Origin of the sequence: Mesorhizobium sp. M0590 (genome assembly GCF_040320905.1) — a bacterium.
Taxonomy (GTDB): Bacteria; Pseudomonadota; Alphaproteobacteria; order Rhizobiales; family Rhizobiaceae; genus Mesorhizobium.
Window position 1 is genome coordinate 168319 of sequence record NZ_JAMYQN010000009.1, and the last position, 57671, is coordinate 225989.

General features: G+C 62.2%; 45 protein-coding genes and 1 tRNA gene (2 of these 46 only partly in view). 20 read left to right on the forward strand and 26 right to left on the reverse strand.

Going from position 1 to position 57671, the window contains the following annotated elements; translation table 11 throughout:
- Positions 1-115, reverse strand: partial view of a branched-chain amino acid aminotransferase gene (locus NKI52_RS17130; protein ID WP_352470990.1) — the 5' portion only. 764 nt of this gene lie to the left of the window's left edge; 115 of the gene's 879 nt are visible here — the first part of the coding sequence; it begins with the start codon at positions 113-115; its stop codon lies off the left edge, out of view.
- Between the two features lie 151 nt (positions 116-266).
- Here NKI52_RS17130 and NKI52_RS17135 point away from each other — a divergent pair, with 151 nt between their 5' ends.
- From NKI52_RS17135 to NKI52_RS17155, 5 genes are all read left to right on the forward strand, one after another.
- Positions 267-929, forward strand: a complete 663-nt coding sequence (locus NKI52_RS17135) for a haloacid dehalogenase type II (RefSeq protein WP_023677852.1) — start codon at positions 267-269, stop codon at positions 927-929.
- A gap of 174 nt (positions 930-1103) precedes the next feature.
- Positions 1104-1928, forward strand: a complete 825-nt coding sequence (locus NKI52_RS17140) for a L,D-transpeptidase (RefSeq protein WP_023677853.1) — start codon at positions 1104-1106, stop codon at positions 1926-1928.
- Between the two features lie 552 nt (positions 1929-2480).
- Positions 2481-3536 (forward strand): hypothetical protein, encoded by a 1056-nt coding sequence (locus NKI52_RS17145; RefSeq protein ID WP_031213483.1) that lies wholly within the window; start codon positions 2481-2483, stop codon positions 3534-3536.
- Between the two features lie 199 nt (positions 3537-3735).
- A complete protein-coding gene (locus NKI52_RS17150; RefSeq protein WP_352698709.1) occupies positions 3736-3975 on the forward strand; it encodes a hypothetical protein in 240 nt (79 codons plus the stop codon).
- 74 nt (positions 3976-4049) lie between these two features.
- Positions 4050-4631, forward strand: coding sequence for a hypothetical protein (locus tag NKI52_RS17155; protein WP_352698711.1), 582 nt, complete (start codon positions 4050-4052; stop codon positions 4629-4631).
- Between the two features lie 420 nt (positions 4632-5051).
- Here the strand turns inward: NKI52_RS17155 and NKI52_RS17160 are convergent, their stop codons facing one another.
- From NKI52_RS17160 to NKI52_RS17180, 5 genes are all read right to left on the reverse strand, one after another.
- Positions 5052-5243, reverse strand: coding sequence for a DUF6494 family protein (locus NKI52_RS17160; RefSeq protein WP_023679340.1), 192 nt, complete (start codon positions 5241-5243; stop codon positions 5052-5054).
- Positions 5244-6054: 811 nt separating this feature from the next.
- Entirely contained in the window at positions 6055-7197 is a 1143-nt protein-coding gene (locus tag NKI52_RS17165; RefSeq protein ID WP_245274795.1) for an MFS transporter, read from the reverse strand.
- 801 nt (positions 7198-7998) lie between these two features.
- Complete coding sequence (locus tag NKI52_RS17170; RefSeq protein ID WP_352698796.1) at positions 7999-8202, reverse strand: cytochrome c; 204 nt, start codon at positions 8200-8202, stop codon at positions 7999-8001.
- Between the two features lie 197 nt (positions 8203-8399).
- Positions 8400-9437, reverse strand: coding sequence for a YncE family protein (locus NKI52_RS17175; protein ID WP_352636405.1), 1038 nt, complete (start codon positions 9435-9437; stop codon positions 8400-8402).
- A 440-nt stretch (positions 9438-9877) separates the two neighbouring features.
- The gene (locus NKI52_RS17180) at positions 9878-11410 is read right to left on the reverse strand and encodes a helicase HerA-like C-terminal domain-containing protein (protein ID WP_352698713.1); all 1533 of its coding nucleotides are present in this window, start codon (positions 11408-11410) and stop codon (positions 9878-9880) included.
- Positions 11411-11686: 276 nt separating this feature from the next.
- Between NKI52_RS17180 and NKI52_RS17185 the strand changes: the two genes are divergently transcribed.
- The 4 genes from NKI52_RS17185 to NKI52_RS17200 all read left to right on the forward strand — a co-directional run bounded on the left by NKI52_RS17185 (position 11687) and on the right by NKI52_RS17200 (position 15930).
- Positions 11687-13129 (forward strand): methylmalonyl-CoA mutase subunit beta, encoded by a 1443-nt coding sequence (locus NKI52_RS17185; protein WP_352698715.1) that lies wholly within the window; start codon positions 11687-11689, stop codon positions 13127-13129.
- Positions 13126-15249, forward strand: a complete 2124-nt coding sequence (gene scpA / locus NKI52_RS17190) for a methylmalonyl-CoA mutase (protein WP_352698717.1) — start codon at positions 13126-13128, stop codon at positions 15247-15249. Before NKI52_RS17185 ends, scpA begins: the two co-directional genes overlap by 4 nt.
- Positions 15250-15322: 73 nt before the next feature.
- Positions 15323-15544 carry an AbrB/MazE/SpoVT family DNA-binding domain-containing protein gene (locus tag NKI52_RS17195; RefSeq protein WP_095496758.1) on the forward strand — a complete coding sequence of 74 codons (222 nt, stop codon included), beginning with the start codon at positions 15323-15325 and terminating at the stop codon, positions 15542-15544.
- Positions 15541-15930: a type II toxin-antitoxin system death-on-curing family toxin gene (locus NKI52_RS17200; RefSeq protein WP_352624564.1), complete on the forward strand. Its 390-nt coding sequence runs from the start codon at positions 15541-15543 to the stop codon at positions 15928-15930. The genes NKI52_RS17195 and NKI52_RS17200 overlap by 4 nt, the downstream gene beginning before the upstream one ends.
- On the opposite strand, the gene NKI52_RS17205 is transcribed toward NKI52_RS17200, so the two are convergent.
- Together NKI52_RS17205 and NKI52_RS17210 are read right to left on the reverse strand one after the other, a co-directional pair.
- The gene (locus tag NKI52_RS17205) at positions 15927-16400 is read right to left on the reverse strand and encodes a GreA/GreB family elongation factor (protein WP_352449075.1); all 474 of its coding nucleotides are present in this window, start codon (positions 16398-16400) and stop codon (positions 15927-15929) included. The two genes, NKI52_RS17200 and NKI52_RS17205, sit on opposite strands and share 4 nt — an antisense overlap.
- Before the next feature lie 142 nt (positions 16401-16542).
- Positions 16543-17361, reverse strand: coding sequence for a class I SAM-dependent methyltransferase (locus tag NKI52_RS17210; protein ID WP_352698719.1), 819 nt, complete (start codon positions 17359-17361; stop codon positions 16543-16545).
- 21 nt (positions 17362-17382) lie between these two features.
- On the opposite strand from NKI52_RS17210, the gene NKI52_RS17215 reads away from it, so the two are divergent.
- Together NKI52_RS17215 and NKI52_RS17220 are read left to right on the forward strand one after the other, a co-directional pair.
- Positions 17383-18168: a TetR/AcrR family transcriptional regulator gene (locus tag NKI52_RS17215; RefSeq protein ID WP_352698721.1), complete on the forward strand. Its 786-nt coding sequence runs from the start codon at positions 17383-17385 to the stop codon at positions 18166-18168.
- Between the two features lie 153 nt (positions 18169-18321).
- Complete coding sequence (locus NKI52_RS17220) at positions 18322-19698, forward strand: TIGR03808 family TAT-translocated repetitive protein (protein WP_352698723.1); 1377 nt, start codon at positions 18322-18324, stop codon at positions 19696-19698.
- Here the strand turns inward: NKI52_RS17220 and NKI52_RS17225 are convergent.
- Both NKI52_RS17225 and NKI52_RS17230 read right to left on the reverse strand, forming a co-directional pair.
- Positions 19691-20695 carry an asparaginase gene (locus NKI52_RS17225; protein WP_352569889.1) on the reverse strand — a complete coding sequence of 335 codons (1005 nt, stop codon included), beginning with the start codon at positions 20693-20695 and terminating at the stop codon, positions 19691-19693. The two genes, NKI52_RS17220 and NKI52_RS17225, sit on opposite strands and share 8 nt — an antisense overlap.
- 26 nt (positions 20696-20721) lie before the next feature.
- Positions 20722-21888: an acetyl-CoA acetyltransferase gene (locus NKI52_RS17230; RefSeq protein ID WP_352569890.1), complete on the reverse strand. Its 1167-nt coding sequence runs from the start codon at positions 21886-21888 to the stop codon at positions 20722-20724.
- Positions 21889-22112: 224 nt separating this feature from the next.
- Here NKI52_RS17230 and betI point away from each other — a divergent pair, with 224 nt between their 5' ends.
- The 5 genes from betI to betB are packed head-to-tail and all read left to right on the forward strand — an operon-like array spanning position 22113 to position 28415.
- The gene (gene betI / locus NKI52_RS17235; protein ID WP_352454288.1) at positions 22113-22703 is read left to right on the forward strand and encodes a transcriptional regulator BetI; all 591 of its coding nucleotides are present in this window, start codon (positions 22113-22115) and stop codon (positions 22701-22703) included.
- A complete protein-coding gene (gene betC, locus NKI52_RS17240; protein ID WP_352698726.1) occupies positions 22700-24229 on the forward strand; it encodes a choline-sulfatase in 1530 nt (509 codons plus the stop codon). The genes betI and betC overlap by 4 nt, the downstream gene beginning before the upstream one ends.
- On the forward strand, positions 24229-25236 hold the full coding sequence (locus tag NKI52_RS17245; RefSeq protein WP_502897763.1) for a threonine/serine dehydratase family protein: 1008 nt from the start codon (positions 24229-24231) through the stop codon (positions 25234-25236). The genes betC and NKI52_RS17245 overlap by 1 nt, the downstream gene beginning before the upstream one ends.
- A 3-nt stretch (positions 25237-25239) precedes the next feature.
- Positions 25240-26892, forward strand: a complete 1653-nt coding sequence (gene betA, locus NKI52_RS17250; RefSeq protein ID WP_352698728.1) for a choline dehydrogenase — start codon at positions 25240-25242, stop codon at positions 26890-26892.
- A gap of 59 nt (positions 26893-26951) precedes the next feature.
- A complete protein-coding gene (betB, locus tag NKI52_RS17255) occupies positions 26952-28415 on the forward strand; it encodes a betaine-aldehyde dehydrogenase (protein ID WP_352591574.1) in 1464 nt (487 codons plus the stop codon).
- Here the strand turns inward: betB and NKI52_RS17260 are convergent.
- Positions 28379-30649, reverse strand: a complete 2271-nt coding sequence (locus NKI52_RS17260; RefSeq protein ID WP_352698730.1) for an AGE family epimerase/isomerase — start codon at positions 30647-30649, stop codon at positions 28379-28381. The genes betB and NKI52_RS17260 overlap by 37 nt on opposite strands.
- Before the next feature lie 17 nt (positions 30650-30666).
- Positions 30667-32181, reverse strand: a complete 1515-nt coding sequence (locus NKI52_RS17265) for a phosphomannomutase/phosphoglucomutase (protein WP_502896646.1) — start codon at positions 32179-32181, stop codon at positions 30667-30669.
- Between the two features lie 205 nt (positions 32182-32386).
- Between NKI52_RS17265 and NKI52_RS17270 the strand changes: the two genes are divergently transcribed.
- A tRNA-Pro gene (locus NKI52_RS17270) sits at positions 32387-32463 on the forward strand.
- A 70-nt stretch (positions 32464-32533) separates the two neighbouring features.
- Here the strand turns inward: NKI52_RS17270 and NKI52_RS17275 are convergent.
- The 4 genes from NKI52_RS17275 to NKI52_RS17290 all read right to left on the reverse strand — a co-directional run bounded on the left by NKI52_RS17275 (position 32534) and on the right by NKI52_RS17290 (position 37941).
- Positions 32534-34153 (reverse strand): ABC transporter ATP-binding protein, encoded by a 1620-nt coding sequence (locus tag NKI52_RS17275; protein ID WP_352569897.1) that lies wholly within the window; start codon positions 34151-34153, stop codon positions 32534-32536.
- Position 34154: 1 nt separating this feature from the next.
- Entirely contained in the window at positions 34155-35273 is a 1119-nt protein-coding gene (locus tag NKI52_RS17280; RefSeq protein ID WP_352618583.1) for an ABC transporter permease, read from the reverse strand.
- Positions 35266-36189: an ABC transporter permease subunit gene (locus NKI52_RS17285; protein WP_023679313.1), complete on the reverse strand. Its 924-nt coding sequence runs from the start codon at positions 36187-36189 to the stop codon at positions 35266-35268. The genes NKI52_RS17280 and NKI52_RS17285 overlap by 8 nt, the downstream gene beginning before the upstream one ends.
- A 159-nt stretch (positions 36190-36348) precedes the next feature.
- The gene (locus NKI52_RS17290) at positions 36349-37941 is read right to left on the reverse strand and encodes a peptide ABC transporter substrate-binding protein (protein WP_352569899.1); all 1593 of its coding nucleotides are present in this window, start codon (positions 37939-37941) and stop codon (positions 36349-36351) included.
- A gap of 382 nt (positions 37942-38323) precedes the next feature.
- On the opposite strand from NKI52_RS17290, the gene NKI52_RS17295 reads away from it, so the two are divergent.
- Positions 38324-38803 carry a TadE family protein gene (locus NKI52_RS17295; RefSeq protein ID WP_352618589.1) on the forward strand — a complete coding sequence of 160 codons (480 nt, stop codon included), beginning with the start codon at positions 38324-38326 and terminating at the stop codon, positions 38801-38803.
- Position 38804: 1 nt separating this feature from the next.
- On the forward strand, positions 38805-40589 hold the full coding sequence (locus NKI52_RS17300) for a pilus assembly protein TadG-related protein (protein ID WP_352569901.1): 1785 nt from the start codon (positions 38805-38807) through the stop codon (positions 40587-40589).
- Between the two features lie 16 nt (positions 40590-40605).
- On the opposite strand, the gene bglA is transcribed toward NKI52_RS17300, so the two are convergent.
- The 10 genes from bglA to NKI52_RS17350 all read right to left on the reverse strand — a co-directional run bounded on the left by bglA (position 40606) and on the right by NKI52_RS17350 (position 56800).
- Positions 40606-42234 (reverse strand): beta-galactosidase BglA, encoded by a 1629-nt coding sequence (bglA, locus tag NKI52_RS17305; protein ID WP_352698732.1) that lies wholly within the window; start codon positions 42232-42234, stop codon positions 40606-40608.
- Positions 42224-44230, reverse strand: a complete 2007-nt coding sequence (gene glgX, locus NKI52_RS17310; protein ID WP_352698734.1) for a glycogen debranching protein GlgX — start codon at positions 44228-44230, stop codon at positions 42224-42226. The genes bglA and glgX overlap by 11 nt, the downstream gene beginning before the upstream one ends.
- 211 nt (positions 44231-44441) lie before the next feature.
- A complete protein-coding gene (locus NKI52_RS17315) occupies positions 44442-46070 on the reverse strand; it encodes an alpha-D-glucose phosphate-specific phosphoglucomutase (RefSeq protein WP_352698736.1) in 1629 nt (542 codons plus the stop codon).
- A 3-nt stretch (positions 46071-46073) separates the two neighbouring features.
- Positions 46074-47519, reverse strand: a complete 1446-nt coding sequence (glgA, locus tag NKI52_RS17320; RefSeq protein WP_352698738.1) for a glycogen synthase GlgA — start codon at positions 47517-47519, stop codon at positions 46074-46076.
- Positions 47520-47522: 3 nt separating this feature from the next.
- Positions 47523-48788 (reverse strand): glucose-1-phosphate adenylyltransferase, encoded by a 1266-nt coding sequence (glgC, locus tag NKI52_RS17325; protein ID WP_254819896.1) that lies wholly within the window; start codon positions 48786-48788, stop codon positions 47523-47525.
- 35 nt (positions 48789-48823) lie between these two features.
- Positions 48824-51037 carry a 1,4-alpha-glucan branching protein GlgB gene (gene glgB, locus NKI52_RS17330; RefSeq protein WP_352698740.1) on the reverse strand — a complete coding sequence of 738 codons (2214 nt, stop codon included), beginning with the start codon at positions 51035-51037 and terminating at the stop codon, positions 48824-48826.
- A 146-nt stretch (positions 51038-51183) separates the two neighbouring features.
- Complete coding sequence (locus NKI52_RS17335) at positions 51184-53652, reverse strand: glycogen/starch/alpha-glucan phosphorylase (protein WP_023679304.1); 2469 nt, start codon at positions 53650-53652, stop codon at positions 51184-51186.
- A 175-nt stretch (positions 53653-53827) separates the two neighbouring features.
- Complete coding sequence (locus NKI52_RS17340; protein ID WP_023679303.1) at positions 53828-54616, reverse strand: ATP-binding cassette domain-containing protein; 789 nt, start codon at positions 54614-54616, stop codon at positions 53828-53830.
- Positions 54613-55695, reverse strand: a complete 1083-nt coding sequence (locus NKI52_RS17345; protein ID WP_352679639.1) for an ABC transporter permease — start codon at positions 55693-55695, stop codon at positions 54613-54615. Before NKI52_RS17345 ends, NKI52_RS17340 begins: the two co-directional genes overlap by 4 nt.
- Before the next feature lie 88 nt (positions 55696-55783).
- The gene (locus NKI52_RS17350; RefSeq protein WP_352449223.1) at positions 55784-56800 is read right to left on the reverse strand and encodes a sugar ABC transporter substrate-binding protein; all 1017 of its coding nucleotides are present in this window, start codon (positions 56798-56800) and stop codon (positions 55784-55786) included.
- A 230-nt stretch (positions 56801-57030) separates the two neighbouring features.
- Between NKI52_RS17350 and NKI52_RS17355 the strand changes: the two genes are divergently transcribed.
- Positions 57031-57671 carry the 5' portion of an ROK family transcriptional regulator gene (locus NKI52_RS17355; protein WP_352679636.1) on the forward strand. It continues 589 nt past the right edge of the window, so only the first 641 of its 1230 coding nucleotides appear in the window; its start codon is at positions 57031-57033; the stop codon falls past the right edge of the window.

Genomic DNA, 57671 nt, shown 5'->3' on the forward strand with positions numbered 1-57671 from the left:
TGGTGCCGAGCCACATGGCGTGGCTGCGCGGCCCTAGAATGGCAACATTGCCCTCGTACCAGTCGCCGTCGACGAAGGTCCATGTCGCGGATTGCGCCGCTGTCGCCAATGTCATTGCCAGGTTCCGTTCGATGCTTGTTGCGGCGCATTGGAAGATGCTTTGGCGGCCGCCGTCAACCGGCATGGCTGAGATTTGTTGAGGCCAGCGGGCTGGCGGACTGCAATCAGCGCTTGCGCCTTGCCTTATGCGGCCTCAAAACTGTCGAATGCAGTTCGCGGCTTACGTTTTCGACGCCTATGGCACGCTGTTCGACGTGCATGCGGCCGTGCGCCGTCACGCCGACCAGATCGGGCCGGACGGCCAGTTGCTGTCCGATATCTGGCGCGCCAAGCAGCTGGAATATTCCTGGGTCAGGACGCTGATGGGGGCCTATGCCGATTTCTGGCAGCTCACCGAGCAGGCCCTCGACTTCGCCCTGCGCAAGGTTCCATCCGCCGATGCCGGGCTGAGGGCGAAGCTGCTCGAGGCCTATTGGCGGCTGGACTGCTATCCGGAGGTACCGGCCGTGCTCAAGGCGCTCAAGGCATCGGGGGCAAGGCTGGCGATCCTGTCCAACGGTTCGCCTGAGATGCTGCAAGCGGCCGTCAAGTCCGCCGCGCTCGACCAGGTCCTGGACGACGTCTTTTCCGTCGACAGCGTCAGGCGCTTCAAGACCGATCCGTCGGTCTACGACATGGTCACCACGGGCTGGCGCCTCTATCCGGGCGCTGTCTCTTTCCAGTCATCCAACCGCTGGGACGTCGCCGGCGCCACCAAATTCGGCTTCAGGACAGTGTGGATCAACCGCGCCAATCAGCCTGAGGAATACCGGGATTTTCCACCGGCCCTGATCCTGCCGTCCCTTGAAGGTCTGGTCGCCGGGGGGTGACACCGGAAATGTTGCGTCGGCGCAACAGTGACGATCCGGTCACAGCTTTGCCTTTGTTTGTCCACCCTGCGGCCAGAATTGGAACCGCCTATCGCGCCGGGCATTGCTCGGGCAACCGCGCGCAACAGGACGCATTTATGCTTTGTTGCGATTTGAGACTTAAAAAAGGCAATCATGTTCACACCCCCATCGTCCTCTTTTCGCCTGAGCCGTCGCGGTTTTCTCAACGCAGCAGCCCTTGGCGCCGCCTCGGTCGCGGTCTCCAGTTGCACCACGCTGTCGCAACAACCGGTCGAGCCACCGCCGCCGACCTATGTCGAGCCGGCGCTCGGCGACTATGTGACGATGTATGGGCCGATGTCGGATGGCGGCTTCGAGCTGCCGGCCATACCGGCCGACAAGATCGACCCGCAGTTCCTGCGCCAGATCGTTGACGATCCGACCGGGCAGCAGCCGGGCACCATCGTCGTCGACACCACCAATCACTTCCTCTACCTGGTGCGCCCGGGCGGCCAGGCGATCCGCTACGGTGTCGGCCTCGGCCGCGCCGGCTTCGAATGGTCGGGCGATGCGGTGGTCCAATGGAAGCAGAAATGGCCGAAATGGACGCCGCCGGACGACATGATCGCCCGGCAGCCGGAGTTGAAGCCGTACAGCGCCGACAATGGCGGCATGCCCGGTGGGCTCAAGAACCCGCTTGGCGCGCGGGCGCTTTATCTCTTCCAGGGCAACCAGGACACGCTCTACCGCTTGCACGGTTCGCCGGAATGGCGGTCGATCGGCAAGTCGGTGTCGTCGGGCTGTGTGCGCCTGATGAACCAGGACATCATCGATCTCTATGATCGTGTGCCGAACAAGACCCCGGTCGTGGTGACGGCCGACATCGGTCAGCCGATGGTGGCGACAGCAAACCGCAAAGCCATCCCGATCGACGCTGGCGTGCCGGAAGGATCGATCCTGCTCGGCCCGATAAAATCGATCACAAACTCGATCTTTTGAGCTGGTCGAAAGCGCGGAGGCGGGATTGCTCACGGCTCCTGCTGGCTTTGCCGAGCGTCGGCTTGCCCGTGCCCGCTTTTAGGTCCGATGCTTATGCCGAGCCCCCCGATAGCCGACATTCAACGCAACCAGCGTTCCCTACCCATTGCTGTCCGTCCTGGGCCGTTTCTCCTTCCCGAAACCCGACGTTGAGCGCAACCAGCGCTCCTGACCCTTGCCAGACATTCCAAGGCCAGTGATCGCGATCGTCGGCTATGGATTATTGTTTGCGGTCATTCAGCCCGACGGTTCGAGGCTGTTTGCGATGAGCGGAAGCGGACCTTCCCCGATGTGACCATACTGCGACGCCTCGGCTCGGAAGCGGAGCGTCCACTAGGGCGCCGGATCGCTTCGGATTGATTTGGCTAAGAGAGGTGGAAGCTGTTCGCGTCTATCCGCGACGTTGACCATAACAATTACCGACCATGATCATCTTGACATGCACAATAAGCAGTAGCCTGCGACCACGTTGACCCTTAGTCTGCAACCGTAGGCAACGGTTCAATACGGGTCATGGCAACGCAACTTACTCGGTCGGCGGTTCGCATTTACGGGGCGTTGTCTGCACTCGGAAATGACAGCGGAAACGTGCTGGAAGGGTTGCTGCCGTTCTTCGATCCGATCTTGCGCCGTCACAATGGCAGCAAACTCGACCCAGATGTCATCGCCGCAGCAATTCGCGATATGTACAAGTGGAACTTCAACTCCGATCTGGTCGAGACATTTGTCCCTTACTTAGAGCGTCACGGCTGGATTGTTGCTGACATCGCAGGTGCCAAGGATACCACGTATACGATTCAGATGGCTGACAACGGCGAGCCGGATGCATCCACTCAGACCGTTGAGGCTGAGCTACGCCGCATCGCCACTCAGTTTAAGGAGTTCTCCGAAGCGCTTTCGCCACTCACTACAATCCCCCGAGACGTCGAAGAGTTCGAGGACATCCTTGTCGAATGGCTCCTTTACGTCGAAGCGTTCAGCGAGAAGAGCATCGAGTTCAAAGCGGGCGTCAAACCGGATGCGTCAGGAAAGCTGCGGCAGGTAGTAGAAATCCCCAATACGACCTCCCTCCGAGACGAAGAGAAATTCCTGTGCGCGCGCTTCGTCAAACATGCAATCGAGGAGAACCAAGGCAGTGCTGAGGTACTTGCCCGGATTGCAGCTATCGGGCTTCTGACCGAGGTCGTTCAGGACTTTGTGAAGCCGGTGACCTCGGTCGATAAGACCGACCTCGTTGTCTATCTGGATGCGCCAGTTGCGATGGAACTTCTCGGTGTCTCCGGGAAGTTGGCGCGCGAGAACACTGCCCCTGTCGTGGCCGAACTCATCAGGATCGGGGCCTCGGTTCGAATTTTCGGGCAGAGCCTCGACGAGATAAAGAATAACCTGCAAGCCGTCTTGAAGAATCCGCGCCCTACAGGCCCGACTGCGCATGCCCTATTGAGGCGTGAGGTCTTGCGGGAGTATGTGAACGAGGTGTCGCGCAACCCTGCTCCCCTGTTGGACGCAGTGGGTGTGAAGGCTACGTATCGAACCCGGGAGCAGGCCATCCGAGCACCAGTTCTTTAACAAGGACAACTGGCAGGACCTTTACGGCAGGCTCAGTTACGCCGAGAATCCGTTGGCGCGTGAACACGACACCGACATCACTGCCTTCATTGTCAGACAGCGGCGGGGCAGAACTAGCCGAGACATATTCAAGTCGCACGCGGTCGGCCTGACTCGGAACGGTCTTCTTGCCCAAATTGTCCGCCGAGCGTGTGTCCAAATGAGCGGACTGCCTGACGAAACGGTGCCGCCCGTCGTTCATCGCCGCGTACTTGCGACCGCCATCTGGCTCCGCACAGGCATGGGGGCCGGTGATCTCAACATTCCAAAACGAATGCTGCTGGCAAGCTGCGAACATGTGCTCGCGATCCGTCCGGGAGTGGTAGCGGCCGTGAATCGGCTCACTGATGCGCTGGGGGATGACGACAAGAGCCGCCAGCTCGATTTGCTGATTTCGTAGGATCGCAGCGCGCAGGCCCTCATGGATAAAACGCTAGGTGTGTCCAACGTCGTGACCGAGGAAAACTCCCGCTTTTGTGGCAGGAGATGCTGCATCCGCACCTCGAAGAGGAACGTCAGAAAGGGCTGGAAGCGGTCAACAAGGCAAAAGCCGAAGGGAAAAAACGGTTAAACAAGGTCAATGAACGAATTGAGACGATACAGAAGGAGAGGGAGCAAGAAGCAACAATCTTGGGCGCAAAGCTGGAGGCCAAGCACCGTGAGGACCGTTATGCGATTGAGGCCCTTTGCACTGATGTCGAGGGGACCCTTCGCCGCAACAGAGCCGTCAGAATCGGCATTGGTGTGGTCTTGGGCTCGATCTTCTCTGTTCCGCTGCTGTTGGACACAACGCCAATAATTCGAGCGGCTTCTTTCGTTATTGGCTGGTTGCTGGCCTACCTTACTGCCACGGGTGGAAGGTTGCTCGGGATCAGCACCGATGAAACGCAGGCACTCAAAGCGCTGCATTCCGCCGCAGAGCGCAGGAAGCTAGTGAGTAAGCTCGACCAATTCGACGTTAGCTGGAACAAGACTGCTTTCGTCGTTGCGGACCAGCCGGAGCTACCCTCTCGTGATCGCGTCGATCTGTTCAGCTTGAGCAACGCCGGTAAGTAGAACCGCGTCGCAAGCGACGACGTTTTAGAAGGTGGCAGCGCAGACGCCTCCCCCGACGGTGATGACCCCTAAAGGCCGCCAGGCAAATGGTAGGGTGCACGCCTCATGATCGCAATGAGGCCACGTGACTGTTATGTCCGTCCGCGCTATCGAACGGCAAGTAATGGGATCGAGACATTCCGTTAGTAGCTGACCAATGACCGTTCGTGGCGCGATCGAGGCGATGCTGACTTCGCCTACTCAGCAGCTGCCAGCGCGGGTCAAACGGCTTGGTTGGGTCGGTCTTTCGCGTTCCCTCAGAGTCGCAAGAGCGTGGGGTGAGCGGTACTACATCGACCCGGCCAGACGCCATTCCAACCGCTGATCCGTCTCGACGGCTTTCGGCCGCGTTGGACGTTTCGCTAGGTCGCTTCGCCCGGCTTATGGAAGTTCGATCTCGCCGTCCACCACGTGGTTGAGGCCGGTGCCTTCCGCCGTCAGCGTCATGCGGACCTTCAGCTTCTTGCCGCCGATTTGCCCTTCGCGCACCGTCTCCTCGATCTTGCGCTGTGAGGTGACGCCGACTTCCTTCAGGAACTTGCGGATCGACATGTTGACGGCGTCTTCGCTCATGGCGGAACTCCTCTGTGTCCGGAAGGGATTGTAAGGGAAGGCAAGGGATCAAGGAAGCAGGACGGTGACGTACGGTTTTATTGAAATAGACCTCGAGCCGGGAGGAGACGTCGGGTCCTTAAACTTGATCGACCCCTGGCAGGAGGAGTGGAACCGATCGACGTCTTGCGCAGAAGGAGCACTATGACGGCCATCTCGGCCTTGATCTGACCGATCAGGAAAAGAGTGATCTGATCGAGTACCTCAAATCGATCTGATCAGCACTCGGCGCTTCTTTGGGTTCGATTGGGAGGAAAGACCATTAAAGAAGATCGTGGTGAGATAAATTGCGGGTCGGCACAACGTAAGCCAGGCCAAGCGCTGTCTCGCCGGAAATTTCTTAAGGCGTCGACGACCGGCGCGGCGATTTGCCGGTGCAGGTGGGCTTGCTTCCTGCATGACAGGTCAGCCTGCGGCGCGCGGCGCCGAAACAACCCCAAAGCCTGTGGCGCTTTATTAGGATGTTCCAAACAAAGGTCGCCGCTGCGCCGGGTGCACCCATTTCCTGAAGCCGAATGCATCCTAGATTGTCGCGGGTGAAATCAGCCCCGATGGTTGGTGCCGCTTTTACAAAGCACGGCCTGCCTGATCGGCAGAGCCCAGCGGAGACTTTCGTTGTCTGCTGCGCTGCGGGTGATGGTCTGCAGGCATCGCGTCGAGGATGTCGGGTCACATCAGGCATTCGACAAGTCCGGAGTCAGAGCCGAAGTGATCGACGATCTTTCCAACATTTGCCTTCGCGATTGACCCCTCCCCGTCAAGCACCCAAATATCAGCGTTCCTCCGGCGGCTTGAGGTGCCGAAACTGCATCAGCAGCAGCAGATCGTAAGCGATCTTCAGTGCACCGCAGATGAGGAGGGGCCAAGCCCGGAACGAGGCAGCGAACAGAGCGCCCGCCAGGGCGGGACTGGCTGCGGCAGCCAGGCTGCGCGGGACCGATGTGAAGCTCGCGGCGGCTGCCCGCTCCGCCTCCGTGACGACCGCCATGACGTAAGATGAGCGCGTCGGGACGTCCATCTGCGAAAGCGCGGCACGGATCAGCAGCAGGGCGAGCGCCAGAGGGAGCGTCGGCGCAAGGGCCGCCAGGATCAGGGCGATGCTGGACGGAATGTGTGTGAACACCATCGTGTTGATGAGTCCGATGTGCCGCGACAGCCAGGCGGCAACGGGGAATGAGAACGCCGAAAGGACGCCGGACCAGAAGAAGAAAAAGCCCGCTTCCGAAAGCGACAGGTCGAATTTTTCGAAAAGCCACAGGGCAAGCAGCGACTGGACGAGGAAGCCGCCGGCAAAGGCATCAAGGCTAAAAAGGGCCGCAAGCTTGAAAACGATATTCCGCGAGGGGCCAAGCGCGGACGTGCTGCCGGAGTCCGACGTTGGACGGCGCTGCGGGATCTGCGCGTAAAGGAGACCGCCGAGCAGGCCCAGCAACGCATAGAGCACGAACATCGCCTTGATGCCGGTGAGTTGATCGAGGCCGGCTGGAGCCAGAAGATCAGGTGTCACCGAAGCGAGCGCGCCAACCGCGGCTGCGAGCGCACCCACAAGGCTGTAGCGCGCGAACATCTTGGTCCGCGCGGCGTCGGTGACTTCGCGTGTGAGCACGGCATGCTCTAAGGGCACGAATACGCTGACGCTGCCGGCCGACGGGTTGATGGTGCCTGCGAAGGCGATCACCAAAAGCAGCGCGTAGTCGTGGACCACAGCAAAGGCCACACCCGTGGCGACCATCAGACTGGCGGCGGCAAACAGGAGTTGGCGGTGATCGTGTCGGGCACCAAGGAGTCCGACGGCGATGGTTAAGAGCGCTGAACCGAGCAGCGATCCGGTTGCTATGATGCCGACCTGCAGAGGCGCGAAGCCTAATGCGAGGAGATAGACCGGCAACAGAACGGCCACAAAGCCGTCGCCCATGTCGCGCAAGGCTCGGGCCGCAAAAAGAAAAGTCGCCGGGCGGATCTGCTGCACTGATCTAGCCTGCCCTCATCACCTGCGTTGGCGTCACCGGCTTTGGCAGCGTCGCTCGACAGGGCCGGAAGATCATGACGGAGTCGCGTTAGACATTCCAGCGAGGCGAATATCGGTTTCAATCCTCAGGCTGCCGCCCAACAATGCTGATTCATATCGTGTCAAGGCTTGCAACGACCGAAGACGCAACTGGCGCATATTGCGCTTGGCTGTCAAGGTCGGGAATAGGGTCAGAACCTGCCCGTGACCTTGCATACAGGACGTGCGGACACCAAGCTCCACCCACTTCACCGTGCCGAGCGTCATATACACCAACGCGTCGCCCCGGTTGTCCTCAGGTAGTCCTCAAGTTGGCCCGCGTGAATTCGCGGCGCGGGACGGCGGCAGCGGAGATGGCGGCGCGCTCTGTCTCGAAGATGTCCTGCGTCTGTCGCAACCTGAAAAGAAGGCTGCCATCGCGGAAGAAGTTCCGTCAGATCGTGGTCGCGGACGCGGACGTTGCGTGGCAGTCATGACCAATTGAACCGGACAATCCAACCTACCCACGTCTTACCAAGTTAGGACCGGTGATCCCAGCAGCGCCCTCCGCGACAAATTCGAACCTGGCTATCAAGCGTCACCGCCCTGGGCGGCAGGGAAGATTCGTCGCCTGATGCGCGAACACGATCTACAGCCGAGGATCAGGCGGCCCTTTGTCGCCACGACCGGATAGCGATCACGACCGCCCTTCCGCAGTCCCTGTACGACTCACTTGCGAAACGCAGCCGGTGCACGGTCTTCACCTCCAGCCTGATGATGCCCTTCAGAGGCTTCGGTGATTTTCTCGTATTCCGATTGCGACATCTCTGGAAGACGTCGGGTAAAGGCCACCATCGCCCATAGCTCTTCCTGGTTGTGCGTTGAACCAAACGCAGGCATCCCGGTCATTTTAATGCCTTTTGCATGATCCAATAGAGCTCAGCATCATCCAACAAGGCGTAATCGAGTCGACCGTCGGCATGTACGGCGATTTGCAAGGTATCGCTGGAAAGGTGATGCAAGAGATTGAGTGCTTAGAGCTCCTGGCCATTGAAGCATCTCCGCCCGATGCCGAATAGGCAATCGGTATGCAGCTCAACAGGAAAACGTCGTCCACACGGGTGCGCACCTCAAGGTGTTGGACGAAACGCCCAGATTGCCGGCAGCTGCTCTCCGCCCGCTCGAACCGCGAGAAGAAGCAGGTCAAGCGCGGGAACAAAGAGCGAAGTGCGCGCACCGGACACAGTCGGAATATGCGCGATGCGTCGATATGGCGGGTCCCGGGTATCCAGCACGTCAATGAATCCGTCTCCGCAGCTGATATAGGCTCGCTGCCGTTTCGAGTCGACGAAAACATCGTCGGCATCACCGCAAATCTTCGCAGTCGCGACGAGCGAACCGTCTCCCATGGAGAAGATGCCGAGCCACGCAGGGTGGCGAAAAGCTATAAGGACGTGCTGGTGAGGGTCGTCCAACGCCATCGGAAAATTGCCGGCCAAACCGGCGGTCGGCCAGCTTGCGATTTGAGCCAGTGATGTGCGGTCGACGACCGCGATTGAATGAACGTCCGGCAGGTTCACAAAGACGTGGCTCGTCCTCGCGTCGAGCTGAAAACTTTCGGGATGCGCCTTTAGCGGCACATCGCCGGTTTTCCGGTTAGTCGTGGGATTGATGACAGCCAGCGCACCGCTGCCATACCCCACAAAGACCCGATTGGTCGCGCTATCCACGCGAACATTGTCGGCATCTTCCCCTAGGTCGACTTTGCCGATAGCGGCATAATCGGCTCCTCGAAACAATCGAACCGAGCCGTCGCCGGCATTCGCGACATACAGGGTGTCGGTCCCTTGCAGGTAGCCGACACCTTGTGGTTCCCGTAATCCCTTGATTGTGCGAAGCACGGTTCGATGGGTGAGATCGACCACCGCCATGCTGTTGTTGCCGAGTTCTGCAACGAACAAGCGCCGCCTCTTTAAATCGATCGCCATGTGATCGATGCGGCCGCGCACATCTCCGAGTGGGATTCTGGCCTCGAGCCGTAATGGCGGCTCCGTGCCTTGGCCCGCAGCGTCAAACGTCGCAACCGGCAGGTTTGCCGCAGCCATCAAAGCAGTTGCGACAATTCGCGACAATAAGTGAAGTGCAATTGAAAGGAACCTGCCATCCACGCGCGCCATCCCTCAATAGGATCTTGCGCAGTGCTTGACGGAAGCCGTCTGAAGGGGAGACTGCTCATCCCCTCAGTTCAGATTAGGCCAATGACCTCTTGATTACAAGCGACGGGCAATTGGATAGTGTCGCGGATTGAACTTCGGTTTTGGGTGGTCGACTCCGACCGTTCGACCTCTGATGTCCAGCATCAGATTTTTACCCTGACGTAACCAAGCGATAGCGGCACTGATTACTGATAGCGCCGAGCCAAGGACGCAGCTATGCCCGCTGATGGTCGTATCAGGCTGTAGCGCGAACGGCAGGTTTGGAGAAACGCAATGAAGGTCGGCAAATGGCGCATAGCCGCCGTCCTCTGTCCACCAGATCTGGCTGCTGGCGCTTGATGCCAAGACAGAATTTGCCAACACAGATGCCCGCCTTCGGGTCCGATGCCCCCTCACCGCCCCCTGGACAGGCTCCCCAAAATCCCGCGGACGATCGCTCGTCCGACCGACGAGCCGACCGAGCGCACGATGGATTTGATCGCCGCCTCCGCCACCGTCTGGCGGTTGGAGGGGCGCGGCGCGCGGCGGCGGCCGGTCGGCTGGGGATCGTCATTGCCGAAGCCGGGAATGGTCCAGCGCGAACGGCCTGCGTCCTGTTGCTGCGCCTGTGCCTCCTGGGCGTCCTTGGCCTTCTTCTGCAGGATCTCGAAGGCCGATTCGCGGTCGATGGTCTCGTCGTACTGTCCCGCAACCGGGCTCTCGGTGATCAGCTTGCGGCGCTCGTTGGGCGTGATCGGGCCAAGCCGCGATGACGGCGGGCGGATCAGCGTTCGCTGCACCATGGAGGGCACGCCCTTGGCTTCCAGCGTCGAGACCAGCGCCTCGCCGGTGCCGAGCTGCGTGATCACGGTTGCGCAGTCGAAGTCGGGATTGGGCCTGAACGTCTCGGCCGCCGTCCTGACGGCCTTCTGTTCGCGCGGCGTATAGGCACGAAGTGCGTGCTGCACGCGGTTGCCGAGCTGGGCCAGCACCGTTTCAGGGATATCCAGCGGATTTTGCGTGACGAAATAAACGCCGACGCCTTTCGAGCGGATCAGCCGGACCACCTGCTCGACGCGGTCGACCAACACCTTCGGGGCATCGTCGAACAGAAGGTGCGCCTCGTCGAAGAAAAAGACCAGCTTCGGCTTGTCCGGATCGCCGACTTCCGGCAGTTCCTCGAACAGTTCCGACATCAGCCACAGAAGGAACGTCGCATAGAGCCGCGGATTCATCATCAGCTTGTCGGCGGCGAGCACGCTGATGGCGCCGCGTCCATCGCGCGTGGTGCGCATGATGTCGGATATCCGCAATGCCGGCTCGCCGAAGAAATTGGCAGCGCCCTGCTGCTCCAGAACCAGCAGCGTGCGCTGGATCGCGCCGACCGAAGGTTTCGTCACATTGCCGTAGCGGGCGCCGATCTCTTCGGCGCGGTCGGCGATGTTGGCCAGCAGTGACTGCAGGTCCTTCAAGTCGAGCAGCAGAAGGCCTTCCTCGTCGGCGATGCGGAAGGCGATGTTCATGATGCCTTCCTGCGCCTCGGAAAGGTTCATCAACCGCGACAGAAGCAGCGGCCCCATCTCCGAGATCGTGGCGCGGATCGGGTGGCCCTGCTCGCCGAACAGATCCCAGAAGATGACCGGGAATTCCTGGAATTCATAGGGATCGAGCTTGACCTGCTCGGCCCGCTTGACCAGGAAATCCTGCGCTGTGCCCATCATGGCGATACCCGACAGGTCGCCCTTGATGTCGGCGCAGAATACCGGCACGCCGGCATTGGAGAAACCCTCGGCCAATATCTGCAGGGTCACCGTCTTGCCGGTGCCGGTCGCGCCGGTGACCAGGCCATGACGATTGCCATATTGCAGCAAAAGCTGTTCGGGCCGCTGATAGCTGTCGTCCGGCTTGCGGCTGGCCCCTATGAAGATACTGGTGTCGTCGGCCATGTGTCCGGTCTCCGCAAACCTATAGGGTTGAATGCACTGATCCCTTGAAGAAAAGGGAGCCCCGCCGCAGGTATAGTGAGGCCATTGCGCAGCGACAATGGGCACCGTCGAAAATGGCTTTTGGAGCTTGCGGAACCTGCCCATGTTTGGCAATCGATTGACGGTCGCCGTCACGAAAGGCGTGTTGCACCTGCAAGTGTGCTGCATTGTGATATCGGGCCGGGGACCGTAGACTGACATAGTCGGCCGCTGCGGCCGCTAGAACGAGGAGAACCGATGGTCGCCGGTGCCTTGACCCAGGATGCCGAACTTCCGAACGTCGACCGGCAACGATGGCTGGCGCTGGCGGAGAAGGCGCTGGCCGGCGGGTCCTTCGAGGAAAAGCTCGTCTCGCATACGGACGACGCCATCCGCATCGAGCCGCTCTACGAGCGTTCGGTCACGGCGGAGCCTGTCGTGCGCGCCAACCCGGGATCACCGTGGATCGTCAGCCAGCGCATCGACGATCCGGACATCGGCCGCGCCAGTGCGCAGGCGCTGGAAGACGTCGCGCAGGGTGCCACCGGACTGTCGCTTGTCTTCGAGGGTGCGCCGAACGCCTTCGGCTATGGCTTGCCCAGGACGGCGGAGGCGCTGGAGGGCGTGCTCGACGGCGTGCCGCTCAACCGCATCCAGATCCGCATCGACGCCCATCCCTGGAGCCGTGCCGTGGCCGACTGGCTGGTGGCGTTTTTGACCAAGCGCCGCTCCGACCCGGCAAAGCTCAACCTCTCCTTCGGCATCGATCCGGCGGCGATCTTTGCCGGGACCGGCAGGCTGCGCATGTCGATCGAGGCTTTACAGGCTTCGATGCCGCAATCGCTGGCGCATTTCTTTTCGATGGGTGTGCCCGGCGTGCTGCTGGAAGCCGACGGGCGGGTGTTCCACAATGCCGGCGCCACCGAGGCGCAGGAGCTTGGCACCATGCTCGCCTCGGCCGTCTCCTATCTGAGGCTGTTCGAGAAGGCGCGCCAGCCGCTCGTCTACGCAGCGCCGCATATCGGTTTTGCGCTCAGCGTCGACCAGGACCAATTCGTGTCGACGGCCAAGGTCAGGGCGTTGCGCAGACTGTGGGCGCGTGTCCAGGAGGCCTGCTCGATACCGCCCTCCACCGCCAGCATCCATGCCGAAACCTCCTTCCGGATGATGACGGCGGCCGACCCGGAAACCAACATCCTGCGCACCACCATCGCCGCTTTCGCGGCTGCCGCCGGCGGCGCGGATTCGATCGCCATCCTGCCGCACACGATCGCGCACGGCCTACCCGCGGGCTTTGCCCGCCGCGTTGCCCGCAACGCGCAACTGATCATGGCCAGCGAAAGCCACGTCGATCACGTCGCCGATCCGGTTTGCGGTTCGGGCGCCGTCGAAGCGCTGACTGCGGAGCTCTGCGCGGCGGCCTGGCAGGAGTTCCAGCAGATCGAGGCGGAAGGCGGCGTGCTGACCAGCCTTGAGCAAGGCCACATCCAGAGGCGCGTCCAGGCAGCTTCCGCCCGCCGCAACGCAGCCTACCAGGCGGGCGAACGGGCGATCGTCGGCACGACGCTGCACCCGTCGAAGACCGAGCGTCCGGTCGAGACGCTGGCGGCGGAGCGGCGGCCTGCCTTCACCGAAGGCGTTGCGGTGTGCGAGCCGCTATTTCCGATCCGCATCGATCAGTCGATCGGAGCCGTGCCATGATCCCGGATTTCAGCCAGATCGGCTGGTTGCCGCCGCGGCGGGCGCCGGTCGAGGTCAAAGGCCAGCGGATGACGCCGGAAGGCATCGCCGTCAAGCATCTCTACAACCAGGGCGATCTCAAGGGATTGCCGCATCTCGACAGCTATCCGGGCCTGCCGCCCTTCGTGCGCGGCCCCTACCCGACGATGTATGTCCAGCAACCCTGGACGATCCGGCAATATGCCGGCTTCTCGACGGCCGAGGAATCCAACGCCTTCTACCGTCGCAACCTTGCCGCCGGCCAGAAGGGCCTGTCGGTCGCTTTCGATCTCGCCACGCACCGCGGCTATGACAGCGACCATCCACGCGTCGCCGGCGATGTCGGCATGGCCGGCGTCGCCATCGATTCCATTCTCGACATGCGCCAGCTGTTCGACGGCATCCCGCTCGATGAGATGACCGTTTCGATGACGATGAACGGCGCGGTGCTGCCGATCATGGCGCTCTATATTGTGGCGGCGGAGGAACAGGGCGTCGCGCAGAAGGATCTCACCGGGACTATTCAGAACGACATCCTGAAAGAGTTCATGGTGCGCAACACCTACATCTATCCGCCAAAACCTTCGATGCGGATCGTGTCGGACATTTTTTCCTACACGTCGAAGCACATGCCGAAGTTCAATTCGATCTCGATCTCCGGCTACCACATGCAGGAGGCGGGAGCGACGGCGGATCTCGAGCTCGCCTACACGATTGCAGACGGTATCGAATATGCCCGCGCCGGCGTCGCGGCCGGCCTCGACATCGACCGTTTCGCGCCGCGCCTTTCCTTCTTCTGGGCGATCGGCATGAATTTCTTCATGGAAGTCGCGAAGCTGAGAGCAGCGCGCCTTTTGTGGGCCAGCCTGATGCTGAAGAACTTTTCGCCGAAGGACGAGCGCTCGCTGTCGCTGCGCACCCATTGCCAGACTTCGGGCTGGTCGCTGACGGCGCAGGATCCCTACAACAACATCATCCGCACCATGATCGAGGCGATGGCGGCGACTCAAGGACATACGCAGTCGCTGCACACCAATTCCTTCGACGAGGCAATGGCGCTGCCGACCGACCATTCGGCCCGCATCGCCCGCAACACACAGCTCATCCTGCAGAAGGAATCCGGCACGACGCGCATCATCGACCCGTGGGGCGGCTCCGCCTATGTCGAACGGTTGACGCATGATCTGGCGGCGCGTGCGCTTGCGCATATCGAGGAGGTCGAGAGCCTCGGCGGCATGGCCGCGGCGATCGAAAAGGGCCTACCGAAGCTGCGCATTGAAGAGGCTGCCGCGCGCACCCAGGCGCGCATCGATTCCGGCGAACAGATCGTGGTCGGTGTCAATGCTCACCGTCCCGGCACGGACATCGAAGTCGACGTGCTGAAGATCGACAATGCCGAAGTCAGGGCGCGGCAATTGTCGAAGCTGCAGCGGCTGAAAGGCACGCGTGACGTCGCCGCCGTCGAGAGCGCGCTCGACGCGCTTACCCGTGCTGCCGGGAGTAACGCAAACCTGCTGGAATGCGCCATCCGGGCCGCACGCGCCAACGCCACGGTCGGCGAGATTTCGCTGGCGCTGGAAAAGGTCTTCGGCCGCCATGTCGCCTCGGTGCAGACGATCTCCGGGGTCTATCGCAACGCGCTCGGCGACAATCCGGTGGTCGACCGGCTGCAGGACAAGATCGTAGCGTTCGAGGAAAAGTCCGGCGGCAAGCCGCGCATTCTGGTCGCCAAGATGGGGCAAGACGGCCATGATCGCGGCCAGAAAGTGATCGCCACCGCCTTTGCCGACCTAGGCTTCGACGTCACCGTCGGGCCGATGTTCCAGACTCCGGACGAGATCGCCAGGCTGGCGGTCGAGCATGACGTACACATCGTCGGCGCCTCGTCGCTGGCAGCAGGCCATTTGACGCTCATTCCCGAACTCAAGCTTGCACTGAAGAAGTTGGGCCGCGACGACATGCTGATCGTCGCCGGCGGCGTCATCCCGCCGCAGGATTACGACTCAGTCCGGCAGGCAGGCGCCACTGAAATCTTCCCGCCCGGCACGGTTATCCCGGAAGCGGCGGAGCGGCTGATGGATCGGCTGCTGCAGGCCGGCTGACGCTTTGTTATAATGTCTGTTGTAACAAGAAACACGCTGAGTTATAATCAGCGTTGCAACAGGATGCCTCACCATGAACACGACCATTCGCAAGATCGGCAATTCCGAAGGCGTGATCCTGCCGAGGGAGCTTCTCGACCGCCTGAACCTGAAGGCCGGCGACCAGCTTCAAATCGTCGAAACAGGTGACGGCCTTGCGCTGAAGCCGGTGGACGACAGCTTCGAGCGGCAAATGAAAGCCGCCCGCGAGGTGATGGACAAATACAAGGTCGCGCTTCAGAAGCTCGCCGAATGAGCTGGGAGTTTCTGACGCGGCGTGCAGTCGAAGCGATGCACGCGGAGCAGTTGCGCCGACACGGCGGAGCACAAGGCTTGAGGGATGAAAATGCCCTCGAATCGGCGCTCGCTCGCGCCGAAACCAAGGCCAACTACGGAGACCCGTCGGTTGAGGAACTCGCAGCCGCCTATGTCTTCGGCATTGCCAGAAATCATGCCTTTGTCGACGGCAACAAACGCACGGCCATTGTCGCGGCCGGCGCATTTCTGATTGTGAATGGTTATGCCCTGACGGCCAATAACGGCATGCTTTACGAATTCGTCATGGGCGTCGCCGCCGGCGAAATCGACGAGGCCGGCGCCGCGGCGTTCTTCCGCGATCATGTCGTCAAGCTCGAAGACTAACTGTCGGAGAGCTTGACGATCTCCCATTCCTTGCCGTTGACCACGGCAATTTCGCCGATCTTCTTGCCGAACAGCGCCATCGCCATCGGCGACATATGGGAAATTGTCCCTTTGCCCGGATTGGCTTCGTCCTCGCCGACGATCTTCCAGTGCACCTTCTTGCCGTCGTCGCTTTCCAGGGTGACACCCATGCCGAAACGAACCAGGTCGCTGCCCGGTTCCGGCACCGAAAGCTCGGCGCTTTCCCGCCGTGCCGTCCAATAGCGGAGATCGCGCGAGACCAGCGCGATGCGCTCGCGGTCGGCCCTCTTCTCGGCTCTGCCCAGTTCGTCGCGCAGAGCGGCCACCTCGGCATCGATCAGCGCCATGCCGCGTTCCGTGACCAGATTGCGGTGATGGCTGATCGGCCGCTCGCCGATGCCGGCAATGGCGTTTTCGCTGTCTTCCTCGCGGGTGAAGGCCCTGCTCATCTGACGAACTTAGGCTTGGAACGGCGACTCCACAAGCCATTGCTGATGAAGGGGCTAATGGTGAAGATCTGGGTTCAGTACCCGAGATTAGACAGCTGCTTGGGGTGTAAAGCTGACCATGCGAATGCCTCAACTTGGCGCACTATCGCGCTTCGAGGGCCGCAAGGCTAAGGTCCGGTTGCGCAACTAGGTAGCGGAGCCCCTTGGTTCCGACGTCGCCTTGCTCAACGATATTGAAGCCATGCCGGCCGAGATCCGCTGCAACTTTGTCCAAATCGACGTAACCATGCCGGTGGAGCCGAAAGGTGCTCTTCTGGCGCGGCGGTTTCGCAAAATCGACGATAAGCACACGACCGCCCGGCCTCAGGACGCGGAAGGCCTCTCTGCCGAATTCCTCGCGGCCCTTCTTTGGAAGATGGTGGAACATCAGCGTGCTGAGGACGACATCAAATTCCCCATCCTTGAAAGGCAGTTCCTGAGCGGTGGCGGTCGAGAACCCGACTTGTAACCCTGCCCGCCGGGCCTTTGCCGTTGCGCGCGCAACCATTTCGGCGGACGCGTCGACGCCGTCCACACGCCCCTCCGGCCCCACCTTCTGTCTGACGAGGAGCGCGGTGGTGCCGGTGCCGCACCCGACATCCAGGACCACTTCTCCCGGTTTCAGCTTCGCAAAACTTAGTATCCTTTCGCGAAAAGCACGTTCGCGGCCGAAGGTCAGAAGCCACGCGAGCGTGTCGTACAGGGCGGCGGAATGGAGCGTGATGCCGACATGCGGCGCCTTCTCCTCGCCGGCGGCCGGGATGCGGACCTTGGCGGACAGCCGCCCGTGAGCGCTTTGCCATATCAATAGGCTTGCGATCACGACGAGTACACCAGCATGAAGCAGAAGGACGGGAATTCCCAAGGAAAAGACCGCATTTGCCTGTCCCAACGAGAAAAATGCCGCGAGCACCACGGCCACTTTGACGAGCGCGACTAGCGCATGCCCTCCAACTATTGTTCCGAAAAGACGTTGGTGCATTGCTTTATCTCCGGCCAGCCGGGCATCGCGCTGGGCCTTCGGCAAGAGCATATGATACTGGACAGTGTGTCCAGTATCAGTTTTACTGGCCACATCGCACCGACGCGCCCAATACTGGACGATTTGGTGTCCTATGGCCGGAAAAGGATGTTGCCGATGCCAGCCGGACCGATCGACCGTCGGGTCGCCAGGACCCGCAGCCGACTGCAGCAGGCGCTTTTCAGACTGACCGCCGAGAAGGGATATACGGCGATCACGGTCGAGGACATCTGCAGGGAAGCCGATGTCGGCCGCTCGACTTTCTACACACACTATCCCGACAAGGACCGCTTGAGGAAAGCAACGATCGACGACCATCTGAAGACCTTGCAGGCGCACGGTGCCGAACGCTATTCGCAGCGAAACGCCAAGGGCTTTTCCTTCAGCGGTCCGGTGTTCGAGCATGCTCTTGCCACGCGGGAGATGCACCGTGCGCTGATGGGCGGGAAAAAGCGCGAAATGCCAGAAGAGATCCGCGGCTGGATAAGCAGGCAGGTTCGCCATGAATTGGCGAATATCCAAGGTGATCAAGGCGGGGCCAGACTTGAGATCGCCACACGCTTCATCGTTGGCGCGTTCTTTGAAGTGATGCACTGGTGGCTTGAGAGGGATACGAAGCTGTCCCCCGCGGAGATCGACCAGACATTCCTGCAACTTGCCTTCAACGGGGTAAATGCGGTGTTCGCCGAGCCAACGAGGATCGAATAGAGGCTCAAAAGGGGCTTCGTTTGATCGCCCACAGAAGGGCCGAAAGCGATATTCCGTCCTGGCTGGCAAGCTTCAGATTTTCACCACACTTCGACCGGGCTAGTCTGGCACGAATCCTGCGGCGTGGCCGTTGGACGCAAGGGATCTGTGCCGATGTTGAACAGAAGAACGCTGCTTGCGCAGACCGCCGGCTTTGCGGTCATGGGGATTTCGCTCGGCAAAGCAGCGGCGAAAAACCTGGCCGGCGTCGAGAAAGCCGCGATGCGCGGGGCGATCAACGCTACCGAGCGCGGCGTCCGGCCCGGCGCGCTTGACGACCAGAGCAAGGCTTTCGCCAAGCTGCTGCGCGACGCGCACGACCGCGACATGCCGGTGTTCCTGCCGCCGGGGATCTATATCGTTTCCAACCTGTCGCTGCCCGGCCGCGTGCGCCTGTCCGGCGTGCCGGGCGCATCGCGGATCGTCTATGGCGGCAATGGCCATCTCATTATGGCCGAACGGGCCGAGCATATCGAACTCAGCGGGCTGGTGTTCGATGGCAGCAACCGCTGGATGGGCGACTACACGCAAGGCCTGCTCGATCTGCGCCGCATCGCCCATCTGGTCGTCGACAACTGCCAGATGACCGGCAGCGGCAAGAACGGTCTGGCGCTCGAACATGCCTCGGGCCGAATCGAGCGCTCGGCGATATCCGGTGCGGCCGATGCCGGCATCTATTCGGTCGAGGCCGATGGCCTGGAAATATCAGGCAATAGCGTCTCCGACTGCGCCAATGGCGGCATTCTCGTGCACCGCTGGCAGGCGGCGGAAGACGGCACCATCGTCAGCGGCAACCGGATCGAGCGCATCCAGGCGCGCAGCGGCGGAACCGGCCAGAACGGCAACGGCATCAATGCGTTCCGCGCCGGCAACGTCATCATCTCCGGCAATATTGTCTCGGATTGCGCGTTCTCGGCGATCCGCGCCAACAGTTCCAGCAATTTGCAGATCACCGGCAACACCTGCTCGCGTTCGGGCGAGACGGCCGTGTATTCCGAATTCTCGTTCGAAGGCGCCGTCATCGGCAACAACATCGTCGATTGTGCTGCGAACGGTATTTCGATCGTCAATTTCAACGAAGGCGGGCGCATGGGCGTCTGCTCCGGCAACGTAGTCCGCAACCTGTCGACCAGCGGCCCCTACCCTGCCGATGCGCCCGGCTTCGGCGTCGGCATCATCGTCGAGGCAGACACCACAGTTTCCGGCAATGTCGTCGAGAATGCGCCGCTCTACGGCATGCAGATCGGCTGGGGACCGTTCATGCGCAATGTGGTCGCTACGGGAAACATCGTCCGCAAGGCGGGGACCGGCATCGTCGTCACCGTGGTCGAAGGTGCCGGGACGGCAATCATCTCCGACAATGTCATCGACGGAGTCCAGAACGGCGCGATCGTCGGCCAACGCTGGGCCGAGCGAGTGACCGGCGACCTCGCCGCATCAGGCAATGCCGGCTATGCGCATCTGACCGTCGAGCGCAACCACGTCAGTTGAGGGTGGCCGTCGGCCGGAGCGCGCCGACTTTGGCGCCGATCCGGCTTTCGATGGGCGGATTTGCCTGTTCGATCAATTTCGCAGCGAGCGCGTGGTCGGCGTGCAGCAGCTTAGCCAGCACGGCCGCGACCATCACTTCAGCGGCGCGGCCTGCGCCATCGTCGCATTTCAGCGCGATGCCAAGGCCAAGCTCCGGAACGGCGGCGCAAAAAACACCTTCGGCGCCTCCCTTGACGAAAATCCGGCCCGGGGCGGCCTCCATCATCGCGACGTCGGACCTGCCCGTGCCGGCGACGAAAAACGGCTCGGCCATGCAGGCAGAAAGCAGCCGCTTCGCCGCCCGGGCGCGCACCGGCTCGAAGCCGGCACCTGTCGCCATGCGGGCAAAGCCAAGGGCAAAGCTGCGCAACGGCGCGGCATAGGTCGGAATCGAGCAGCCGTCGGTGCCGCGGTGATCGGCGTCATGGGCAGCACCGGTCACCGCCTGCATCGCTTCGCGCACCATTTCCTGCGAGGCATGGCCAGCCTTGACGTAACCACGATGGGCGATGCCGCTGTGAACGCAGGTGCATAGGAAGCCTGAGTGCTTGCCGGAACAATTGTTATGCAAGGCGTTCGGCGCACGGCCGGCGCGCGCGAGCGCCAGCGTCGCCCCGTGGCTCGACGGCCAATGCGCGCCGCATTCGAGTGCCGTCTCGTCGAGGCCGGCTTTCGCCAGCATGGCGCGTGCCAGCTCGACATGCGGCGGCTCGCCGGAATGGGAGGCGCAGGCCAGCGCCAGCTCCCGGTCACCGAAGCCGTAGGCATCGGCAGCGCCGCTCTCGACCAGCGGCAACGCCTGGATCGCCTTGACCGCCGAGCGCGGGAACACCGGCTGTGCCGTGTCGCCGATCTCCCAGACGGGCTTGCCGTCGGCGTCGAAGACGGCAACAGCGCCGCGATGGGCGCTCTCGACGATAGCGCCGCGCAAGACTTCGACCAGAACCGGATTTGCCATGTCACCTCCCGCAAATGCGGGCGGGTTTATCTGATCCGGTCGAGAATGGAAACGTAGTTGGCGACCGCGGCACCACCCATATTGAAGATGCCGCCGAGTTTTGCTCCCGGCACCTGGATGCCGCCCGCCTCGCCGACAAGCTGCATGGCGCTCAGCACATGCATCGATACGCCGGTGGCACCGATCGGGTGGCCCTTGGCCTTCAGTCCACCGGACGGATTGACCGGCAGCCTTCCATCTTTCGCCGTCTCGCCATCCAGGGCCAGCTTGGCGCCCTCCCCCGGCTTGGCCAGGCCCATCGCCTCATACTCGATCAGTTCGGCGATGGTGAAACAGTCATGCGTCTCGACGAAGGACAGGTCGCCGAGCGTCACGCCCGCCTGCTTCAGCGCCTGGTTCCACGCCTGCTCGCAGCCTTCGAAGGCGAGAATGTCGCGCTTCGACATCGGCAGGAAATCCTGCACATGCTCATTGGCGCGGAAGGCGACGGCGCGGCGCATCTTCAGCGCCGTGGCCGTGTCGGCAAGGACAAGCGCGGCGGCACCGTCCGACACCAGCGAGCAGTCTGTGCGCTTCAGCGGACCGGCGACGAAGGGGTTTTTTTCGCTTTCCTGCCGGCAGAACTCGTAGCCGAAATCCTTGCGCATCTGCGCGTAGGGATTGTCGACGCCGTTCTTGTGGTTCTTGGCGGCGATCATCGCCAGCGCATCCGACTGGTCGCCGTAGCGCTGGAAATAGGCTTGGGCGATCTTGCCGAAGACGCCAGCGAAGCCTGCCGGCGTGTCACCGTCCTCCGGCAGATACGAGGCCTTGAGCAGGTTCTTGCCGATATCGGGACCGGGCGTCGTCGTCATCTGCTCGGCGCCGACCACCAGCACGATACGGGCGGCATTGGCGTCGATGGCGCGGATGCCTTGCCTGACCGCCGCCGAGCCGGTGGCGCAGGCGTTCTCGACGCGGGTCGCCGGCTTGAAGCGCAGCCGGTCATCGGCCTGGAGGACCAGGCTCGCGGTGAAATCCTGGGCGGAAAACCCGGCGTTGAAGTGGCCGAGCACGATCTCGTCGACGTCATCTGGACCGATGCCGGCATGATCGAGCGCCTCGACTGCCACCTTGGTGATCAGGCCCTCCAGCGTCTCGCCTTCGAGCTTGCCGAAGCGCGAATGCGCCCAGCCGACGATGCATGCTGTCATGGCGATCTCCATCCTGTGGACCCGGGCTACGCGATACTGCGCGCGCATCAGCATTGTTCAAGCATGAACCGTTTCGCAGGCCTCGTGAAGGGGCCAGAACCGCACAATCGCTTGATCTTGATCATCTGGTCATAGTGCCTGGCTTTTGCCAGCAAATCAGGCCGGATTTTTGTTGATTGATGCGTCAATAAAAAATAATCTTGTCCCAATAGGCCGGAGCAGGAATGCCGAAACTCGGAATGGAGCCGTTGCGCCGCAGGGCGCTCATCGACGCAACGATCTCGGCGATCGGCGAGCGCGGTTCGCTTGATGTGACGATGTCGGAAATCGCCGGGCGCGCCGGCGTGTCCTCGGCGCTTGCCCACCATTATTTCGGCGTCAAGGACGAATTGCTGTTGGCGACGATGCGGCACATCCTGAGCGAACTCACCGCCGATACGCGCCGTGCACTTCGCGCGGCCGGCACGGCGCGCCAGCGCGTCTCGGCGGTGGTCGCGGTCAATTTCTCCGACATCCAGTTCCAGCCCGAAACGATCGCCGCCTGGCTCGCCTTCTATGTCGAGGCGCAGAAATCGGCAGCACTCCGCCGGCTGCTCAAGGTCTATGCGCGCCGGCTGCATTCCAATCTGCTCAGCGGGCTGGCCGGCATCCTGCCGAGAAGCGAGGCCGACCGGGTCGCCGAAGCGACCGCGGCGCTGATCGACGGGCTCTATATCAGGCGCGCGCTGAAGGACGGTGTTCCCGATGCCGCGACCGCGATTGCACTGGTCGAGGACTATCTCGAAACGAAGCTCAGCGGACGGCAGAAGCAGTGACATCCAAGCGACCCAACATCCTGATCGTCATGGTCGATCAGCTCAACGGAACGCTGTTTCCGGATGGGCCGGCGGACTTCCTGCACGCGCCGCATCTGAAGGCGCTCGCCGCGCGTTCGGCGCGTTTTTGCAACAATTACACGGCCTCGCCGCTCTGCGCGCCGGGCCGCGCCGCATTCATGAGCGGCCAGTTGCCGTCACGCACCGGGGTCTATGACAACGCCGCCGAATTCGCGTCTTCGATCCCGACCTTTGCCCATCATCTGCGCGCCGCAGGTTATCACACCTGCCTCTCCGGCAAGATGCATTTCGTCGGGCCGGACCAGTTGCACGGTTTCGAGGAGCGGCTGACCACCGACATCTATCCGGCCGATTTCGGCTGGACACCCGACTATCGCAAACCCGGCGAGCGCATCGACTGGTGGTATCACAATCTCGGCTCCGTCAGCGGCGCCGGTACTGCCGAGATCACCAACCAGCTGGAATATGACGACGAGGTCGCCTTCCATGCGGTGCAGAAGCTTTATGATTTTGCCCGCGTCTCCGACGATGCCGCACATCGGCCCTGGTGCTTGACGGTTTCCTTCACCCATCCGCACGATCCTTACGTCGCACGGCGGCAATACTGGGACCTCTACGAGGATTGCCCGGCGCTCGAGCCTGAGGTCGGCTTCATTCCCTACGACAGGCAGGACCCGCATTCGCAGCGGCTCTACCGCGCCAGCGACTATGACAGGTTCGACATCACCGCTGAGCAGATACGCCGCGCACGGCGCGGCTATTTCGCCAACATCTCCTATCTCGACGACAAGCTCGGCGAATTGATGTCGGTGCTCGAGCACACACACATGCTCGACGACACGATCATCCTGTTCTGCTCGGACCATGGCGACATGCTGGGCGAGCGCGGCCTGTGGTTCAAGATGTGCTTTTTCGAAGGTTCGGCGCGGGTGCCGCTGATGATCGCCGGCAAGGGCATCGCCGCCGGCCTGATCGACACGCCGGTCTCCAATCTCGACGTGACGCCGACGCTTTGCGACCTCGCCGGCATCGACATCAGCGCGATTGCGCCGTGGACTGACGGCCAGTCGCTGCTGCCGTTGCTGAACGGAAAGAAACGCTCCGCGCCGGTGCTGATGGAATATGCCGCCGAAGGCTCCAACGCGCCGATGGCGGCGATGCGCGAGGGCCGCTACAAATTCATCCATTGCGAGATCGACCCGCCGCAACTGTTTGATCTTGAATCGGATTCGCAGGAATTGACCAATCTCGCCGCCGATCCGGCCAATGCGGCATTGGTGGCCGCTTTCACCGACAAGGTGCGGGCGCGCTGGGACATGGCGGCCTTCGACGCGGCGGTGCGTGCCAGCCAGGCACGCCGCTGGGTGGTCTACCCGGCGCTGCGCAACGGCACCCATTATCCCTGGGAATTCCAGCCGCTGCAGAAGGCATCGGAGCGCTACATGCGCAACCACATGAACCTCGACCTGCTCGAAGAGCAGAAGCGCTTTCCTCGAGGCGAATGATGGCAGATAGTGTCGTCCCCTCGCTCGACCATCTCAGGCAGGCCTATGCCGTCACCTCCAAGGCGACGCAGGTCACGCCGCTGCTGGAATCGGCGGCACTCGCGCGCGAGACCGGCGCCGCCCGCGTCTTCGTCAAGGCCGAATCGCTGCAATGGGCAGGATCGTTCAAGGTGCGCGGCGCCTACTGGCGGCTGAAGAAGCTCTCGCCTGACGAAGCCAAAAAGGGCGTCGTCGCCTACTCCTCCGGCAATTTTGCGCAGGGGCTAGCGGCGGCTGGCCAAGCGCTTGGCATTCCCGTCACCATCGTCATGCCGATCGACGCGCCGGCCGCCAAGCGCGACGCCACATCGGGTTACGGCGCGCGCGTGGTGCTGACTGACCATGGCGAGCGCGCGCGTGAGGAAGTCGCCGCCGCCAAGGCGCGCGAGATCGCTGCGAGCGAAGGCCTGGCGCTGCTGCACCCGTTCGACGATCCGGAGATCGTCGCCGGCCAGGCCGGTGCCGGTCTGGAGGCACTCGACCAGATCGCCGCCTGGCAAGCGGAGGCCGATCTCTTGTTCTGCTCGGTCGGCGGCGGCGGCCTGATCGGCGGTGTTTCACTGGCCTTTCACTATCTGTCGCCAGCCACGAAGATCATCGGCGTCGAGCCGGAAGGTTTTGACGGCATGGGCTCGTCGCTGGCGCATGGCGCCATCGAAACCATGCCGATCGGGCCGAAATCGATCTGCGACGGGCTGATGTCGCGGCGGCCCGGCGACGCGCCGTTCGCAGCGGTGAAGGCCGCCGGCGTTCGCGGCGTCACCGTCGACGATGCTTCGGTGCGGCGCGCCATGCGCCTCGCCTTCGAGCGGCTGAAGCTGGTGCTCGAGCCATCCGGCGCTGCTTCGCTGGCGGCGTTGCTCGGCGGCAAGGTCGACGTCACCGGCAAGACCGTTCTCGTAATGGCAACCGGCGGCAACGTCTCGCTGGCCGATTTCATTGCGCATATGAACCACGGGCGCGCATGAACCATGCTTGAAGCGGATTTCGTCATCATCGGCTCCGGCTCGGCCGGTTCGGCCATGGCCTACCGGCTGTCGGAGGACGGCAAGCATTCGGTGATCGTCATCGAATATGGCGGCAGCGATATCGGGCCGCTGATCCAGATGCCGTCGGCGCTGTCGATCCCGCTCAATATGAGCCTCTATGACTGGGGCTTTGCTAGCGAGCCGGAGCCGCATCTCGGCGGCCGCGTACTAGCGACGCCGCGCGGCAAGGTCATCGGCGGCTCGTCGTCGATCAACGGCATGGTCTATGTGCGCGGCCATGCCCGCGACTTCGACCATTGGGCCGAACAGGGCGCGACCGGCTGGGGCTTTGCCGATGTGCTCCCGTACTTCAAGCGCATGGAGGACAGCAATGGCGGCGAGAATGGCTGGCGCGGCCACGGCGGCCCGCTGACTGTGCAGCGCGGCTCGAGGACGAACCCACTCTACGGCGCCTTCGTCGAGGCAGGCCGTCAGGCCGGTTTCGAGCTGACCGACGACTATAATGGCGCGAAGCAGGAAGGCTTTGGGCCGATGGAGCAGACCATCCGCGGCGGCCGTCGCTGGTCGGCCGCGAGCGCCTATCTGAGGCCGGCGCTGAGGCGGAAAAATGTCAGCCTGGTCAAGGGTTTCGCCCGGCGGGTAATCATCGAGAATCAACGCGCCACCGGCGTCGAGATCGAAGTGCGCAAACGGATTCAGGTGGTCAGAGCGCGGCGCGAGGTGATCGTTGCCGCGTCCTCGATCAACTCGCCCAAGATCCTGATGCTGTCCGGCATCGGCCCCGGCCAGCACCTTAGGGAGAACGGCATCCCGGTGATCGTCGACCGGCCCGGAGTCGGCCGCAATCTGCAGGACCATATGGAACTTTACATCCAGCAGGAATCGACAAAGCCGATCACGCTGAACTCCGTCTTGAACCCGTTCTCGAAGGCGCTGATCGGGGCACAATGGCTGTTCTTCAAGTCCGGCCTCGGTGCCACCAATCATTTCGAGGCGGCCGCCTTCGTGCGCTCGCGCGCCGGCGTCGACTATCCCGATATCCAGTATCACTTCATCCCGGCCGCGGTCCGCTATGACGGCAAGGCGGCGGCCAAAGCGCATGGTTTCCAGGCGCATGTCGGGCCGATGCGGTCGAAGTCGCGCGGTTCGGTCACGCTGCGCTCGCCCGATCCCAAATCGAAGCCGGTGATCCGCTTCAACTACATGTCGCATCCGGACGACTGGACGGAGTTCCGCCACTGCATCCGGCTGACCCGCGAGATCTTCGGGCAAGCGGCCTTCGATCCGTACCGAGGCAAGGAACTGTCGCCGGGCTCGCATGTACAATCGGATGAAGAGCTCGACGCCTTCATTCGCGACCACGCCGAAAGCGCCTACCACCCTTGCGGCACCTGCAAGTTGGGCCGTGCCGATGATGCGATGAGCGTCGTCGATCCGGAATGCCGCGTCATTGGCGTCGAAGGGCTTCGGGTCGCCGATTCCTCGATCTTTCCACGCGTCACCAACGGCAATCTCAACGCGCCGTCGATCATGACCGGCGAGAAGGCCGCCGACCACATTCTCGGGCGTACGCCGCTGCCACCGTCCAACCAGGAACCATGGATCAATCCGCGCTGGCAGGTGTCGGACAGATAGGCCATGATCCGGCGGACGCATATTCCGCATGCCGCGACAAGACGATTTGGAGAACAGTCATGCGCGCCCAGCCAACGGCATCGCATTATGTCAACGGCCGCTATATCGACGACGAGCGCGGCGCAGCGCTGCCGGTTATCTATCCGGCAACCGGCGAGACCATCGCCATGCTGCGCTCGGCGACGCCGAACGTGCTGGAACTCGCGATCGAGGCCGCGCGTGCGGCACAGCCGGCCTGGGCTCGGCTGAAGCCGGTCGAGCGCGGCCGCATCCTGCGCCGTGCCGCCGACATTTTGCGCGCGCGCAATGCCGATCTGGCGCGCATCGAGACGCTGGATACCGGTAAGCCGATCCAGGAGACGCTGGTTGCGGACGCCCCGTCGGCGGCCGACTGCCTCGAATATTTCGGCGGTGCCGTCACCACCTTTAATGGCGAGGCCGTCGATCTCGGCGGACCCTTTGCCTATACCAGGCGCGAGGCGCTCGGCGTGTGCGTCGGCATCGGCGCCTGGAACTATCCGATCCAGATCGCCGGCTGGAAATCCGCACCCGCCCTCGCCATGGGCAATGCGATGGTTTTCAAACCATCGGAAAACACGCCGCTTTCAGCGCTGGCGCTCGCCGAAATCTACACCGAGGCCGGGCTGCCCGACGGGCTGTTCAACGTCGTGCAGGGTTTTGGCGATGTCGGCGCCGGCCTTGTCGGCCATGATGTTGTCGCAAAGGTCTCGGTGACCGGCTCGGTGCCGACAGGCCGCAAAGTGCTGTCGCTCGCCGGCTCGAAGATGAAGCACGCAACGATGGAGCTCGGCGGCAAGTCGCCGCTGATCGTCTTCGAAGACGCCAACCTCGAAAATGCCATCGGCGGCGCGATGCTCGGCAATTTCTATTCGACCGGCCAGATCTGCTCCAACGGCACGCGGGTCTTCGTGCAGAGCGGCATCCATGACCATTTCGTCGAGAGGCTGACCGAACGGACGAAGAAAATCCGCATCGGCGATCCACTCGATCCGGACACGCAGATGGGGCCGCTGGTCTCGAAGGCGCAGCACGACAAGGTGGTCTCTTACATCGAGGCCGGCAAGCAGGATGGCGCGGTGCTCGCCTGCGGCGGCAACGTGCCTTCGCTGCAGGGTTTTCAGGGCGGCTTCTTCGTCGAGCCGACGGTGTTCACCGGTGTCGTCGACACGATGCGCATCGCCCGCGAGGAGATTTTCGGGCCGGTCATGAGCGTGCTGAAATTCGACAGCGAGGACGAGGTGATCGAGCGCGCCAACGACACCGAATTCGGCCTCGCCGCCGGCGTGTTCACCCGCGACCTGGCGCGCGCCCATCGTGTCATCGCCGAACTGCAGGCCGGCACCTGCTGGATCAACGCCTACAATCTGACGCCGGTCGAAATCCCCTTCGGCGGCTTCAAGCAGTCCGGCATCGGACGCGAGAATTCGCTCGCGGCACTGGCGCTCTATTCGCAGCTGAAGTCGGTCTATGTCGAGACCGGGGATGTCGCCAGCCCGTACTGATCCTTGGGCGCCGTGCCGTCCAGATACTGCGTCAGCGCGCAGACGAGATGATAGAAGATGCTGGCCGGCACCTCGCTCGCCAAGGAGCGGCCACGCTCGTCGATGCGGTCGATCCACAGGCCGAGCGGTGCCGGATTGATGTGCCAGCGGAACAGCCGGCCGACCCGTGCTTCGATCTCCGGCTTCAGGTCGGGACCGCCCGAACCGTCCAGCGCGATCGCCGCCTTGATCGCTTCGGCCTGCGGCCAGCTGCGCGAGACGCGGTCGAGCGGCAGTCCTTGCCGCGAGACGGCGCCGTAGGCGAGGCCCGTGGCGCGGTTCAGGCCATTGGCAATCGCCGACGCGTAAAGCTTCCGGGCAAGGCCGGTCAAGCCGCTCTGGCCGCTGCGGCCGGCGAAGTCGACCAGCAGCGAGGCCCATTCGAAATGATGGCCGGGTTCGGTCCACGTGCCCTTCTCGCCAGGGGCCGGCCGCCATTCATGGTCGAAATACTCACCCAGCGTCCAGCTTTCCGGGTCGAAGAAATGGCTGCGAAACAGATCGACGATGCGCGCGGCGCGACGAAGATAGGCGCGCTCGCCGGTCGCCTGATGCCAGGCCAGGAATGCCTCGAGCAGATGCATGTGCGGGTTGGAGCGGCGCTCGCCCTCGCCGCTCGAGGTCTCGCGGAAGCCGGTCAGGCGTTCGTCCTCGAGATGCGCGTCGATAAACGCAAAGGTCTCCTGGCCAAGCCGCAACGCATCGGGATTGCCGCACATATGGGCATGCGCCAGCGCCAGGAGCACGCAGGAATGGTCATAGGCATCCTCGGCGGCGTCGGCGACGGTGCCGTCGACGTTGAGCGTGCGTACCCAGCCGCCATTGTCGGTACGTCCGTGCCTGGCCATGAATTCGAGGCCGTGGCTGATCAGCCGATCGGCCGGGCCGTTCCAGCCGCGCGCCTTGGCGACGGCGAAGGCGTAGATCTGCCTGGCCTGCGTGCGCATGCGCTTGGGTTTCATCAGCGGGGCGGCATCGAAGCCGAGCGCCTCGTGGAAACCGCCATGGCGCTCATCGACGCCGACCGTCGACCACAACGGCACCGTCTCCTCGAACAGCCAATGGTGCACGCGGCGCTGCCAGGCGCCGCTTTCGATGACGCGGTCGTCGGCGGGCGTGAACCTGGTCTCAAGGCGGCCGCTTTTTTCGAGCTGCTCGACGATCTTCTTGACGTTCTGGCTGTGGCTGACCGGAGCAACGAAAGTGGCGTCGGCGGTCGACACGATGGCGACGTCCTTCAGCCCTATGGCCGACAGCAGGCGGCCGTCGCTGCGGATATAGGAGTTCTCGCAATCGATGGCGACGACATCGCCGACGATGACATTGCCCTGCCTGTCGGAGGGGCCGACATCGAGCAGCGATTGCCAGGAGCCGAGATCGTTCCAGCGAAAGCTGGCCGGCACCATGGCGATGCCGCTGGCGCGCTCCATGATCGCATAGTCGATCGATGTCGATGGGATGGCGGCATAGAGCTCCAGAGGCATGTAGAGGCCGGAAAGATCCGATGTCGCAGCCTGGTAGGCAGCCTCTGTGGCGCTCCAGATGTCGGGCTGGAAGGCCATGAACGCGTCGCGCATGGCACTGGCGCGAAACAGGAAGATGCCGGTGTTCCAGTAGAAATTGCCGGCCTCGAGATAGCTCTGCGCCGTGGCGAGATCGGGTTTTTCGACGAAACGCGAGACATCGCAGATGCCATCGCGCTCGCCGGCCACCTCGATGTAGCCGTAACCGGTCTCGGGTTGGGCGGGCTTGATGCCGAACACCACCAGCCTGCCTTCGCGCGCGGCCGCCGTGCCGGCCTCGATGCTCCGCCAGAATTGCTGTGGCGTCGCGATCTCATGATCGGACGGCACCACCAGCACCAGGCTGTCGCCGAATTCCGACAGCGTGCGCAGGCTTGCCAAGGCGACGGCCGCGGCGGTGTTGCGTCCGGTCGGCTCGAACAGCGGGCCGCCGCCGGAAAGCTCGTGACCGGCAATGTCGGCATGGACGCGGTCGGCATGCCTTTCCGAGGCAATCAGGAAAACCGGCGTTTCGCCTTCCGGCCGCGCGGTGAGCCGGCGCAGCGTCTTGGCCAGCATTGAGCCGTCGCCGGAGAAATCATGGAACTGCTTGGGATTGTCCTCGCGCGACAACGGCCACAGCCGCGAGCCGACGCCGCCGCTCATCACAAAACTGACGATCCGTTCGGTCATGAAAACAAGCCTCGTGCTCAAAAGGTCTGATTGTAGGCGCCGACTTCGGGGCTGCGGCGCAGCACCGCATCGACGGCTTCGAACATCTGCCGGCGCCGCTCGGACGATACCGGGCTCTCCACCACCACCACAAGCTCCGGCTTGTTCGATGATGCCCGCACCAACCCCCATGTACCATCCTCCGCCACGACCCTGACGCCGTTGACGGTGATCAGTTCGGCGATCTTCTGGCCGGCGAAGACCGTGCCCTCGTCCTTCATCTTGCGAAAATCGCCTACGACCCGCTCGACGACGCCGTATTTGAGCTCGTCGGCGCAGTGTGGCGACATGGTCGGCGTGCCGAAGGTCAGCGGCAGATCGCGATAGAGGTCGGCCATGCTGCTTTGCGGGCTGCGATCCAGCATCTGGCATATGGCGATGGCCGTGACCAGGCCATCGTCATAGCCGCGGCCGATCGGCGGATTGAAGAAGAAATGGCCCGATTTTTCGAAACCGGCGGCGGCGCCGAGTTCGGCGACGCGCCGCTTGATATAGGAGTGACCGGTTTTCCAATAGTCGGTGACCGCGCCATTTTCCCGCAGCACCTTGTCCGTCATGAACAATCCGGTCGACTTGACGTCGACGACGAAAGTCGAGCCGGGATAGAGGTGCGAAATGTCGCGCGCCAGCATGACGCCAACCTTGTCGGCGAAAATCTCGTTGCCTTCATTGTCGACCACGCCGCAGCGATCGCCGTCGCCGTCGAAGCCTAGCCCGACATCGGCGCCCGTTTCCAGCACCTTGTCGCGAATGGCGTGCAGCATCAGCATGTCTTCGGGGTTGGGATTGTAATTGGGGAACGTATGATCGAGCTCGACGTCGAGCGGGATCACCTCGCAGCCGATCCTTTCCAGTGCCTCGGGAGCGAAAGCCCCGGCGGTGCCGTTGCCGCAGGCGGCCACCACCTTGAGCTTCCTCGAGATACCCTTTCCCGCTGTCAGATCGTCAAGGTAGGTTTTGCGGAAGTCCGCAACGAAGTCATAGGAGCCGCCACCGACAAGATCGAAATCGCCTGAGAGCACGATCGCCTTCAACGCGCTCATCTCCTCCGGACCAAAAGTCAGCGGGCGCGCCGCGCCCATCTTGACGCCGGTCCAGCCATTCTCGTTGTGCGAGGCAGTGACCATGGCGACGGAGGGCGTGTCGAGCGCGAACTGGGCGAAATAAGCCATCGGCGACAGAGCAAGCCCGACATCCTTGACCCGTGCGCCGGCCGCCATCAGCCCGGAAACCAGGGCCAGCTTTATGGCAAGCGAATAGGAGCGGAAATCGTGACCGGTGACGATGTCGGGTCCGGCACCCAGGCGACGGATCAGCGTGCCGAGCCCCATGCCGAGCGCCTGGACGCCGATCAGATTGAGTTCCGGCGTTTCGTTCGAGCCGGGATGGCCGAACCACCAGCGCGCATCATATTCGCGAAACCCGGACGGCTTGATCAGCGCCGAGGTTTCAAACTCAAAAGTGTTTGGTCTGACATCGCTAACGATCTTCATCGACAAGGCTGCAAACTCCAGGCGGCTGAATCAGGTGCTTCGAGGCAAGTGGACGGTTACCCAGATGCCCTTTAAGCCGTGTTTGTGCGACAGGAAACTGAAACCTGTATGACGTGGCGGCGAAAGCGAAAGAAATGCGACAGAAGCGCTGCCATTGGCGCTTGCAGTAACCAAACGCGGCGGCTATAAGCCCGCGGTCTGGTCACGGAGTGTAGCGCAGCCTGGTAGCGCACATCGTTCGGGACGATGGGGTCGCAGGTTCAAATCCTGCCACTCCGACCAGAAAAAACAGCGGCTTAGCTGTTTTTGTTCCCGAAACAACCACCATCCGCCGCAGTTCTGACCGATCGCGCTATGCGCTCAGGCGAAATCGCGTCACGTCGATGGCCGCGGCCATCAGTGTCTGCGTATAGGTTGCCTGCGGATTGCTGAAGATCGCCTCGGCCGGTCCCTCCTCGACGATCTTGCCCTGCTTCATGACGATGATGTAGTCGGCCATGGCGCGCACGACGGCGAGATCGTGGCTAATGAACAGATAGGACAGCTCGTGGTCGGCCTGCAGCTTGCGCAGCAATTCGACGATCTGCTTCTGCACGGAGCGGTCCAGCGCCGAGGTCGGCTCGTCCAGCACCACCACTTTCGGCTTGAGTATCATGGCGCGCGCAATGGCGATGCGCTGCCGCTGACCGCCGGAGAATTCATGCGGATAGCGGTTGCGCGTGTTCGGGTCGAGCCCGACTTCGAGCAAGGCATCGACCGCGCGGAGATCGCGCTGCCTGCCCGACAGATTGGGCTCATGGACCAGAAGCCCCTCGGTGATGATCTGGCCGACGGTCATGCGTGGCGACAGCGAGCCGAACGGATCCTGGAAAACCAGCTGCAATTCGCGCCGCAGCGGCCGCATCGCCTGGCGGTCGGCGTGGGAAATGTCGCGGTCACCAAGCCGGATGATACCGTCGCTGGGCAGGAGCCGCAGCAAGGCGCGGCCGAGCGTCGATTTTCCCGAGCCGGATTCGCCGACGATGCCGATCGTCTGGTTGCGCTTCAGCCGTATCGAAATGTGATCGACGGCGCGCAGCAGCAGCGGCTCGCCGCCAAGAAATCCGCCGCCGATCTTGAAGGTCACCTCGACGTTCCTGCCTTCAAGCAGGACAGGGGCATTCGGAGGCGGCGGCGCCTTGGTGCCGGTCGGTTCGGCGGCAAGCAGCATCTTGGTGTAGCCGTGCTGCGGGTTGGCGAAGATCGCTTCCGCCTCGCCCTCCTCGACCACCTCGCCATAGCGCATCACATAGACCCGATCGGCAAAGCGTCGGACGATGCCGAGATCGTGGGTGATGAAGACGATCGCCATGCCGAGCTTGCGCTGCAATTCGGCGAGCAGCATGAGGATCTGCGCCTGGATGGTGACGTCGAGTGCGGTCGTCGGCTCGTCGGCGATCAGTATGTCGGGGTCGTTGGCCAGCGCCATGGCGATCATGACGCGCTGGCGCTGACCGCCCGACAACTCGTGCGGATAGGATTTCATCCGCCGCTCCGGATCGGGAATATGGACCAGCCGCAGCAGCTTGAGCGCCTCCTCGCGCGCCGCGGCGGCGCCAAGTCCGCGATGCTTGCGGATCGGCTCGATCAGCTGGTTGCCGATCGAATAGAGCGGGTCTAGCGACGTCATCGGCTCCTGGAAGATCATGCTGATCTTGCGGCCGCGGATCTTGTTGAGCTCGGGTTTGCTCAAGGTCAAAAGATTGCGGCCGCGATAATCGACTGTGCCGGTGGCTTCGCCGTTCGAGGCGAGCAGGCTCATCGCCGCCATCATCGTCTGGCTCTTGCCGGAACCGGATTCGCCGACGACGGCGACGGTCTCGCCTGATTTGACGTGGATATTGATGCCCTTCACCGCCTCCACCACACCGTCGAGGGTGCGGAAGCGGACGCGAAGGTCCTTGACGCTGAGGATGGTTTCGGAAGCGGCCATCTCAACGATCCTTCGGGTCGAGCGCGTCGCGCAGCCCATCGCCGACGAAATTCAGCGCGAACAGCGTGGAGACGAGAAAGAAGGCCGGGAACAGAAGCAGCCAGTTGGCCGAGCCGATGTTCTGGGCGCCAACCGAGATCAGCACGCCCCAGCTGGTCATCGGCTCCTGGACGCCGAGCCCGAGGAACGACAAAAAACTCTCCAGGATGATGACCTGCGGAACGAGCAGCGTCATGTAGATCACCACCGGCCCGAGCAAATTGGGGATCACATGGCGCAGCAGAATGCCGCGCTGGCCGACGCCCATCGCCTCCGCCGCCTGGACATATTCCTGCCGGCGGATCGACAGCGCTTGTCCGCGCACGATGCGCGCCATGTCGAGCCACAGCACCGCGCCGACGGCCAGGAACATCAGCACGAAGTTCCTGCCGAAGAACACCACCAGCATGATGACGAAGAAGATGAACGGCAAAGAATAAAGCACGTCGACGACACGCATCATCACCTCGTCGACCCTGCCGCCGGCAAGGCCGGCGGTGGCGCCGTAGAGCACGCCGATGACCACGGCCACAATGCCGGCAAGCAGGCCGATGGCTAGCGATATGCGCCCGGCCATCAGCGTTCGGGACAGGAGATCGCGACCGGTATTGTCGGTGCCGAACAGGAAATATTGCTGCTTGATCGAGGCACTCATCACCATTTCGAGACCGTCCGGCGATTTGCTCTCGATCTTTGTGTCATCAAAGGTATCGGAACGATCAAGGTAGCGAATGTTGCGGTCGTCGATCGGCTTGGACGATTTTGCGGTAACGAACACACGGCTGCCCTCCTGCCGCCACTCCTTGATGTCGACGCGCATACGCCTGATCGCCTCATCAAGAGCGCCTTCGATCATGTCGGCCTTCGGATAGGCGGAGAAGCTCGGCGGCGTACGGACATAGTCGGCATAGATGGTGGTGTATTGGTGCGGCACGAGATAGGGCCCAAACACGCTGATGACGGCGATGAAGGCAAGATAATAGAGGCTGAACATGGCCGCGCGATTGGCCTTGAGGCGCGCCCAGGCGTCGCCCCACAGGGACCGGCCGACGACCGGTGCGGCAACTGCGATATCAGTCATAGCGCACCCTCGGATCGACGACCCCATAGAGGACGTCGACGATCAGGTTGAAGACAATGGTGAAGAGCGCGATGACCACCACCGTCCCCATCACCAGCGTGTAGTCGCGGTTGAGTGCAGCAACGACAAAATGGCGGCCGATGCCCGGGATAGAGAAGATGGTCTCGACGATGACCGAGCCGGTGAGAAGGGCTGCGGCTGCCGGACCGGTGAAGGAGACGATCGGCAGGATGGCGCCGCGCAGTGCATGCTTGACGACGACCGACCAGTCGGACAGGCCGAGAGCGCGCGCGGTGCGGATGTGATGCGAGTGCAGCGATTCGATCATCGAGCCGCGCATCAGGCGGGCGACGATGGCGATCTGCGGAAGGGCGAGCGTCAGCACCGGGCCGACCTTATTGATGAGGGCTCCATCGCCCCAGCCGCCGATCGGCAGCAGCCTCCAGGTCAATCCGAATGCAAGCTGGATTACCGGGGCGATGACGAAGGTTGGAATGGTGCTGCCGGCGGTCGCCAGCGCGATCACCGAATAGTCGGCAAGCTTGTTCTGGTTGAGCGCGGCAACACTGCCGAGCACGCTGCCGAGGAGCAGCGCCAGAATGAGCGCCGAAGCGCCGAGCTGGATTGAGATCGGCAGGCCCTCCTTGAACAACTCGCCGACGGTGAAATCCGGCATGTTGTAGCTGGGGCCGAAATTGCCGCGCAGAAGATTGCCGAGATAGTGGACGTACTGCAACCAGAGCGGATCGTTGAGGCCGAACTGAGCTTCGAGATTGGCCCTGATCTCGGGGCTCAGGCCCCGCTCCTGGTTGAACGGGCCGCCCGGCGCGACGCGTATCAGGAAGAACGCCATGGTCACGATGACGAACAGCGTCGGAATGGCGGTCAGAAGCCGCCGGAATACGTAACGCAGCATCGGTGCCCCGCTTGATCCAGAACAACGCGCGTCCAGCTGGACGATTGCGCTCTAGCCTTCAAATCTTCGCATCGGCTTTCCGGAAATCGATCCGATTCACGGAGGTCCGATGCGACGGCAAGCCACCGCGCATTCGATGCGCGGTGGCCCGGCCAGGGATCAGTCCTTGCTGATGAAGCGGGACGGATGGATGTCCATCACATTGTCGTCGAAGCCATGCAACTTCGAGGAAACGATATCGTGGTAGCTGTAGTAGAGAAGCGGGATCTCGCCGACGTCATCGATGAGGATGCGCTCGGCCTCGGCGAGTTCCTTCATGCGTTCTGCAGGGTTGCCGCCGGCGGCCGCCGCCTTGTCCATCGCCGCCTCGTATTTTGGGCTGTTGTAGACCGAATAGTTGTTGCCGCTGGCTTTGCGGGAGATGCCGAGGAAGGTTTCGGGATCCTTGTAGTCGGCAATCCAGGCGGCGCGCGCCACGTCATAGTCACCCTTCTGCTCGAGGAAGGAGTAGTGGGTCTTGGTGTCGGTATTGAGGAGTGTTATCTCGACGCCAAGCGGCTTCAGCTGTTCCTGAATGGCGACCGCTGTGTTCTTGTGGTTCTCCGAAGTGTTGTAGCGGATCTGCATTTTCAGCGGATGCTCGGGTGTATAGCCGAGTTTCTCGAGGATCTTCTTGGCAGCGTCCTCGCGGTCGATCTGCGGCATGTCGGCGTATTTGGCCATTGCCGGCGTATAGCCCTCGATGCCGGGAGGCACCATGGAATAGCCGGGCAGCATCGAATTCTGCCAGACTTTCTCCGCCAGGAAGTCGCGATCGATCGCCATCGAGATGGCGTTGCGCAGCTCGACATTATCCCACGGCGCCTTATCGGTCTTGATCGCATAATAGTAGATGCCGAGATATGGCCCGACACGGACCTGGTCGCCGAATTTGGTTTTGAGATCGGCGAGTTGTTCGGTCGGCAGGTCGCCGTAACTGTCGAGTTCGCCCGCCTCGAAACGCTTCATCGCCGACGAGCGATCCTCGGTCGGGATGTAGTTGACGACGTCGAACTTGACGCTCGCGGCGTCCCAGAATTTCGGATTCTTGACCAGCTTCAAATGGTCGTTGGGAATCCACTCCGCCGCTGTAAAGGCCCCGTTGGAGACCAGCTTGCCTGCCTTGATCCAGTCGGCGCCAAGCTTTTCGATAGACGCCTTGTTAACAGGATAGGTCGCCTGATGGGTCAGCATCTCCAGGAAGTACGGCGTTGGCGCCTTCAGCGTGACTTCGAGGGTATTTGCGTCAATCGCCTTGACGCCCATATCCTCCGGCTTGCCCTTCTTGGTATTGACCTCCTCCGCATTCTTGACGGGATAGAGCATGGAAGCGTATTCGGCAGCGGTGGCCGGATCTTCCAGCCGACGGAAGGAATAGACGAAGTCGTCCGCCGTCACCGGGCTGCCATCCGACCAGAGGCCGTCCTTGCGCAGCTTGAAGGTGTAGACCTTGCCGTCGTCGGACACCGTCCAGCTTTCGGCGGCGCCCGGAATGAGGTTCGTCTTCTGGTCATGCATGACCAGTCCCTGGAACAGGTCGCGTATGATATCGGCTTCGTAGACCGTCGAGGTCTTGTGCGGATCGAGCGTCTCCGCTTCGGCGGCGGCTCCGCGGTTGTAGACGGTCTCGGCGAAAGCCGGCGTGTAGAACGTACCGGCGGCCAAGACCATGGTCGTGGCGAGTACCGTCGCCTTCAGCACATGTTTCAGCATGGAGTTCTCCCTAATGACGTCGCCCTTCGGCCACGTCTCTAAGTGTTGACGCCCCGAAACCGATTGGTTGGTTCCTTTCGAGCGCGCAGCCGGTTCCCTTTTCCGGCAGCTGGTGGCCAAACAGTAACGTGGAGATTTTTTATTTCAACAGACTCTCGGGGTCACCCAAAGTAAGGGGGCCGGGGCAGTCGTTTTGCGGGCGGCCAATCAATGGTCGAAACCATGAGTTTGACTGGGTTTCCCGGCCAGAACGCCGATCTGGGAAATAATCTGGCCGATCATTTCAGTTTACCGGAATGTATTAATTGGTTCTTAGGCAACCAAGGGTTACAAACTTCGATGGGATCGGCACATCGACCTTGGGTTCCAACGGGCAAGGGCAATGAACAAGATAGACAGTAATACTGTCGCATTGAAGCGTAAAATATTGCGCCAAGTACGGACGAATCTACGCAAAATTGGAGAAGAGTCCGGAACTTCCGCGGTCGAGTTCGCCCTGCTTTCCCCAATCTTTATCCTTCTTTTGCTCGGAATGGTTGCATATGGTATCTATTTTGGTGCAAGCAACTCCTTGCAGCAAATCGCCGCCGATGCCGCCCGCACCGCAATTGCCGGATTGAATCAAACCGAGCGCCAGGCGCTGGTGGCGAGTTTCGTCAAAAACAATGCCAGTGGATACCCGTTCGTCGATTCCGGCAAGCTGACCTATCAAGCGACGGACAGCACGGCCGACGGAAATCAGTTCGTCGTGTCGATCCAGTACGATGCCAGCAACCTGCCGATCTGGAACCTGTTGCCCAGCCTTGCGATGCCGCAAACCACGATCTCACGCAGGTCGACCATCAGGATTGGAGGCATTTGAAATGTCGCAGTTCTTGCTGAGGGGCATCGGGCGGATCGCTCGCTCGATGGTTGGCGACGAGAAGGCGAACTTTGCCGTCATGACGGCGCTGATAGCACCGTTCGCGCTGGGGTTGGCGGCCTTCGCTGTCGACGAAGGTTCGATCTACACGGAGCGCAGGGAAGCCCAGGCGATGACCGATCTGGCGGCGATCACCGCGGCGTCGAACATCAACAATATGGAAGCCGCGGCGGTAACCACGCTCAGTGACAACCGAATGCCCGGCATCATTGTTCAAAAGGCAGGTCAGACAATCGTTCCCACGGTTGGCAAAACCGTCGTGTCGGTCACCGGCGGCCGATACTCAGCGGCGTCCTCCGTTGGTGTCGACAAGCGCTTCGAAGCCGGCAAAACGCCTTACAACGCCGTTCGCGTCACTCTGCAAAAAATCCCCGCCCGGTATTTCGCCAGTTCGCTCATCCCTACTCCGGTTGTCGGCACCGAAGCCATTGCCAGTGTGACCCCGCAAGCGATGTTCTCGGTCGGGTCCAGGCTCCTCAGCGTCAATGGCGGCATCCTCAACGCGCTTCTCAGCAAGTTGCTGGGCGCCAACATTTCGCTCAGCGTCATGGACTACAACGCGCTGATCTCGGCCGATGTAAACGTGCTTTCGTTCGTCGATGCCCTTGCCGTACAGTTGCAACTGACAGGTGTCAGCTATTCCGACGTGCTGGCGTCAAAAGCGACGGTAGGCCAGATCGCGACCGCCATGGCCAATGCGTCCGGGTCGGGCAGCGCCAGCAAACTTGTGCTGCAGACGATCGCGTCGAGGGCCACCAACACAGTCAAGATACCCCTCAGTCATCTTATCGATCTTGGCTCGATCGGTAAGCTCGGCCTCGGACAAAAGTCTCCCGGCTTTTCCGTCGACGCAAGCGCGATGGGCATGCTGGGTGCCGCCGCCTCGCTGGCCAATGGCTCAAACCAGGTCCAGGTCGATCTCGGCGCCACTATTCCGGGACTTACCTCCACCACGCTCGCCATCGCCATCGGTGAACCGATGCAATATTCACCCTGGCTGGCCGTCGGGGAAAAAGGCACCGTGGTGCGCACCGCGCAGACGCGCATCAAGCTGGTCACCACAGTGGGCATCGGCAATTCCAATCTCGGCGGCGGCATCAGCCTGCTGTCCGTCAACCTGCCTCTGCATGTCGAAGTCGCCTATGCGGAAGCCAAGCTAACCGACATCAGCTGCCCGACGGGCCGGCCGGATAGCATCAAGGTCTCGATCGCCGCGCAGCCTGGCGTGGCCTCGCTGCACCTTGCCACCAGCGACGCCGACAACAACCCATCGGCCTTCGCCGATTTCAGCAATCCGCAATCGTTCTCCGATGCCACGATTGCACAGGTAAGCGTAAAGCTTCTGCTGCTCACCCTCAATCTGCTCGATGTGAAGGGTTCGTCATCACTTGCCATCACCAACAACGATGCGACCGCATTGACGTTCGACAGCACCGATATCGCCAACAAGACGATAAAAACTGTCGCTACAAAAAACCTGACGCAATCACTCACGACATCGCTGGTCAGCGGCCTCTCGCTCTCGGTCAATGCACTGGGCCTCGGGCTGGACGTGACGGCCCTGCTCGGAACGGTTAAGCCGGCGGTGGTAACGGTTCTGAACGGCGTGACGGCGCCGGTCGACGAACTGGTCTATAACGTGCTTGCAGCTGTCGGCGTGCATGTCGGCGAGGCCGATGTGCGGGTTGTCGGCGCGACTTGCGGGCGCTCCGTGCTCGTTCAATGAGATAATGAAATAGAGCTCAGCCGATCCGGCCGAGGAAGCAGCCCAGCGGCGGCAGCGACAGAGTTCTTTCCTGCAAGACGCCGGCAGCACCGCCAAGGTCTATCGGCTCTATCGCTTCCAGATCCGGTGGCAATTGCCAGCCGGCCGGCTCGTCGGCGAAATTGAAGACACAGAGCAGCTTTTCGTCACCGCCTTCGCGAATGAAAGCAAGGACGTCGCCTTCGGCATCGAGGAACCGGATCGAGCCTCGAACCAGCGCCGGATGCTGCTTGCGCAAGGCCAGCATCGCCCGGTAGCTCGCCAGGACGGAGGTTTGCTCGCCATCCTGGACGTCGACCGCCCGGGCGCGATGGCTTGCCGGGACCGGAAGCCACGGCTTGCCCGTCGAAAAGCCGGCATTGTCGGCGCCAGCCTCCCAGACCATCGGCGTTCGGCACCCATCCCGGCCCTTGATTGCCGGCCAGAAGCGGATGCCGAAGGGATCGCGCAAATCCTCGAACGCCAGTTCGGCCTCCTCCAGCCCGAGTTCTTCGCCCTGGTAGAGGCAGATCGATCCGCGCAGGCAAGAAAGCAGCACGATCGAGAATTTCGCCACCCTGTCCGGATCGCCGCCGGGCCTTGTCCATCGACTGACATGGCGCACGACATCGTGGTTGGAGAACGCCCAGCAAACCCAGCCGTCGAACACCTTACTCTCGAAGGCCTCGACACAGCCACGCACATGCGACGCCGAGAATTGCGGGCCGAGCAGGTCGAACGTGTAGGACATTTGGAGCTTGTCGCCACCGCCGGTATAGGCGGCGAGCGTCTGCAAGGAACGAGTTTCGTCGCCAATCTCGCCGACAGCGACGCGGCCTTCATATTCGTCAAGCAAGGCCCGGAAGCGCCTGAGGAAAGCAAGGTTTTCCGGTTGGCTCTTGTCGAACAGATGCTCCTGATAGAGATAGGGGCTGGTTGCCGCATTGGTGCCGGCGACGCTTTCCGCCAAAGGCGGGTTGCTGCGCAGCCAGCGGTCGTGGACGTAATAGTTGACCGTATCCAGCCGGAAACCGTCGACGCCGCGCTCGAGCCAGAACCGCACCGTTTCCAGCAAGGCGTCCTGCACCTGTGGGTTGTGGAAATTCAGGTCCGGCTGCGAGGCGAGGAAATTGTGCAGGTAATATTGCCTGCGCGTTGCGTCCCATTCCCAGGCCGGGCCGCCGAAAAGCGACTGCCAGTTGTTGGGGGCGGTGCCGTCGGGCTTCGCATCGGCCCAGACGTACCAGTCGGCCTTGGGGTTGTCGTGGCTCGTGCGGCTTTCGACGAACCATTCGTGCCGATCCGACGAATGCGACAAGACCTGATCGATGATCACCTTCAGGGCGAGCCGGTGTGCCTCGGCAACCAGCGCGTCGAAATCCTCTGATGTGCCGAACATCGGATCGACGGCGCAGTAATCCGAAACGTCGTAACCCATATCGGCCATTGGCGACTTGAAGAAAGGCGACAGCCAAACCGCGTCGACACCGAGCGATGCGACATGGGCCAGCCTCGAGGTGATGCCGCGGAGATCGCCGCTGCCGTCGCCTGTCGTATCCTGGAAGGAGCGCGGGTAGATCTGGTAGATGACGCAGCCGCGCCACCATTCGGCATTGTCAGGCATCATGGCTCTCCCCTGCGCCCGCCCGCGCTGTCCTGCTTTCGATCATGAACAGGACCGTTCGCCCAGGCACCGGCCGCGAGATATCGCTACTATCCGGTTCGATAGCTGGGCGCCAAAGAAAACCCGCCCGTTCCGGCAGCGTGAACATGCAGGCCCGGCGGTCGCCGTTGATGACCACTGCAAGGCGACTGTTCTCACCGCTCCCGAGAACCATGACCAGCCGGTGCCGCCTGGCATCGTGCCAGGCGGCCTCGTCGAGCGGCATGCCGGTTTCCGTCAGCCAGGCTACGTCTGGGATTTCCGAGCCCGCAGGCGGTTCTCCGGTCAGGAACGTTGTGTCCAAAAGCGCCGGCACGACACGACGCATCCTGGCGAGCAGAGCCGTATGGTGCTCGAGCGCCAGGTCGCGCCCGGCCCAGTCGAGCCAGGTGATGTCATTGTCCTGCGCGTAGGCGTTGTTGTTGCCGCGCTGCGTGCGGCCGAACTCGTCGCCGGCCGTCAGCATGATCGTGCCGCGCGAGGCAAAGAGCGTCGCCAGCAGCGCGCACTGGTCATCGAAACGGGCCGTAACGATTGGCTGGTCGCCGGTCTCGCCCTCGAGGCCATTGTTCCAGGACAGGTTGTCGTCGTGGCCATCGCGGTTCTGTTCGCCATTGGCCTCATTGTGCTTGTGCTCATAGGCAGCGATATCGGCCAGCGTCATGCCGTCATGCGCGGCGATGAAGTTGATGCTGCGGCTCGTTGTCTGGCCTGGTTTGGCAAAGACGTCGGACGAACCGGCAAGCCGCGTCGCCAAGACACCGATAATGCCGCCGTCGCCGCGCCAGAAACGGCGGATATCGTCACGGCATTTGTCGTTCCATTCGAGGAAGGGCGGCGGAAAATTGCCGAGCTGATAGCCATCCGGTCCGATATCCCAAGGCTCGGCGATCAGCACCCGGTCGCCAAGAACAGTATCTTTGCGAATGGCGTTCAGCAGCGGCGCATCGGCGTCGAAAACGCCGTCGACGCGGCCGAGGATCGGCGCCAGGTCGAAGCGGAATCCGTCGACACCGGCGCGCTGGACAAAGTGGCGAAGCGTGTCGAGGACCATTTCCCGGACGACCGGATGATCGCACGCAACCGTATTGCCGGTTCCGGTGTCATTGACCAGAGCGCCGTCCGGCTCGTGCCGATAATAGGCGCGGCTGTCGAGGCCGCGCAGCGACAATGTCGGGCCGAGCCGGTCGCTTTCGCCGGTGTGGTTGAACACAAGGTCGAGAATGGTGCCGATGCCGGCCTCGCGCAGCGCGGCGACCGTTCCGCGCAACTCGGCCAGACCGCCGGGCGCCAGTCGCGGATCGAGCGCCATGAAGGTCACGGGATTATAACCCCAGGCGTTGCGCAGACCGAGCGGCGGTAAATGCCGTTCGTCGATCGATGCAGTCACCGGCATCAACTCAATGGCTGCCACGCCGAGTTTTTGCAGATGCTCGACAACGAGGGGGTGAGCGAGCGCTCCAATGGTGCCGCGTTGCTTCTCGGGAATGTCCGAATGCAGCTTTGTGAAGGCGCGTACCGGCACTTCGTAGATGAGGCCGCCGGACCGAAACAGAGGCGGCAAGGCAGGCAAGGGTTCCGGCAAGGCGCCAGCAATGGCCTTCGGCATCAGCGACGCCGTGTCGGCCCCCGCGCCACGGCGCGCGGCTAGCCGGCCGTCATAGGCATAGGGCCTGTCGATCTCGACGGCATAGGGATCGGCCAGCAGCTTGTTGGGATCGAACCAGAAACCGTGTTCCGGCGCGTAGTCGCCATCGGCACGGAACCCGTATCGGGTGCCAGCGGCGAGACCGGCAACAAAAAGTGCGTGGACGCCCTCGCCTTCCGACTGGAGTTCCAGCCGGTCGATTTCGCGGTTGCCGCGCGCGTCGAAGATCGAGACCCAGATGCGCCGAGCCGACGAGGACCATGCGGCGAAGCGGATACCTTCCTTGGTGATAGTTGCGCCGAGTTGGCTCACGCGCGCTCACAGCAGCAGGTCGTAGACAGTTTGAGGCGTTGCCATCGCCGACGGATGAGGGGTGCTCCAGCTTGGCACCTACGGCGATCCGTCCAACACCCCTCAACCGTCTCGGCGCTACGCGCCGATCCACCGCTCGGGGGCGAGCCACGGGTCTCGCCCCGTCCTTCGGACCCCACAAGGGGAGAAGGAAAGGCGCGCCGCTCTAGGCTCACGTAATCACGCTCGGCTTGGCGCGGCCGGTATGGCTGAGAATCCCGGCAATGTCGTCGGCCGCCACGATCAGATCGGCAAGTGCCTCCTGGGTGTCGAGATCGTGGCGGTTCTTGTCCGGCTCGTAGCGCTCGACATAAAGCCGCAGCGTCGCGCCCGAGGTGCCGGTGCCGGACAGGCGGAAGACGACGCGTGAGCCGCCTTCGAACAACACCCTGATGCCCTGGTTCTTGCTGACCGAGCCGTCGACCGGATCGTGATAGGCGAAATCATCGGCGCTGGCGATCGTCATGCCGCGCACGCTGGTGCCAGGCAGCGAGCCGAGCTTGGCGCGCAGCTCGTCGACAAGCGCGTTGGCACGATCGATCTCGACCTCCTCGTAGTCGTGGCGCGAATAATAGTTACGGCCATAGGCCGCCCAATGCTGGGTGACGATCTGCTTGGCGCTTTCGCCGCGCACGGCAAGGATGTTGAGCCATAAAAGCACAGCCCACAGGCCGTCCTTTTCGCGGACATGGTTGGAGCCGGTCCCCGCACTCTCCTCGCCGCAGATCGTTGCCATGCCGGCATCGAGCAGATTGCCGAAAAATTTCCAGCCGGTCGGCGTCTCGTAGATGCCGATGCCGAGCTTTTCGGCGACCCGGTCGGCAGCACCGCTGGTCGGCATCGAGCGGGCGATGCCTTTCAGCCCGGCCTTGTAGCCCGGCGCCAGATGGGCGTTGGCGGCGAGCATCGCCACCGAATCAGACGGGGTGATGAAAATTCCCTTGCCGATGATCAGGTTGCGGTCGCCGTCGCCATCCGAGGCGGCGCCAAAGTCTGGCGCATCCGGCCCCATCATCTCGTCGTAGAGGTGTTTTGCATGCACCAGATTGGGATCGGGATGATGGCCGCCGAAATCCGGCAGCGGAATGAAATTGCGGGCGGTGCCGTTGGGCGCGCCGAGCCGGTTTTCGAGGATCTCCTTGGCGTAGGGGCCGGTCACCGCATGCATGGCGTCGAAGCGCATGCGGAAGCCCGACTTGAACAGCGCCCGCAATGCGTCGAAATCGAACAGGCTTTCCATCAGTTCGGCATAGTCGGCGACAGGATCGATGATTTCGACGGTCATGTCCCCCGTCTTGACCGTGCCGATCGTGTCGATGTCGACCTGCCCGATATCGGCGATCTTGAAGCTTGAAATCGCCTTGGTTTTTTCGAAGATCGCGTCGGTCAGCTTTTCCGGCGCCGGGCCGCCATTGCCGGCATTGTACTTGATGCCGAAATCCTCATGCGGGCCACCCGGATTGTGGCTAGCCGACAGGATGATGCCGCCAAAGGTCTTGTATTTGCGGATGACATGCGAAGCGGCCGGCGTCGACAAGATGCCGCCCTGCCCGACCATCACCTTGCCGAAGCCGTTTGCCGCGGCCATGGCGATGGCCTTCTGGATGACCTCGCGGTTATAGAAGCGGCCGTCGCCGCCGATCACCAGGGTTTTGCCCTCGAACCCGTCCAGCGCATCGAAGATCGACTGGATGAAGTTCTCGGCATAGTGCTCCTGCTGGAACACCGGGACTTTCTTGCGCAGCCCGGAGGTGCCGGGCTTCTGGTCGGGATAGGGTTTGGTGGCGACGGTGCGGATCATCAGTCAGGCAGCCCTTTTCGAAAGCAGCAAGCGATAGTGTTGGACATATTTTTCGGCGCTTTTGTCCCACGAAACGTCGGCCTTCATGCCTTGCCGCTGCATCGACGTCCACACTGCGGGATTGGCATGCGCCTCGACAAGGCGGCGGACGGCGTGCAGCAAGGCGCCGGCATTGGCGGGCGCAAACTGGAAACCGGTCGCAACGCCGGCAGAGATGGCGGCTTCGTTGGCATCGATGATCGTGTCGGCAAGGCCCCCGGTACGGGCGACGACCGGCACGCAGCCATAGCGCAGGCCGTAAAGCTGTGTCAGCCCGCAAGGTTCGAAGCGCGATGGGATAATGATTGCGTCGCAGCCGCCCTGCATGGTGTGGGAGAGTCCCTCGTCATAGCCGACGACGACGCCGATGCGGCCGCGATGGCGGGCTGCGGCGGCAAGCAACGCGCCTTCCAGCCCAGCGTCGCCAGACCCAAGGATTGCCAGCCGTGCACCTGCTGCGACGATGCCGTCGACGGCCGCAGCCAGTATGTCCATGCCCTTTTGCCAGGTCAGCCGGCTGACGACGCAGACGATCGGGCTGTCATCGCGATCGAGGCTGAAACGGTCCTCGACCGCGGCCTTGTTGGGCATTCGCGCCTTGAGCGTCTTTGCGGTGTAGTTGGAGGCTAGATGCTTGTCGGTTTCCGGGTTCCAGATCTCGGTATCGATGCCGTTGACGATGCCATGGAGATCGACGGAGCGCATGTTGATCAGGCCGTCGAGGCCCATGCCGAATTCGGGCAAGCGGATTTCCTGCGCATAGGTCGGGCTGACCGTGGTGATCGCCCACGCCGCCTGCAGGCCGGCCTTGAGGAAGCCGACGCCGCCGTAATATTCGACGCCGTCGAGCGCCATCGCCGCCGCCGGCAGGCCAAGGTCGCCAAAGATGCCGGCGCCGAACTGGCCCTGGAAGGCGAGGTTGTGCACGGTGATCATCGACGGCGTGCCGACCGCCTTGCCGTAGCGCATGTAGGCAAGCGTCATTGCCGACTGCCAATCATGGGCATGGACGATATCGGGCAGGTAGCCCGAGATCGCACCGCCGGCAATATCACCGCCTACCTGGCTCAAGGCCGCGAACCGGCGCCAATTGTCCGGCCAGTCGGCGCCAGTCGCGTTGCCGTATGGGCCGCCGGGACGGTCGAAAAGATGCGGCGCGTCAAGCACGAACAGGTCGAGCCCGGCGATCTGGACGGCATGCACCGAGGCCTTGCCGCCCTGCAGCAACGGATATTGCTGAACCGGCTTTTTTTTCCTGAAGGCTCCCATCACCTGGGGATAGCCGGGGACGAGCGTGCGCATGGTGACGCCCTTGCCGGCCAATGCCACGGGCAAGGCGCCGGTTACGTCGGCGAGCCCGCCGGTCTTGACCAGCGGAAAGATCTCGGGCGCCACCGACAGAACCTGCATGCACTACGATCCCAGCCTGTTGATCATGTCCTGCGTGACGAGGCAGATGCCTTTTTCCGAAACGCGGAAACGCTTGGCGTCGAGGACGGGATCCTCGCCGACCACCAGCCCCTCCGGGATCCTGACACCGTGATCGATGACCACGCGCTTCAGCCTGGCGTTGCGGCCGACATGAACGTCGGGCAGCATGACAACCTCCTCCAGCGTCGAATAGGAATTGATGCGCGCGCCGGTGAAGATCAGGCTTCGCTTCAGCGAAGCGCCCGAAACGATGCAATCGCCCGATACGAGAGACGACACGGCCGACCCGCGGCGGCCATCCTCGTCATGCACGAACTTTGCCGGCGGCTTCAACTCGGCATAAGTCCAGATCGGCCAGTCGCGGTCGTAAAGGTCGAGTTCCGGCGTGATGTCGGTCAGGTCGATATTGGCCTCCCAATAGGCGTCGACCGTTCCGACGTCGCGCCAATAGGCCTCGTTCTCGGCGGTCGAGCGCACGCAGGATTTGGCGAAGCGATGGGCGATCGCCTTTCCGTGCTCGACGATGTAGGGGATGATGTCCTTGCCGAAGTCGCGGCTCGAGCCGGGCTCTGCTGCATCGCGACGCAATTGCTCCATCAGGAACTTGGTCTTGAACACATAGATGCCCATCGAGGCCAGCGCAAAATCCGGCTTGTCGGGAATGCCTGGCGGATCGGCGGGCTTTTCGATGAAGGAGATAATGGTGTCCTTGGGATCGACATGCATGACGCCGAAGCCGGTAGCTTCCATGCGTGGCACTTCGAGGCAGCCGACGGTGACGTCGGCGCCGGCCTCGACATGCTGGCGCAGCATCATTTCGTAGTCCATCTTGTAGACGTGGTCGCCGGCCAGGATGACCATGTATTCCGGCCCATAGGCCTCGATGATGTCGATGTTCTGGTAAACGGCGTCGGCGGTGCCCTCGTACCATTGCGTTTCCGACACACGCTGGCTGGCCGGCAGGATATCGAAACTCTCATTGCGCTCGGGCCGCAGGAAGTTCCAACCGCGCTGCAGGTGGCGGATCAGCGAATGCGCCTTGTACTGGGTGGCGACGCCGAGGCGGCGGATACCGGAATTGAGCGCATTGGACAGCGCGAAATCGATGATGCGGGTCTTGCCGCCGAAATAGACCGCCGGCTTGGCCCGTCGGTCGGTCAGTTCCTTGAGCCGGCTGCCACGGCCGCCGGCCAGCACATAAGCCATGGCGTCGCGTGCCAGCGGCTGTGTTCGTTTTATTTCAGCCATTCCTATCCTCCCAGGTTAGATGCTCCAGACATAGCTCAGTCCGGGACGAATTCGAGCATGATCGTCGACAGCGGCGGCAAAAGCATCGTCGCCGAAATGCCTCCTCCTTCCGCCTGAGCCTCGACGCCGCCGCTATTGCCCTTGCCGGAACCGCCATAATCCGTGGCATCGGTGTTGATGATCTCGCGCCATTTTCCGGCGTGCGGCAACGGCACGCGGTAATTGTCGCGCGGCACCGGCGTGAAATTGGAAATGACCGCGACCGGGTTGCCGCCCGGCGCGCTGCGCAGCCAGGCAAATACTGAGTTCGCGCTGTCGTCGACGATCAGCCAGGAAAAGCCCTCCGGCTCGCAGTCGCGGGCATGCAGCGCGGGGCGCGAGCGGTAGAGATAGTTGAGATCGCGCACCGTCTGCCAGACGCCGCGGTGGAGCCGGAAATCGAGCAGGTTCCAGTCGAGCGCGCGCCCCTCGCTCCACTCGCGGCGCTGTGCGAACTCCTGGCCCATGAACAACAGCTTCTTGCCGGGATAACCCCACATGAACGCGTAATAGGCGCGCAGCGTCGCGAATTTCTGCCAGTCGTCGCCGGCCATCTTGTTGAGCAGCGTGCCCTTGCCGTGCACCACTTCGTCATGGGACAGCGGCAGCACGAAATTCTCGCTGAAGGCGTAGACCAGACCGAAGGTGATGTCGTTGTGGTGATGCTTGCGGAAGATCGGCTCCTTGGAGAAATACTCCAAAGTGTCATGCATGAAGCCCATGTTCCATTTAAAACCGAAGCCCAGTCCGCCTTCATGCACCGGCTGCGAGACTTTCGGCCACGAGGTCGATTCCTCGGCGATGGTCATCACACCTGGATGGTGGCCGTAGACCTCCTTGTTCATACGCTGCAGGAAGCTGACCGCTTCGAGGTTCTCCCGCCCGCCCTTCTCGTTGGGAATCCATTCACCGGCCTTGCGCGAATAATCGAGATAAAGCATCGAGGCGACCGCATCGACGCGCAGTCCGTCGACGTGATATTTCTCGGCCCAGAACAGCGCATTGTTGACCAGGAACGAAATCACTTCGCGGCGCCCAAAATTATAGATCGCGGTGTTCCAGTCGGGATGGAAGCCCTTGCGCGGATCGGCATGTTCGTAGAGCGCGGTACCGTCGAACTTTGCCAGACCGTGTTCGTCAACCGGGAAATGCGCCGGCACCCAGTCGAGGATGACGCCGATGCCTGCACGGTGGGCGCCGTCGACGAAGCGGGCAAAACCGTCCGGATCGCCAAAGCGGGCAGTCGGCGCATAAAGACCCGTCGTCTGGTAGCCCCAGGACGGGTCATAAGGGTGTTCGGAGATCGGCATGAATTCGATGTGGGTAAAACCGGTCTCGACCACGTAAGGGATCAGCCTGTCGGCGAGCTCATCCCACGACAGGAAGCTGCCGTCGTCGTGAAGCCGCCATGACCCGGCATGAACCTCGTAGATCGATACGGCTTCGCGCCTGTGGTCGGCATTGCGCCAGTAGTTCCGGTGCGCCTCGTCACCCCATTCATGCGCCGGCGGCAATGCCGTCACCGAGGCGGTGGCCGGGCGCAGTTCGGACTTGAAGGCGAACGGATCGGCTTTGAGCGGCAATCTCACGTCATCCGGCCCGATGATTTCATACTTATACGGGCGGCCAGCGCCGATGTCGGGAATGAACAGCTCCCAGATGCCGGTGTCGCGGCGGACGCGCATGGTATGCCTGCGGCCGTCCCACTCGTTGAAGTCGCCGACCACCGAGACGCGCCTTGCATTGGGCGCCCACACCGCAAAATGCACACCCGATGCACCTTCATGGTCGATGAGATGGGCGCCGAGCTTGTCGAACAGCCTGAGATGCGACCCTTCGGCGATGTAATAATCGTCCATCGGGCCGAGCACGGGACCGAAGGAATATGGATCGGTCAGCCACCAGTCACCGCCGGAATTCCTGGCGTGATAGCGCAGCGGCTGGCGTTTGCGCAGCGACAGTTTGCCTTCGAAGAAACCGCGGTCGTCGCGTCTCGACAGCTCGCCGGCCTTCTTGCCGGTCAGCGTATAGGCGGTGACGAACTCGGCATGAGGGACGAAGCAGCGGGCGACAAAGCCCTTTCCCGCCTCATGCACGCCAAGCACTGCAAACGGATCGCCGTGCGTGCCGGCGACAATCGCCGCGACATCGCCGGCTGGCGCCAGTCCGTCCGGCCCGCTTGTCGCAACGGTCGCGCGCGGCTTGCTCATCAGGCAGTGACCCTCCCCGGGCACCAAGTGTATGTTTCTAGTGGAGTTTTGAATTCGACATTCGCATGCCGCCTTACCCTCCAAGGGATGCGAGGGTCAAATCCACTCCACTAGGACCACATTGTTCGTGGCCACATGCAATCATATCAGGCGGGCACGTGCCATATGTCTTTCGCATATTGGCGGATCGTTCGATCGGACGAGAACCAGCCGACGCGCGCGACATTGCGGATGGCTCTGGCGTACCAGTCCGGGCTGTTGCGCCAGACGGCATCGACGTCGCGCTGGGTGGCGGCGTAGGCATCGAAATCCGCGGCGACCATGAACCAGTCGCTCTGGTAAAGACCGTTGATCAGGTCGCGATAACGGTCCGGATCGTCAGGTGAAAAGACTCCGGATGAAACCGCGGCCAGCGCCTGCGCCAATTCAGGCGATCCCTCGATCACAGCGCGCGGATCGTAACCATTGTTGCGTCGCTCGGCGACCTCATCGGTGGTCAGGCCGAAGATGAAGATATTGTCGTCGCCCACGCATTCCTTGATCTCGACATTGGCGCCGTCGAGCGTGCCGATGGTCAGCGCGCCGTTCAGCGCGAACTTCATGTTGCCGGTGCCGGACGCTTCCATGCCGGCGGTCGATATCTGCTCCGAAAGATCGGCGGCCGGCATCATGATCTCGGCCAGGCTGACATTGTAGTTCGGCACGAATACCACTTTCAGCAAGCCGCGCACCGCCGGGTCGCGGTTGATGACCCGGGCGACGTCATTGGCAAGTTTGATGATCAGCTTGGCGTTGTGATAGCTGGGCGCCGCCTTGCCGCCGAAGAATTTGACGCGAGGCATCCAGTCGCGCTCCGGATGCGAGCGGATCTGGTCGTAAAGCGCGACCGCTTCGAGAATGTTCAAGAGCTGGCGCTTGTATTCGTGGATGCGCTTGACCTGGATGTCGAACAGCGCCGATGGGTCGACCTTGATGCCGAGCCGGTCGGCAACGAGCTTGGCAAGCCTCGTCTTGTTCGCCCGTTTGACGGCGGCGAACTTGTCGCGGAAGGCTGCGTCCTCAGCGAAAGGATCAAGCCGCTTTATCTCGTCGATGTCGTCGAGGAAGCCGTCGCCAATCGCCTCTCGGGTGAGTGCAGTGAGGCCGGGATTGCACTGTATCAGCCAGCGCCGCGGTGTGATCCCGTTGGTCTTGTTGTTGATGCGATCCGGGTAGAGCCTGTGGAGGTCGGCAAACACCGTCTCCTTCATCAATTCTGTATGCAGTGCCGACACGCCGTTGATCGAGTGCGAGCCGACAAAGGCCAGATTGCCCATACGCACGCGGCGATCGCCATTTTCCTGGATCAGCGAGATGCGGCTGATCTGCTCGTCCGAGAACTGGTCGGAGGCGCGCGCCTCGAGCAGCACCTCGGCGTTGATGGCGTAGACGATCTGCATGTGGCGCGGCAACAGCCGCTCGAACAGCGGCACGGGCCAGCTTTCCAGCGCTTCGGGAAGGAGCGTGTGGTTGGTGTAGCCGAAGGTGCGCTTGGTGATGCTCCAGGCCTGGTCGAAATCCATGCCGTGGACATCCATCAACAGGCGCATCAGCTCGGCTACGGCGATCGCCGGATGGGTGTCGTTGAGATGGATCGCCGCCTTGTCGGGCAGCGATTGCAGGTCGCCATACTGGCTGAGATGACGCTGGACGATGTCCTGCAGCGAGGCGGTGGAGAAGAAATACTCCTGCCTGAGCCGCAACTCCTGGCCCGCCTTGTGGGAATCGGCCGGGTAAAGGACGCGCGACAACGCATCGGCCTTGTTGCTTTCGGCGAGCGCGCCGATGTGATCGCCGGCGTTGAACTTGTCGAGCAGGATCGGGTCGACCGGCATGCCGGACCACAGACGCAGCGTGTTGACGCGGTTGGCCCGCCAGCCGACAACCGGCGTATCATAGGCGACTGCCAGAACATGTTCGGTCGGCTTCCAGACGTGGCGCTCGAGCCGGCCGTCCTTCGACGTGACCGATTCTACCGAGCCGCCGAAGCCGACCTCGAAGGAGCGTTCGCGGCGCTCGAACTCCCAGGGATTGCCGTGATCGAGCCATGTCTCGGGCAGCTCCACCTGCCAGCCGTCATGGATCTCCTGCCGAAACATGCCGTTGGCGTAGCGGATGCCGTAGCCATGCGCGGGGATATTGACGGTCGCCATGCTTTCCATGAAGCAGGCGGCGAGCCGGCCAAGACCGCCATTGCCAAGGGCAGCGTCCGGTTCGAGCGCAGCAATGATGTCGAGGTCGACGCCAAGCGACGACAGCGCCTCGCGCATATTGTCCATCAGGCCGAGATTGGAGAAGGCATCGCGCATCAGGCGGCCGATGAGGAATTCCAGCGACAGGTAGTAGACGCGCTTTTCCTGCTGGGCGTAGGCCTCTTGGGTCGCCTGCATCCAGTGATCGACTATGCGGTCGCGTACAACCTTGATCGAGGCGGTGAGCCAATCGTACTGGGTTGCAACGTTGGTGCCCTTGCCGACCCTGTATTTGAGGGCTTGCAAGACTTCCTCGGCGAGCGTCTTGGGATCCGGGTTTTTGAGCGTGGGCAGAGGAGCTTCGGTTGTCATCGCGCGCGTCATGCTGCCTCTCGTGACGTTGCCAGGATCATGCGGCTTTCACCATCTCTGCCAATGCTAGTGCATCCCACCGGATGTTCAATCGATTCGGGTGATCGCAAGCCGGGTTGCCCTGCGGCAATTTGGCATTTGGAAACATCGCGTTTGGGCCCCTCGGCGATGGGCCTCAAGTTCTTGCTCAAGCCGCCAGCGCCGCTTCCGGCGGCACCTTGGCGCCAGTCATGAAGGCGACGGCGTCGGACATCGTATACTGCTTCGGATCGATGACACACAGGCGACGGCCGAGCCGATGAATGTGGATGCGGTCGGCCACCTCGAAGACATGCGGCATATTGTGTGAAATCAACACGATCGGCAGGCCTCGGCGTTTTACGTCGAGTATGAGTTCGAGCACGCGGCGGCTCTCCTTGACGCCGAGCGCAGCCGTCGGCTCATCCATGATGACCATCTTCGAGCCGAAGGCGGCGGCACGCGCCACCGCCACGCCTTGGCGCTGGCCGCCCGAGAGCGTTTCCACCGCCTGGCTGATGTTCTGGATCGTCATCAGGCCAAGTTCGGTGAGCTTGTCGCGGGCACGCTTTTCCATCGCCGGACGGTCGAGCATGCGCAGCCATTCGCCGAGGAACCCGGGCTTGCGGATCTCCCGGCCGAGGAACATGTTGTCGGCGATAGACAGCGCCGGCGACAGCGCCAGGTTCTGATAGACGGTCTCGATGCCGGCCTCGCGCGCCTCCATCGGTGATTTGAAGGCAATAGGCTTGCCTTCAAGCCGTATCTCACCTTCGTCCGGGGTGACCGCTCCGGAAATGGCTTTGATAAGCGACGACTTGCCGGCGCCGTTGTCGCCAATGACAGCAAGGATTTCGCCCGGATAGAGGTCGAAGTCTGCGCTGTCGAGAGCGGTGACGCGGCCGTAGCGCTTGACCAGGCTGCGCGCGGTAAGGATCGGTTCGTGAGTCTGGTTCATGCCGAGATCTTCCTGATCCACTGGTCGATACCAACAGCGATGATGATAAGGGCGCCGACGGACAATTGCGTCCATTGCGGATCTGTCCCCCAAAGCCTGAGGCCGAGCGCGAACACGCCGACGATCAGCGCACCGAAGATGGTCCCGAGGATGGAGCCGCGGCCGCCGAACAGCGAAGTGCCGCCGATCACCACGGCGGTAATCGAATTGATGTTCTCGAACTGCCCGGCCTGCGGCGAGACCGATCCGATGCGTCCGATCAGGGCCCAGCCGGCGATGGCGCAAATGATACCAGTCAGCGTGTAGACCGCGACCAGCATCCGGCTGACGCGCACACCCGACAGCTCCGCGGCCTCCGGGTCGTCGCCGACCGCATAGACATGCCGGCCCCACGCGGTGTGATTGAGCACGTACCAGGCAATTGCCGCCATGATCAGCACCAACAGCACGCCATAGGTGAAGACAGCGCCCCCGATCCTGAACGATCCGCCGAAAAACTGCAGCAGCGGCGCCGTCGTCTCGAGATCCTGGCTGCGGATGGTCTCGTTACCGGAATAGATGAAGTTGATGGCAGCGTAGATCGACCAGGTGCCGAGCGTCACGATGAAGGGCGGCAGTTTCACCCAGGCGATGAGAATGCCGTTGATCAAGCCGCAAATCGCGCCGACAAGCAGCCCGACGGCAACGGCCACCGGCGCTGGAACACCGTAATGCATGGCAAACTGGCCCATGACGACCGAGCTCAGCACCATGATGGCACCGACGGACAGGTCGATGCCGGCGGTGAGCACCACCAGTGTCTGCGCGATGCCGACCATGCCGGTTATCGCCACCTGCTGGAGGATCAGGGTGAGGGTGAAAGGAGAAAAGAAGCGTCCGCCGACAAAGACTGCGAACAGAGCCACCGAGATGATCAGGATGATCAGCGGCACCATGGCAGGGCTTTTGTGCAAGCGGTGCTGGATGCTCTCCAGCGTCGAGCGGGAATGCGTCTCGAATGAAGCGACGCTGGTGTCGCTAGTGGCCAGGACCGTCTCGAATTCCTGCGGTCCCTTGCTCCTGGTTGTTTCGACGCTCAAGTCGACCTCCCGCCTGTGATGTGGAGCGGCCGAAACCGCTCCACATTCTCTATTGTTCTTTTGAAGTTGAGCCGATCAGGGGATCAAATCAACCCCAGCACTTGCTGAGGCCTTGCTTCGTGTCGATGGATTCGATGCCGGCGGCAGGCTTGTCGGTGATCAGCGTCACGCCGGTGTTGTAGAAGTTCAGACCGGGCGACGGCTCAGGCTTCTTGCCGCTGTCGGCAAAGGTCTTGATCGCCTCGATGCCGAGCGAGGCCATGAGCAGTGGATATTGCTGTGAAGTGGCGCCGATCACGCCCTCGGCAACGTTCTTGACACCCGGGCAGCCGCCATCGACCGAGACAATCAGGACGTCCTTCTCCTTGCCGACGGCCTTCAGCGCCTGGTAGGCGCCCGCGGCCGCGGGTTCATTGATGGTGTAGACGACGTTGATATCCGGATCCTTCTGCAGGCAGTTCTCCATGGCAGTGTGCCCGCCATCCTCATTGCCGCTCGACAGATCGTGACAGACATTGCGTGCGTCGGTTTCGTCGCCGATCTTGTTGGGGTCGCCGAGGTCGATGCCGAAGCCCTTCATGAAGCCTTGATCACGCTGCACGTCGACGGAGGGCTGGCTGGCGATAAGATCCATGTAGGCGATGTGCGCGTCCTTGGCCTTGTCGCCCAAGGTGGCCTTTGCCCAGGAGCCGATAAGCTCGCCGGCCTTGAAATTGTCGGTCGCAAACGTCGCATCGGCGGCGTCGGCAGGCTCGAGCTGGGTGTCCAGAGCGATCACCAGCACCCCTGCATCACGCGCCTTCTTCACCGCCGGCACGATGGCCGCAGTGTCGGTGGCGGTGATCAAAATACCCTTGGCGCCGTCGGCGATGCAGGATTCGATCGCCGCAACCTGGCCCTCATTGTCACCTTCCGCCTTGCCGGCGTAGGCCTTCAGATCGACACCAATTTCCTTGGCTTTCGCGGCGGCACCTTCCTTCATCTTGACGAAGAAGGGATTGGTGTCGGTCTTGGTGATCAAGCAGGCGCCGACCCCGGCGGCCGATGCCGTCGATGCAAACGCCATCAAGCTCAGTCCGGCCGCGGCAAACACGGTGGATTTCAACAGTTTTGACGTGGTCACGATTTTCCTCCCATGGAACCATTTAGGATGCCGGCCAACCGGCATCTGCAGCGCGTCCGACGAAATCTCCCAGTGTCGACGCCGATCTCAAGAGACACCAGTCCGCCAGCACTGTCAATAATTAAATCACTCTTATTTATTATTGACATCGCAGGATTGTTCACCCACTCTAGACCAAAAGCATTGAGGGGAAACCGACGGGAGGAACAGGGGTGGAGACCGGCGTTACGAGGCACGGTTCGCCCGATGCGGCCGAAAGCCGCCTGCACCGCGGCACCAATCAAAGCGGCATGCGGGACCACAATGAGCGGCTGGTGCTGTCGCTGGTGCGTCAGCACGGCAGCCTGGCCAAATCCGATATTGCGCGCATGACGGGCCTTTCGGCGCAGACAGTGTCGGTCATCATGCGCGAGCTGGAGGAGGACGACCTGCTCGTCCGCCAGGCGCCGTTGCGCGGCAAGATCGGCCAGCCCTCGATACCCATGGCGCTCAATCCCGACGGCGCCTATTTCATCGGCCTGAAGATCGGCCGCCGCAGCGCCGAGCTAGTGCTGATCGATTTCCTCGGCAATGTGCGCTCGATGCTGCAGCATTCATACCGCTATCCGGCGCCGCGCGAGACGGTGGAATTCGTCACGAGCGGCATGAAGAAGATGCGCGGCGAACTCACCCCGGCGCAGGACAAACGCATCGCCGGGCTTGGCATCGCCATGCCGTTCGAATTGTGGAACTGGGCCGACACCGCCGGCGCACCGCGCGAAATCATGGACGAATGGCGCCATCGCGACATCCGCGCCGATATCCAGGCGCAATGCGAATTTCCAGTCTATCTGCAGAACGACGCCACCTCGGC

Excerpts from the sequence above, each read along its gene's own strand:
- glgB (WP_352698740.1), bottom strand. The coding sequence starts at position 51,037 with ATGAGCAAGCCGCGCGCGACCGTTGCGACAAGCGGGCCGGACGGACTG.
- NKI52_RS17205 (WP_352449075.1), bottom strand. The coding sequence starts at position 16,400 with ATGAGCAGGGCCTTCACCCGCGAGGAAGACAGCGAAAACGCCATTGCC.
- NKI52_RS17275 (WP_352569897.1), bottom strand. The coding sequence starts at position 34,153 with ATGGCCGCTTCCGAAACCATCCTCAGCGTCAAGGACCTTCGCGTCCGC.
- NKI52_RS17265 (WP_502896646.1), bottom strand. The coding sequence starts at position 32,181 with ATGAAGATCGTTAGCGATGTCAGACCAAACACTTTTGAGTTTGAAACC.
- NKI52_RS17165 (WP_245274795.1), bottom strand. The coding sequence starts at position 7,197 with ATGGGCGACGGCTTTGTGGCCGTTCTGTTGCCGGTCTATCTCCTCGCA.
- NKI52_RS17200 (WP_352624564.1), top strand. The coding sequence starts at position 15,541 with ATGAGCTGGGAGTTTCTGACGCGGCGTGCAGTCGAAGCGATGCACGCG.
- NKI52_RS17315 (WP_352698736.1), bottom strand. The coding sequence starts at position 46,070 with ATGATCCGCACCGTCGCCACCAAACCCTATCCCGACCAGAAGCCCGGC.
- NKI52_RS17260 (WP_352698730.1), bottom strand. The coding sequence starts at position 30,649 with ATGACCGAACGGATCGTCAGTTTTGTGATGAGCGGCGGCGTCGGCTCG.
- betA (WP_352698728.1), top strand. The coding sequence starts at position 25,240 with ATGCTTGAAGCGGATTTCGTCATCATCGGCTCCGGCTCGGCCGGTTCG.
- NKI52_RS17295 (WP_352618589.1), top strand. The coding sequence starts at position 38,324 with ATGAACAAGATAGACAGTAATACTGTCGCATTGAAGCGTAAAATATTG.
- NKI52_RS17230 (WP_352569890.1), bottom strand. The coding sequence starts at position 21,888 with ATGACAGCATGCATCGTCGGCTGGGCGCATTCGCGCTTCGGCAAGCTC.
- glgC (WP_254819896.1), bottom strand. The coding sequence starts at position 48,788 with ATGGCTGAAATAAAACGAACACAGCCGCTGGCACGCGACGCCATGGCT.
- NKI52_RS17290 (WP_352569899.1), bottom strand. The coding sequence starts at position 37,941 with ATGCTGAAACATGTGCTGAAGGCGACGGTACTCGCCACGACCATGGTC.
- glgA (WP_352698738.1), bottom strand. The coding sequence starts at position 47,519 with ATGCAGGTTCTGTCGGTGGCGCCCGAGATCTTTCCGCTGGTCAAGACC.
- NKI52_RS17245 (WP_502897763.1), top strand. The coding sequence starts at position 24,229 with ATGGCAGATAGTGTCGTCCCCTCGCTCGACCATCTCAGGCAGGCCTAT.
- NKI52_RS17225 (WP_352569889.1), bottom strand. The coding sequence starts at position 20,695 with ATGGCAAATCCGGTTCTGGTCGAAGTCTTGCGCGGCGCTATCGTCGAG.
- NKI52_RS17300 (WP_352569901.1), top strand. The coding sequence starts at position 38,805 with ATGTCGCAGTTCTTGCTGAGGGGCATCGGGCGGATCGCTCGCTCGATG.
- NKI52_RS17180 (WP_352698713.1), bottom strand. The coding sequence starts at position 11,410 with ATGGCCGACGACACCAGTATCTTCATAGGGGCCAGCCGCAAGCCGGAC.
- NKI52_RS17280 (WP_352618583.1), bottom strand. The coding sequence starts at position 35,273 with ATGACTGATATCGCAGTTGCCGCACCGGTCGTCGGCCGGTCCCTGTGG.
- NKI52_RS17140 (WP_023677853.1), top strand. The coding sequence starts at position 1,104 with ATGTTCACACCCCCATCGTCCTCTTTTCGCCTGAGCCGTCGCGGTTTT.
- NKI52_RS17135 (WP_023677852.1), top strand. The coding sequence starts at position 267 with ATGCAGTTCGCGGCTTACGTTTTCGACGCCTATGGCACGCTGTTCGAC.
- NKI52_RS17160 (WP_023679340.1), bottom strand. The coding sequence starts at position 5,243 with ATGAGCGAAGACGCCGTCAACATGTCGATCCGCAAGTTCCTGAAGGAA.
- NKI52_RS17340 (WP_023679303.1), bottom strand. The coding sequence starts at position 54,616 with ATGAACCAGACTCACGAACCGATCCTTACCGCGCGCAGCCTGGTCAAG.
- NKI52_RS17285 (WP_023679313.1), bottom strand. The coding sequence starts at position 36,189 with ATGCTGCGTTACGTATTCCGGCGGCTTCTGACCGCCATTCCGACGCTG.
- bglA (WP_352698732.1), bottom strand. The coding sequence starts at position 42,234 with ATGATGCCTGACAATGCCGAATGGTGGCGCGGCTGCGTCATCTACCAG.
- betB (WP_352591574.1), top strand. The coding sequence starts at position 26,952 with ATGCGCGCCCAGCCAACGGCATCGCATTATGTCAACGGCCGCTATATC.
- NKI52_RS17215 (WP_352698721.1), top strand. The coding sequence starts at position 17,383 with ATGCCCTCCAACTATTGTTCCGAAAAGACGTTGGTGCATTGCTTTATC.
- NKI52_RS17220 (WP_352698723.1), top strand. The coding sequence starts at position 18,322 with ATGTTGAACAGAAGAACGCTGCTTGCGCAGACCGCCGGCTTTGCGGTC.
- betI (WP_352454288.1), top strand. The coding sequence starts at position 22,113 with ATGCCGAAACTCGGAATGGAGCCGTTGCGCCGCAGGGCGCTCATCGAC.
- NKI52_RS17145 (WP_031213483.1), top strand. The coding sequence starts at position 2,481 with ATGGCAACGCAACTTACTCGGTCGGCGGTTCGCATTTACGGGGCGTTG.
- NKI52_RS17195 (WP_095496758.1), top strand. The coding sequence starts at position 15,323 with ATGAACACGACCATTCGCAAGATCGGCAATTCCGAAGGCGTGATCCTG.
- NKI52_RS17335 (WP_023679304.1), bottom strand. The coding sequence starts at position 53,652 with ATGACGCGCGCGATGACAACCGAAGCTCCTCTGCCCACGCTCAAAAAC.
- scpA (WP_352698717.1), top strand. The coding sequence starts at position 13,126 with ATGATCCCGGATTTCAGCCAGATCGGCTGGTTGCCGCCGCGGCGGGCG.
- NKI52_RS17150 (WP_352698709.1), top strand. The coding sequence starts at position 3,736 with ATGAGCGGACTGCCTGACGAAACGGTGCCGCCCGTCGTTCATCGCCGC.
- NKI52_RS17185 (WP_352698715.1), top strand. The coding sequence starts at position 11,687 with ATGGTCGCCGGTGCCTTGACCCAGGATGCCGAACTTCCGAACGTCGAC.